The following is a 54,317-nucleotide window of genomic DNA, read 5'->3' as shown; positions in this document are numbered from 1 at the left end:
GCGAAGGGCCTGTTCCGGGCGGCGATCATCGAGAGCGGCGCCTACGACGACTGCGCCGCCCGCACCCACCAGGACGCCGTGTCCCAGGGGGCCGACTTCGCGCGGCGGCTGGGCTGCACGGACCTCGCGTGCCTGCGCGGCAAGTCCGCCCGCGAGATCCTCGACGCGCAGGGCGACTTCGACTGGGGCCCGGTGGCCGGCGGGGCGCTCCTGCCGGTGCAGCCCGAACAGGCCGTCGCCCGGGGGATCGCCGCCCGCGTGCCGGTGATCAACGGCTCGAACAAGGACGAGGGCAGGCTGTTCGCCTTCTCCGCCTTCGACCTGAACGGCACTCCGCTGACGGCCGAGCAGTACCCCGAGGTCATGCGGAACGACTTCGGCGACCAGGCGCTCCAGCGCTACCCGCTGTCGGCCTACCCGACCCCGACCATCGCCTACGCCACGGCCCTGGGCGACACCCTGTTCACCTGCCCGGCACTGCGTCTCGACGGCCTGCTCACCGCGCGCGGCCCGGTCTACTCGTACGAGTTCGCCGACCGCACCTCACCGCCGTTCGCCTCGCTGCGCAACCTGCACACCGACTTCGACTTCGGCGCCACCCACGTCAACGAGATCCAGTACCTGTTCAAGCATTTCGGTCTGGACAGTCCGCTCGACGCCGAGCAGCGCACGCTCTCGCGGCAGATGATCGCGTACTGGGGGTCCTTCGTGCGCGACGGGGTGCCGCGGGCCGCGGGCCAGCCCGTGATGCCGAGCGGCCCCGGGGTGGTGCTCTCGCTGAAGACGGCCTCGAAGGGAGGGAACACGCTCAGCACCTCCGTCCACCAGGAGCACCGGTGCGATCTGTGGGACGGTCCCACGGCGGGCTGACCCGGTAGGCTTCCTGGGGGTGCCCTAGCGGGCGCTCCCAGGAGGACAGGGCAGCGAAGTCTGGGAGGAAGCGCCGGTGCACGTGCAGGAGTGGCTCGACACGGTGCCCGCGGCGGCCGTCTACGCCGTGGTGGCGCTGGTCATCGGCGTGGAGAGCCTCGGCATCCCGCTGCCGGGCGAGATCGTCCTGGTCTCCGCGGCCCTGATGTCCTCCCAGCACTCCGGCATCAACCCCGTGGTCCTCGGCGCCTGCGCCACCCTCGGCGCGGTCGTCGGCGACTCCATCGGCTACGCCATCGGCCGCAAGGGCGGACGGCCCCTGCTGGCCTGGCTGGGCGGGAAGTTCCCCCGCCACTTCAGCGAGGGGCACGTCGCCACCGCCGAGCGGTCCTTCGAGAAGTGGGGCATGTGGGCCGTCTTCTTCGGCCGCTTCGTCGCCCTCCTGCGGATCTTCGCGGGGCCGCTCGCGGGCGTCCTGCACATGCCGTACTGGAAGTTCCTGACCGCCAACGTCCTCGGCGGCATCTGCTGGGCGGGCGGCACCACGGCGGTCGTCTACTACGTGGGCGTCGTCGCCGAGGACTGGCTGAAGCGGTTCTCGTACGTGGGCCTGGCGGTGGCGGTGCTGATCGGGCTGACGTCGATGCTGGTCATCAGGCGCCGGGCGAAGAAGGCCGCACAGCGGAAGGCGGCCGAGCCGGAGCCCGTCCCGGCCGTCGACTGACGCCTACGGCTTCCCGTACAGCTCGCCGTGGGCCGTCGCGAGCGACGCGTACAGCGTTCCGTTGAGGGTGACCCCCTCGCGCTCCTCGGCCGTCAGCTGCCGCTTGACCTTCGCCGGGACCCCGGCGACCAGCGACCCCGGCGGCACCTGCATCCCCTGCGGCACCAGCGCCTGCGCGGCGACCAGCGACCCCTCGCCGATCACGGCGCCGTTGAGCACGGTCGCCCCCATCCCGATCAGGCAGTCGTCCCCGACCGTCGCCCCGTGCACCACCGCGTTGTGCCCCACCGACACCCGCTCCCCGATGGCGACCGGGAACCCGGGGTCGGCGTGCAGCGTGCAGTTGTCCTGGATGTTGGCCTGCGCGCCCACGACGATCCGCTCCACGTCACCCCGCAGCACCGCCCCGTACCAGACGCTCGCCCCCGCCTGGAGCGTCACGTCCCCGATCACCGACGCCGTGGGCGCCACGAACGCCTCTCCGTCGATCTTCGGTTCCCGGCCGCCGATGCCCGTGACCAACGCCTTGTGCGTCATCGCCCTCTCCTCGTCGTCGCTTCCCCCGGCACCGTACGCCACCGGTTGGGGCAAAGATCACAGCCCCTCCACCTCATCAGCGAGGGGCACGCTCAGTACGGTGACTGCGTGCCGAAGCGCAAGAACACGTTCTCATCCTGGTGCCGCCGCCTCAGCCAGCGCGCCGTCCACGCGGGCTGGGCCTGGGTGCAGCGCACGGGCTCGGTGACCGCCGAGTCGCCGGGCCGCTTCCGCTTCGGCGCCATCGGCGAGGCCACCCGCCTCGCCTTCCCGCTCGGCACGGTCTTCGGCGAACCGTGGATCCACCTCGGCTCCCACTGCATCGTCGGCGAGCAGGTCACCCTCACCGCCGGCCTGATGCCCGACCTCGACCTCGGCCCCGACCCGATCCTGCGCATCGGCGACGGTGTGGTCCTCGGCCGCGGCAGCCACGTCATCGCCGACACGACGGTCACCATCGGCAGCGACTGCTACTTCGGCCCCTACGTGTACGTCACGTCCACGAACCATTCGTACGACGATCCGCACGAGCCCATCGGCAAGCAGTGGCCCCGCATGGAGCCGGTGGAGATCGGCGCCGGCTGCTGGATCGGCACCGGCGCGGTCATCCTGCCCGGCGCCCGGATCGGCCGGAACGTCGTGGTGGCCGCCGGTGCGGTGGTCCGGGGCATGGTGCCCGACCACGCCGTGGTGGCCGGGGCGCCCGCCCGGGTCGTACGGCGCTGGACGCCCGCGGACGGCTGGCAGCCGCCGCTGCGGACCCCGGCGCCGGTGCCGATACCGGACGGGGTTACTCCGGAGCAGCTGCTGGCGCTGTCGGAACTGGACGAGGAGACGGTGGCGCGGCTCGCCGAGCTCGACGCGGAGTGAGGCGCGCGGGGGGAGGTCAGCCCGTCGCCAGCAGCAGCGTCCCCAGCAGGGCCAGGCCCGCCCCCGCCGCCTGGATCGCGCGGAGGCGTTCGCTGAGGAAGCCGCGCGCGGCCAGCGCGGTCACCACCGGGTACAGGGACGCGAGGACGGCGGCCACGGTGACCGGGCCGTGCTGGGCGGCCACCGCGTACGTGCCGTTGGCGGCGACGTCCGCGAGGCCGACGAAGGCGAGCGCCGGCAGGTCGCGCCAGGGGAAGCCGTGGGCCGGCAGCGCGGGGGTGCCGCGGCGCACGGAGACGTACAGGGCCGCGCCGCCCGCGACGACGTTCGTCAGGCGCTGCACGAAGAGGGCGAGGAACAGGCCGGTGACGGTGGTGGAGGCCTCGGCGATCAGCGCGAAGACCGCGCCGAAGCCGAGCGCGGCGACCAGCGTGAGCAGGATGGTCTGCCGCTGCACGGGCGCCCCGCGCAGCTGCGGTCCGCCCGCGAGGACGACCCCGCCGACGGCGACCGCGATGCCCGCGGCCTGTGTCAGGCCAGGCCGCTCGCCCAGGAACAGGCCGACGCCGACCGGCACGGCGACGCTCAGCGTGGCGAGCGGGGAGACCACGCCCATCGGGCCCCGGGCGAGCGCCCGGTAGAAGCAGATCATGGCGACCGGCCCGACCAGACCGGCGGCGAACGCGAACCACAGCCGCGGTCCGGCCTCGCTCCAGCCGCCGGTGACCGCCACGACCGCCCCCAGCACACTCGCGGCGATCACCTGCGAGACCACGACGACGGTCAGGGCCGGCGTCCGCCGGGTCAGCAGTCCGCCGCCGAAGTCGGCCATGCCCCACAGCAGGCTGGTGGCCAGGGCGAAGAATGCTGTCACGGCTCGCCTCGCAGTACAGTTCGGTGAACGATCGGGTGCACCTCACCATAGTTCATTCCGTTGGACCCCGGCTTACAGAATATTGGACATAGAGTGTCGGACCTCGACCTGCTGACCCAGTCCCTGGCGCGCAACGTCAAGCGCTGGCGCAACGAGCGCGGCTTCACCCTGGACGCGTTGGCCGCCCGGGCGGGGGTCAGTCGCGGCATGCTCATCCAGATCGAGCAGGCCCGCACCAACCCGAGCATCGGCACGGTCGTCAAGATCGGCGACGCGCTCGGCGTCAGCGTCACCACGCTGCTCGACTACGAGCAGGGGCCCAAGGTCCGGATCGTCCCCGCCGACCAGGCGGTCCGGCTGTGGCACACCGACGCGGGCAGCTACAGCCGCCTCCTCGTGGGCACCGAGGCGCCCGGCCCGCTGGAGATGTGGGACTGGTGGCTGATGCCGGGCGAGAGCAGCGCCTCCGACCCGCACCCCGTCGGCACGGTCGAGCTCGCCCACGTCACCGAGGGCGAGCTGACCCTCACCGTGGAGGGGGCGCAGCACCGCGTGCCGGCCGGGGCCAGCGTCACCTTCGAGGCCAACGCCCCGCACAGCTACGGCAACGAGGGCGAGGTCCCGGTCGCGTTCGTGCTGGCGGTCTCCGTCCCGCCCGTGCGCTGAACGGTCCTGTTAGCGTGCGGTCATGGACGCACCCATCGGACACTTCGACACCGCCCTGCCCGCCCCCGACGCCCTCGCCGAACTGACCGGCCCGGTCGCCGACGCCGTACGCCACTGGAGCGGCAGCGTCCCCGCCGACCAGATCGTCTACGTCGACACCGACCCGCAGTGGGCCGACACCGCCGTCTTCGTGCAGCACTACGGCCGGGAACTGCTCGAACAGTCCGCCAACTGCGTGGTCGTGGCCGGCAAGCGCGGCGGCGAGACCACCCTGGCCGCGTGCGTGGTGCTCTCCACCACCCGGGTCGACGTCAACGGCGTCGTGCGCCGCCAACTCGGCGCCCGCAAGGCGTCGTTCGCGTCGATGGACACGGCGACCGGGGAGACCGGCATGGAGTACGGCGGCATCACCCCCGTCGGACTGCCCGCCGGCTGGCCGGTGTTGGTCGACTCGGCCGTGGTCGACCTGCCCTACGTGCTCGTCGGCAGCGGGCGCCGGCGCGGCAAGCTGCTGGTGCCGGGCAAGGCGTTCGCGGAACTTCCGGGCGCCGTGGTGCTGGAGGGGCTCGGCGTCGTCTGAGGTCAGGCCGCGGTGTGGTGGGCCAGCGGCAGATGCGGGTCCGCCTCGCCCGGCGCCGGCGCCGGGTCCGCGTGCACCAGGGCGGCCGTCAACCGCGGAACGGCGTGCAGCAGGGCGTGTTCGGCGTCCACGGTGATGCCGTGGGCCTGGCGCACCGTCACCTCGCCGTCCACGACGACCGCCACCTCGGCGCGCAGCCGGTGCCCGATCCAGCGCAGCCGCAACTCGCCCACCCCGCGCACCCCCGGCACCTCCCGCAGCGCCCGCTCGGCCCGGTCCACCAGCGCCGGGTCCACGGCGTCCAGCACGCGCCGCAGCACCTCGCGCGCCGCGTCCCGCAGGACCAGGGCGATCGCGGCGGTGATCGCGAGCCCGACGACCGGGTCGGCCAGGCGCCACCCCAGCGCGGCACCGCCCGCGCCCAGCAGCACGGCCAGCGAGGTGAATCCGTCGGTACGGGCGTGCAGCCCGTCGGCGACCAGCGCGGCCGAGCCGATCTCCCGGCCGACCCGGATCCGGTACCGGGCCACCCACTCGTTGCCCGCGAACCCGACGCACGCCGCCACCGCGACCGCGGGCAGATGCGTGACGGGACGCGGATCCAGCAGCCGGTCGACCGCCGTCCAGGCGGCGAAGACGGCGGACGCGGCGATCGTCAGCACGATCACGATGCCCGCCAGGTCCTCGGCCCGGCCGTAGCCGTAGGTGAAGCGGCGGGTGGCCGCGCGGCGGCCCAGCACGAAGGCGATCGACAGCGGTACGGCCGTCAGCGCGTCCGCGGTGTTGTGCACCGTGTCGCCCAGCAGCGCCACCGACCCCGACAGCACGACCACGACCGCCTGCGCCAGGGCCGTCGCGCCGAGCACTGCCAGCGACACCCACAGGGCCCGCATGCCGCGGGCCGAGGACTCCAGGGCGCTGTCGAGCTTGTCGGCGCTCTCGTGGGAGTGCGGGGTGAGGACGTGGCGCAGGCGGTGACGGAGACCGGTGCGCTCGTGGGGGTGAGGATGGGGACGGGAATGGGGGTGGCCATGGCTGTGGTCGTGTCCGTGACGGTGCTCGTGCTCGTGGCGCTCGCTCACGTGGGTCCCCTTCCGGTGCCGCGGGAGTGGACGCGCGGCGCCCACGGAGCCATTATGTGCGTATGAGCGCACGCATGCACCTGTCAGCTGCACACGATGCGCACCCGCGCACGCCCGGCGAGGAGCAGTTCGCGCTCGCCGCCGAACTCCTCGCGCTGCTCGGCGACCGCACCCGGCTGACCCTGCTGCACGCCCTGACCTCGGGCGAGGCCGACGTCACCACGCTCACGGAAGCCTGCGGGGCGGCCCGGCCGGCCGTCAGCCAGCACCTGGCGCGGCTGCGGCTCGCGGGGCTGGTGAACACCCGCAAGGAGGGCCGGCGGGTGATCTACTCCCTCCCCGACGGCCATCTGCGCCGCCTGGTGGACGAGGCCCTGAACGTGGCCGACCACCGGCTCAGCGACCGGCCCCTGCACGACTGAGCCGGATCACGGCGGGTTGGTGCCGAGGTACTGCTCCGCGAACGCGGCCGCCGCCGCGGGCGACGCGAACAGGCGGCGCAGCCGCGCCAGCGTGGTGCCCGCGCGGTAGGCGTCGCCGGACGAGGCGCCGTGGTACACCTCCGACAGCCACTGCGAGAACTCCTGGTAGTCCCACACCCGGCCGAGGCAGGCCGCAGAGTAGCCGTTCAGCCCGCCGGGCTCGCCCTTGGTGAGGTAGGCGACGAGCGCGTCACCGAGCAGGAAGGCGTCGTGCAGGGCGAGGTTCATGCCCTTGGCGGCGATGGGCGCGGTGAGGTGGGCCGCGTCGCCGGCGAGGAAGAGCCGGCCGAACACCATGGGTTCGACGACGTAGTTGTGCATGTCGAGGACGCGCTTCTCGATCAGCCGCCCCTCGGTCAGCGGCGGCCGGTCCTCGGCGGCCAGCCGCTGCTGCAACTCGGACCAGACGCGGTCGTGCGACCAGTTCTCCGGGTCGTCGCCCGGCGGGCACTCCAGGTAGTACCGGGTGACCTCGGGACTGCGGGCCATGTGCCCGGCGAAGCCGTTCGGATGGATGCCGAAGACCACGCAGTCGCTGGACGGCGGCGCCTCGGCGAGCAGCGCCAGCCAGCCTATGCCGTAGTCGTGCCGGGCGATCCGGGCCCGCTCCGGGGGCAGCACGGTCCGCGTCACCCCGCGCGCACCGTCGCAGCCGGCCACGAAGTCGCAGCGCACGAGCCGCCGTTCACCGGTCTCGGCGTCGGTGTACGACACCGACGGGTGGTCGGAGTCCAGATCGTGCACCTGCACGGTCCGCACGCCGAACCGGATCGCGCCGCCGCGCACGTCCGCGTACTCGCGCACGAGGTCCGTCACCAGCAACGGCTGCGGGTAGACGAAGTGGTGATGCCCCGTCAACTCCTGGTAGGCCAACCGGTGGCGCTGCCGGCCGAACCGGAACTCGCACTCGGTGTGCAGCTGGGCGCGCTCCAACAGGTTGGCGGCCAGGCCCCGTTGCTCCAGGCCGCGCACGGCCCACTCCTCGATGACCCCGGCCCGTGGCCGCCGCTCGATGAACTCCCGCGTCTCCACCTCCAGCACCAGGCAGTCGACCGAGGCCGCGCGCAGGATGTTCCCGATGGTCAGGCCGGCGGGTCCGGCGCCCACGATCACGACCGGAAAGTGCTCCGCGGACGGGGAGTGGGGGAAAGTCACCTCAGCATTATGACGGTGGCCCGTCAGCCGCGGCAGGGGAGAGCCGGGGCCGACGGGCCGGGGGAGAGGAGTGGGGGTCAGTGGGCGGGGGCGTCGGTGACGACGACCGCGTCGATGCTGCGCTCGATCTCCTCGGGCCGGGAGGCGGTCGCCCGCGCCCAGTAGTAGATGACCACCGAGAAGACGGCGACGACCAGGATGTCCCACCACAGGCCGATGTGGCCCTGGCCGCCGAAGCTGCCCTGCGAGGAGATCACGCCCATGCCGAGCAGGTACACCGGCAGCCACTGGGCGGCCTTGAAGTCCATGCGGGGCGCGTCCGGTTGCCGGGTGGCGGTCGCGTACCAGGCGTAGCCGCCGAGCAGGAGGTAGCCCAGGACGATCGCGATGCCGAGGCGCCACAGGGTGTCCCAGCCGGCCCAGTAGATGATCAGGTTGGCCACCACGAAGGACAGCGGGGCGATCACGTTGCCGCCGGGCAGCCGGTAGGGGCGCTCGTGGTGCGGCAGGCGGTCGGCGAAGACGCCGTACGCCAGCGGGGCGCCCGCGTACATCAGCACGCTCGCCGAGGTGATGAAGCCGACCAGCTCCTGCCAGCTGGGGAACGGCAGGAAGCAGACCACGCCGGTCACGAAGGAGATGATCAGGCCGAACCACGGCACGCCCCGGGAGTCGGTGCGGGCGAAGATCTTCGGCGCGTAGCCGTTCTTGGCCAGACCGTAGGAGACGCGGGAGGTCGCCGTGGTGTAGATGAGGCCGGTGCCGCCGGGGGAGATGACGGCGTCGATGTAGAGCACGACGGCCAGCCAGCCCAGGCCCACCAGGGTGGCCAGGCCCGCCCAGGGACCGCTGATGCCCGCGTAGGCCAGCTTGTCCCAGCCGTGCGCGAAGGTGCGGTGCGGCAGAGCGGCGATGAAGACGACCTGCAGCAGGATGTAGATGACCGCGCCGATCGCGACCGAACCGAGCGTGGCGCGCGGCAGGTCCCGCTTGGGGTCGCGGCTCTCGCCGGCCAGCTGGATCGCCTGCTCGAAGCCGAGCAGGGCGAAGATGATGCCGCTGGAGCTGATCGCGCCGAGCACGCCCTTGGCGCCGTACGGGGCGAAGCCCTCCGAGGTGAAGTTGCCCGGGTGGAAGTTGCCCACGGCGATGACGAAGATCGCGCCCAGCGGGACGGCGATCTTCCACCAGGTGGCCGCGCTGTTGGTGTGCGCGAGGGCGCGCACACCGAAGAAGTTGACCGTGACGAAGACGGCCATGAGGAAGACGGCGGTGACGATGCCGGTGGCCGTCAGGGTCTGGTCCGTGTGCTGCAGGCCCTGGGCCCACTTCCAGTGACCGGCGTAGCCGATCATCGCCTCGACCTCGATCGGGGCCACGGTGGCGGCCTGCAGCCAGGAGAACCAGCCGAACGACATGCCGGCCAGGCCGCCGAAGGCGTAGTGCGGGTAGCGGGCGGTGCCGCCCGCCACCGGGAACATGCCGCCGAGCTCGGCATGGACCAGGGCCAGCAGGACGATGGCCACCGTGCCGATCACCCACGAGATGATCGCCGCGGGGCCGGCCACGCCGACCGCCTTCTCGGCGCCGTAGAGCCATCCCGACCCGATGATGGACCCCACGGAAGCCCACATCAGGCCGATCAGCCCGACGTCCCGCCTGAGGCCGCCGGGCCCCCGGGTGTCCTCCGCTGCGACTTGGTCGACGCTCACCATGATTTCAGCGGCCTCTCATGTATTGAATGCAAATTTTCAGTGCGCGAGAGGTTGCAGAGTAGGAATCAGGCGGCGCCCGGCAGAAGACTCATGGTGAAGCCTTGACCAAGGCTAGAAGTGATCCTGGTACGCGCTCAGCGCAGCCGGGGGATCTCGATGGCGGGGCAGCGGTCCATGACCATGTCCAGTCCGGCGGCGCGCGTCCGCTCGTACGCGGCCTCGTCGACCACGCCGAGCTGGAACCAGACCGCCTTGGCGCCGATGGCCACGGCCTGGTCGGCGACCGCGCCCGCGAGCTCGCTGTTGACGAACACGTCGACGACGTCGACGTCGAAGGGGATGGCCTCCAGCGAGGGGTAGCCCTGTTCCCCGTGCACCGTCTCCGCCTTCGGGTGCACGGGCACGACGCGCTTGCCGAAGCGCTGCAGGACGTCCGCGACGCCGTAGGCGGCGCGCCGCTGGTTGGTGGACAGGCCGACGACCGCCCAGGTGTCGCCCAGCTCGGTGAGGATCCTGCGGATCGTCTCTTGGTCGCCGTACACGTGCGGCCTCCTCGTTTCCCTGTGGTCGGTGCCGGTTGCGCTGTGACCGACAACAGCGGACGAGGTGCGGCGATTCCTACCAGGGGACCGTGCCGTGGCGGTCGACGAAACGGCCCGTGCCGGCGCCTGGTCCCTCGGTCGCCAGGCGGACGATCGCGTCGGTGCCCTCGGTGACGGTCTGCGGGCCGCTGTGGCCGTTCAGGTCGGTCGCGGTGTAGCCCGGGTCGGCGACGTTGACGCGGATGTCCTTGAGCGCCTTGGCGTACTGGGTGGTCAGCATGGCGAGGGCCGCCTTGGACGCGGTGTAGAGCGGCGTGACGATCGAGGACTCGACGCGGGACGGGTCGTGCGTGACGGCGAACGAGCCCATGCCGCTGCCGACGTTGACGATCACGGGGTCCGCGGAACGCCGCAGCAACGGCAGGAACGCGGTGGTCGTACGGATGACGCCGAAGACGTTGACGTCGAAGACGCCCAGCGCGTCCGCGCCGGTCAGGTTGCCGGGGTCGCCGTGCGGTCCGTGCACGCCGGCGTTGTTGACGAGGACGTCGACGACGCCCTCGTGCGCGGCGACGTCGGCCGCGGCGGCGGCCACGGACGCCTCGTCGGTGACGTCGATGCGGACGAACCGGGCGCCCAGCGCGGCGGCGGCAGCGGCGCCCCGCTCCGGATCGCGGGCTCCGAGGACGACGGTGTGGCCGAGGGCGAGGAGACGACGGGCGGTCTCGTGGCCGAGGCCCTTGTTGGCTCCGGTGATGAACGTGGTGGTCATGCGTTGATCGTGCGCGGCGCCCCGGAGCCGTTCCAGAGAGAGGCCGACCCTGGGAAGAGCAGTACCACCCTCGCGGCTCGGGCGTGGGGCACGATGGATGCCATGGCGGTGAACGACGGCGGTGCGCTGGGGAAGACGATCCGGGCCTGGCGGGAGCGGCTGTCCCCGTCGGACGTGGGAGTGCCGGTGCGTCCGGGACGCCGCGTGCGCGGACTGCGCCGCGAGGAACTCGCCGAACGCGCCGGCGTCTCGGTCGACTACGTGGTGCGCCTGGAGCAGGGCCGGGCGTCGACGCCCTCCGCGCAGGTGGTCGCCGCGCTCGCGCACGCCCTGCACCTGAGCGCCGCCGAACGGGACCACCTCTACCGCATGGCCGGGCTGGCGGCCCCGCAGGACGGGCCGGTCCCCGACCGCCTCCCGCCGGGCGTGCGGCGGGTGCTGAGCCGGCTCGGCGAGGTGGCGGTCGCCGTGTACGCCGCGGACTGGCAGCTGATCTGGTGGAACACCGGCTGGGCGGTGCTGCTCGGGGACCCGGCGGCCGTGCCGGCGAGACTGCGCAACTTCGCCCGGGAGAGGTTCCCGGTCGGCCCCGACCAGGGGCGTACCAGCCGGTGGCCCGTGCACGTGCGCGACCGGGACGCCTCGGACCTCGCCATCGTCTCCGACCTGCGCCGCGCGACCGGGCGCTTCCCCCATGACGTACGCCTGTCCGCACTGGTCCGGGACCTCACCGCCGGCAACGCCGCCTTCGCCCGGCTGTGGGCGAGCGGCACCGTGGCCCCGCACCGCGAGGACCGCAAGTCGGTCGAGCACCCGGAGGCCGGGCCGGTCGAGGTGGACTGCGACGTGCTGACGGACGGCGACTCCGAGCTGAAGATCGTGATCCTGACCCCCGTGCCCGGCAGCGCGGACGAGGAGAGGTTCCGGCATCTGCTGGCCGCGGCGGCCGGCCGCGCGGCGGCACCCGCGTAGCGCCGGCACGCGCGCGTTCCCGACGGCGCGCTCCCGCAGTACGGTCGGGACAGCCCGTATGGCAACAGGTCCGTGCGGCAGGGGGTGGCCGATGCCCGCGCACGACACGCTCGCCGCACGTCTGACCATCCATCTCGACGCGGCCGTGGTCTGGCACCACCGCCCCGCCTACGCCGAACTCGTCCACCGGGCGCACCGCGAGGGCCTGGTCGGGGCGAGCGTCTTCCGCGGCGTCACCGGCTTCGGTTCGGGCGACCCCGGCTCCTCCCCGTCGTCCCCGCTCGGGCCGAAGGGACCGTGCGCGGTGGTCATCGTCGACGAGGAGCCCCGGCTGAGGGAGTTCCTGCCGCGGGTGGCGGACGTCTTGGGGGAGACCTCCGCGGTGGCGGTGCTGGACCTGGTCCGCATCCACACGCCGTACGCCCAGGAATGAGCGAGGCGTCGAGGAGACGCCCGCCCGGACTCCTCCCCGGCGCAAACCCGCCACCCCGTCCCGATTTCGTGCCGGATGACTGCGCTCGCCCCGTCGTCCGCCTACGCTCGCCCCGTGTTGCGCATCATCGACGCCCGGACGGGCGAGCCCGTGGACGCCGCCCCGACACGCCGTGGACTGACCCGCGTCGAGGCCCATGTCGCCGGCTTCGACGTCTCCGCCCTGCGGGTCCTGCTCGTCGCCGACCTGCTCGTGAGGGCCCTGGAGCTGGGCGGCACCCCCGTCTGGGCGCTGCTGACCGGTGAACGGGACCAGCCGGAACTGCGCGCGGGCGCCGCCGCCCTCGGCATCCGGCCCTTCGAGGACAGCGCGGACGTCGGCCCGGGGCTCGGCGAGGCGCAGGTCATCCACGTGCTCGGCCAGGACGCCCCCGCCCCGGCCCCCGAGGGCGTGCGGGTCGCCGTCGCGCCCGTCGACGCGCCCGTCCCCGGCCCGCCCCCGGAGACGGACCCCCTCGTGCTCCGCCTGGCCCTGCTCCAGGCGGACCGGGGACTGCCGGTCCGCCTCGACGCGGACGTCCTCGACGCCGCGCACGACACCCTCGTCCGCTGGCGGCGCGCCGTGGCCGCGTGGGCGCGCCGGCCGTCGCGGCCGGTCCCCGACGAGGTGCGCGGCCGGCTGCGCGCCGCCTGGGAGGACGACCTGGACGCGGGCCGGGTGCTGCACGTGCTGCAGTGGGTGGAGGAGGCCGAACTGCCGGACGGCGCCCGCTTCGAGACGTACGCCTACGCCGACCGCCTCCTCGGCCTCGAACTCACCCGCGACCTGGGGTCCCCGCAGTGATCGCGCGCGCCGGAGCCGGCCCGCTGCGCCGCCTGGTCGTCCTGCGGCACGCCAAGTCCGCCTGGCCGGCCGGCGTCGCCGACCACGAACGCCCGCTCGCGCCCCGCGGCCGCCGGGACGCCCCCGCGGCCGGCCGCGCCCTCGCCGAGGCCGACTGCCTGCCCGACCTCGCCCTGTGCTCCACCGCCGCACGCGCCCGCCAGACCTGGGAGCTGGCCTCGGCCCAGTGGGGCACGCCGCCGCCGGTGCGCAGCGATCCGCGGCTGTACGCCGCCGACGCGGCCGACCTGCTGGCCGTCGTGCGCGAGGTGCCGCCCGAGGTGGAGACACTGCTGCTGATCGGGCACAACCCCGGCCTGGAGGACCTGGTCCTCGACCTCGCCGGCGATGGCCTCGACGACACGCTGGAGGAGGTGCGGACGAAGTTCCCCACCTCGGCGATCGCCGTGCTGGCCTGGCACGGCACCGGCTGGCGGGCCCTCGCCCCGGGCACGGCCCTGCTGACGGACGTCCTGGTGCCGCGGGGCAGGAAACGGGACTCCCGCAGCGGGCCCTAGCCCACGTGCACGTGCGGGCGCCGCTCCGGTTCGGGTTCCGCGCGGCGCAGCACCTCGCGGGTGACCGGGGCGACCTCGCCGTCGCCGAAGACCAGGAAGCGCACGAGGTGGCTGACCGGGTTGCCCTCGGTCCAGCTGAAGTAGGCGTGCGGGACCTGGCCGGTGCGGTCGCGCAGCGCCAGCAGCACCGCCGCGATGGCGTTGGGCACCGTCGGCCCCTCCACCCGCAGCCGGCGCACCCCGTGCTTCTCGTCGCCGTGCACGGTGATGTCCGCCGTGAAGTCCGAGGAGTCCCGCACGAAGACCTCCAGGAACAACAGCGGCCTGCCTTCGGGGATGTGGGTGTGGGCGCGCTGGTCGTACTCCTTGGCCCGGTACTCCCGCGTGCTGTGCTCCTGCGGCTCGTTCGCGATCAGCTGCAACGGGCCGCTGCGCGCGGCCTCCTCGACGAACGCCGTGGCCGTGTCGTCGAACGTGACCTCGGCGGCGCGCAGTTCGAAGGCCCGGCGCACCCGTGAGCCGAACGACGTCACCAGGATCGCGACGATGAAGACGAGCGCGATCTTCAGGCCGTCGGGGCGTTCGATGACGTTCGCGACCGTGGTGTAGGCGAACACCGCGGTGATCAGCCCGAAGCCGAGCGCGGCGGCCCGGTGGCCGCGGCGGTGCACCGCCACCGTGGAGGCGAACGACGCGGACAGCATCAGCACCAGCACGCCGGTGGCGTACGCGCCGCTCTGCGCGTCCACGTCGGCGTCGAACCACACGGTGATGACCACGGCGGCCACCATGAAGACCAGGACGAGGGGGCGCACGGCCCGCGTCCACTCCGGGGCCATGCCGTAGCGGGGCAGGTAGCGCGGTACGAGGTTGAGCAGACCGGCGAGCGCGGAGGCGCCGGCGAACCACAGGATGGCGATCGTGGAGAGGTCGTAGACCGTGCCGAAGACCTGGCCGAGGTGCTGGTGCGCGAGGTAGGCGAGCGCGCGGCCGTTCGCCGGGCCGCCGCTCTTGAAGTCGCCTTGCGGGATCAGGATCGTCGTCGCCAGGCTGGACAGCAGCAGGAAGCAGCTCATGATCACGGCGGCCGTGGTGAGCAGCCTGCGCGTCTCGCGGACCCGGCCGGCCGGGTTGTCGTACGTGTCCGACGCATCGCCCTCGACCTGCGGCATCACCGCCACGCCGGTCTCGAAGCCGGACATGCCGAGCGCCAGCTTGGGGAAGACCAGCAGCGCCACGGCGACCATGGCGAGCGGCGAGGAGTGCTCGGCGGTCATCGCGTGTGTCCAGTCGCCGATCCGCACCGGGTGGCTGAGCACCTGCCAGGCGGAGACGGCGAGCACGATGACGTTCAGGGTGAGATACGTCCCCACCAGCGTCACCGCGATCCCGATGGCCTCCCGGAACCCCTTGAGGAACACCGCGCCGAGCGCGCCGACCAGCAGCAGCGTGATCCAGAGGTTCCCGCCGTCCATCCAGCGCGGGGCGAACGGGTTCTCCACGACGTGCGCGGCGGCGTCCGCGGCCGACAGCGTGATGGTGATCAGGAAGTCGGTGGCCGCGAAGCCGAGCAGCACCAGGACGAAGATCTTGCCCGACCACCACGACAGCAGCCGCTCCAGCATGGCGATCGAGCCCTCGCCGTGCGGGCTCTCGTGCGCCACGCGGCGGTAGACCGGCAGCGCGCCGAGCAGGGTCAGCGCGATCAGCACGAGGGTGGCGAGCGGGGAGAGCAGGCCCGCGGCCAGGGCCGCGATGCCCGGCTGGTAGCCGAGGGTGGAGAAGTAGTCGACACCGGTGAGGCACATCACCCGCCACCACCGGTGGCCCTTGTGCTCGGCCCGCACGGTGGCGTGCGGTCCCGGATGCCGGGCCGACTGCTCGCTCAGGCCCTCCAGCAGCCAGGCCCGGAAACGCGCCCGGGCGGTGGCGGGCCCGGCGTCGTGGGGCCCGGAGGTGTCCGGACGCTCCACCTCGGTGCCGGTCATGGCGGTGTTCTCCCTGTACGGTCATGGCCCTGGTCGGCCGTGGACGACGAGCAGCGAGTATCCACGACATCGTCCACCGCACCCCGACCGGGGGCGAGCCCGCCCGGGGCGCATAGGCTGGCCGGATGCAGGACGAGTACCGCACAGTGGCCCGCGCGGGTGTGCACGAGACCGAGGTCAACCGCTCCCGCTTCCTGTGCGCCCTCGCCCCGGCGGCCGACGAGCGGGAGGCGCAGGACTTCATCGCCGGTGTGCGCAAGGAGCACGCGGACGCCACGCACAACTGCTGGGCCTACGTCATCGGCGCGGACGCCTCCGTGCAGAAGGCGAGCGACGACGGCGAACCCGGCGGCACGGCGGGAGTGCCCATGCTGCAGATGCTGCTGCGGCGCGACATGCGGTACGTCGTCGCCGTCGTCACCCGTTACTACGGCGGCGTCAAACTCGGCGCCGGCGGCCTCATCAGGGCCTACGGCGGCGCGGTCGGCGAGGCGATCGACGCCCTCGGCACGCTCACCCGGCGGCGCTTCCGGCTCGCCACGGTGACCGTCGACCACCAGCGCGCCGGCAAGGTGCAGAACGACCTGCGCGCCACCGGGCGCGAGGTGCGGGACGTGCGCTACGGCGAGGAGGTCACCCTCGAGATCGGACTGCCGGACGCCGACGTGGACGTCTTCCGCGCCTGGCTGGCCGACGCGACGGCCGGGACGGCACGGTTCGAACTGGGCGGGGAGGCCTACGGGGACGCGTGACGTTCCGGGCGAACCGGGCGTGACGGGGCGGCCCGGTGCGGCTCATGACGGGTCGATACGGGAGTAACCGCCCGTGATGTCAGACCCGGCCGTTAGTCTTCGGGGATCATGAGACTGCTGCACACTTCCGACTGGCACCTCGGCCGGGCGTTCCACCGGGTCGGCATGCTCGGCGCCCAGGCCGAGTTCATCGGCCACCTCGTCACCACCGTGCGCGAGCGCGGCGTGGACGCGGTGGTCGTGTCGGGAGACGTGTACGACCGCGCGGTCCCGCCACTCGCCGCCGTCGAGCTGTTCGACGACGCCCTGCACCGCCTCGCCGGCCTCGGCGTGCCGACGGTGATGATCTCCGGCAACCACGACTCGGGCCGCCGGCTCGGCGTCGGCGCCGGGCTCATCGACCGCGCGGGCATCCACCTGCGGACCGAGCCGTCGGCGTGCGGGACGCCGGTGGTGCTGACGGACGCGTTCGGCGACGTCGCCTTCTACGGGCTGCCGTATCTCGAACCGGCCCTCGTCAAGGACGAGTTCGGCGTCGACAAGGCCGGTCACGAGGCCGTGCTCGCCGCCGCCATGGACCGCGTCCGCGCCGACCTCGCCACCCGAGCGCCGGGCACCCGCTCCGTCGTCCTGGCGCACGCCTTCGTCAGCGGCGGCGAACCCAGCGACAGCGAACGGGACATCACCGTCGGCGGGGTGGCCGCCGTCCCCGCCGGCGTCTTCGACGGCGTCGACTACGTGGCGCTCGGCCACCTGCACGGCTGCCAGACCATCACCGAGCGCGTCCGCTACTCCGGCTCCCCGCTGCCGTACTCCTTCTCGGAGACCGAGCACCGCAAGACCATGTGGCTCGTCGACCTGGACGCCGACGGCGCCGTCACCGCCGAGCGCGTCGACTGCCCGGTGCCCCGCCCGCTGGCCCGGATCCGCGGCACCCTGGAGGACCTGCTCGCCGACCCGGCCCTCGCCCGGCACGAGGAGGCATGGGTCGAGGCCACGCTCACCGACGCCGTCCGCCCGGCCGACCCCATGGCCCGGCTCACCGAGCGCTTCCCGCACACCCTGAGCCTGCTCTTCGACCCCGAGCGGGCCCCGGACGACCCCGACGTCTCCTACGCCCGCCGCCTCGCCGGCCGCAGCGACCAGCAGATCGCCGAGGACTTCGTCGCCCATGTGCGCGGCGCCGGTCCCGACGAGCGTGAACGGGCGGTGCTGCGGGACGCGTTCGACGCGGTGCGCGCGGACGAGGCCGCGCGGGAGGTGGCACGGTGAGGCTGCACCGGCTGGACGTCACCGCCTTCGGGCCGTTCGGCGGCTCGCAGAGCGTCGACTTCGACGCGCTGTCGGCGGCGGGACTGTTCCTGCTGCACGGGCCGACCGGCGCCGGCAAGACGTCGGTCCTCGACGCCGTGTGCTACGCGCTCTACGGCGCCGTGCCCGGGGCCCGGCAGGGGACGGGACTGCGCAGCGACCACGCGGCGAGTGGCACGCGGACCGAGGTCCGGCTCGAACTGACCGTGGCGGGACGGCGGTTGGAGGTCACCCGGCAGCCGCCCTGGGAGCGGCCCAAGAAGCGGGGATCGGGCACGACCCTCGACAAGGCGCAGAGCGGGCTGCGCGAGTACGACGCCGCGAAGCACGCCTGGAAGGACCTCAGCCGGTCCCACCAGGAGATCGGCGAGGAGATCACCCAGCTGCTCGGCATGAGCCGCGAGCAGTTCTGCCAGGTCGTGCTGTTGCCCCAGGGCGACTTCGCGCGCTTCCTGCGCGCCGACGCCGAGGCGCGCGGCAGGCTGCTCGGCCGCCTCTTCGACACCCACCGCTTCGCCGAGGTCGAGAAGCGGCTCGCCGAGGGCCGGCGGGCCGCGGAGGCGCAGGTGCGCGACGGGGACACCGCGCTGCTGGCCGACGCGCACCGCATGCAGCAGGCCGCGGGTGACGCGATGGAGCTGCCGCCGCTGCAACCGGGCGACCCCGGGCTGGCCGAGGCGGTCCTCACCGCCGCCGCGGTGGCCCGCAGCACCGCGCGTGAACAGCTGACGGTCGCGCACTGCCGTCTGCTGGCCGCCGAGTCCGCCCAGGCGGCCGCCGAGCGCGCCCTGGACGAGGTACGCGAACGGACGCGTCTGCAACGGCGTTTCGCGGAGGCCCGGGAACGTGCGGCGCGCCTGCAGCAGCACGCCGACGCCCACCGGCAGGCACAGGCCCGGATGGACCGCGCGAGAAAGGCGGAAGCGGTCGCACCGGCGCTGGAGCTGCGCGAGGCGGCGCAGGAAGACCACCACCGCGCGTCCCGGACGGAGGCCCGGGCACGGGAGATGCTGCGGGAGGTCTTCCCGGAGGGGTTCCGTGCGGGGAGCGCGGCGTCCGACACGGAGACGCGGGCCGCCGACACTCCCGAGACCGACGCCCGCGGCGCCGGCACTTCGGAGACCAGCGCCGTCGGTGCTGGTGTTCCGGGCGCCGGCATTGACGGTGCTGGAGCCTCGGGCGCCGGGATTTCGGGCGCCGGCGGTGAGGATGCCGGTACCTCTGAAGCGGGCGCCGTCGGCACTCCCGGGACCGGCACCCTCCACGCCGGTGCGCCGGACGCCCGCACCGTCGACGTCGGCGCGCCCGGCGCCCACGCCCGCGCTCCCCTCGCCGACGCCGGTCCCGTGGGGCTCGCTGCTGCTGCTCGTCGGGTGGCCGAGGAGCTGGGTGGGCTGGAGGCGGCGCGGCGGGCCGAGCGGCGGTTGGCGGAGGTCGTCGCCGAGCGGGACGGGCTGGACCGGCAGGAGCGGGCCGACGAGGACGTGCTGCAGGAGGCCGAGGCGTGGCTCGCGGGGTGGGAGGAGACCCGGTCCGCGCTGCACGGCCGTATCGAGGCCGCCCAGGAGGCCGCCACCCGGGCCGAGCAACTGGCCGTGCAGCGGGACCCCGCGCGCAAGCGGCTCGCGGCGGCCCGGCAGCGCGACCAGTTCGCGCGGGACACCGAGGACGCGCACCAGCAGGTCGTCCTCGCCACCCAACGCGCCCTCGACGCCCGCACCGCCTGGCTGGACGTCAAGGAGCAGCGGCTGAACGGCATCGCCGCCGAACTCGCCGCGCAGCTCGCGGACGGCGAGCCGTGCGCGGTCTGCGGCGCCACCGAGCACCCCGCACCGGCCCGCAAGGACGCCGGGCACGTCGGCCGGGAGACCGAGGAGCGGGCGCTGGCCGCCTACCAGCGGGCCGAGGAGCAGCGGGCCGAGGCCGAGCGGCGACTGGGCGTCGTCCAGCGTGCCCTGGCCGCCGCGCAGGGCGAGGCCGGCGACCATCCCACCGATGAACTCGCGCGGCAGGCCGAGGAGCTGGAGCGGGAGTACACGCGGGCCCGGAGCGCCGCCTCCGCCCTGCACCCCGCCAACGAGCAGCTGCGGCAGGCCGAGCAGGAGCACGAGCGCCGCACCGCCGCCCAGCGCGAGGCCGCCGTACGCGCCGCCTCGCGCACCGCCCGCCGCGACGCCCTCGACCGCGAACGAACGGCCCTGGAGCGGGAGTTGGCCCAGGCGCGCGGGACCGCCGACAGCGTGGCCGCACGGGCGGCGCAGCTGGAGCGGCAGGTCGCCCTGCTCACCGACGCCGCCGACGCCGCCCGCGTCACCGAGGACACCGCCCGGCGCCTCAAGGAAGCGGACGCCCGCCTCGCCGACGCCGCCTTCCGCGCCGGCTTCGACACCCCGCAGGCCGCGGCCGCCGCCCTCCTCGACGCCGCCGCCCACCGCGAACTCCAGCACCGCCTGGACGCCTGGCAGTCGGAGGAGGCCGCCGTCCGCGCGATCCTCGCCGAACCCGACACCGCGGCCGCCGCCCAGCAGCCTCCCGCCGAGGTCGGCGCCGCCGAACAGACAGCCGCGGCGGCGGCCCGGCGCGTGCGCGAGGCCGCCTCCGCGCGGGACGCCGCCGCCCGGCGCTGCACCGAACTCGACCGTCTTTCCGCCCGGTCGGCGGCGGCCGTGCGCCGGCTCGGCCCGCTGCGCGAACAGTACGACCGGGTGGCCCGCCTGGCCGCCCTCGCCGCGGGCACCTCGGCGGAGAACGAACGCCGGATGCGCCTGGAGTCGTACGTGCTCGCCGCCCGGCTGGAACAGGTCGCCGCCGCCGCGACCGTCCGCCTGCAGCGCATGTCCTCCGGCCGCTACACCCTGGTCCACTCCGACGACCGCTCCGGCCGCGGCCGCAGCGGACTCGGCCTGCACGTCGTCGACGCCTGGACCGGCCGCGAGCGCGACACGGCGACCCTGTCCGGCGGGGAGACCTTCTTCGCCTCGCTCGCCCTCGCCCTGGGCCTCGCCGACGTCGTCACGGACGAGGCGGGCGGCGTCCGGCTCGACACCCTCTTCATCGACGAGGGCTTCGGCAGCCTCGACGACCAGACCCTGGACGAGGTCCTGGACGTCCTGGACTCCCTGCGCGAACGCGACCGCAGCGTGGGCATCGTCAGCCACGTCCCCGACCTGCGCCGGCGCGTCCACGCCCAACTGGAGGTCGTCAAGGGCAGATCGGGGTCGGTGCTGCGCCGGCGCGGTCAGTGACCCAGCGGCCGGCGGGGCAGCGGCGAGGAGTACACCACGCTCGTGGTCACCGACCCGAGCGCGCCGATCTTGCCGGACACCTCTTCCAGGTGCCGCATCGAGCGGGCGGCGACCTTGATGACGAAGCAGTCGTCGCCCGTCACGTGGTGCGCCTCCAGGATCTCGGGGGTGACGGCCACCAGGTCGTGGAAGGGCTTGTAGTTGCCGTTCGGGTACCGCAGGCGTACGAACGCCAGGATCGGCAGACCGAGCCGCTCGGGGTCGACGACCGCCGCGTACCCCTGGATGACCCCCGCCTCCTCCAGCCGCCGGACCCGCTCGGTGACGGCACTGGCCGACATCGAGACGGCCCGGGCGAGCTCGGCGAAGCTGGCGCGGCCCTCGCGCTGGAGGACGTCGAGGATGCGCCAGTCGGTGGCGTCCGGGGAATACGCGGTCATCCCCGAGAAATAGCAGGGGAATCCCCGGCGGATCAAGAGCACGGCCGTGGAATCCCCCTTCAGGCGTCGACGGCCCGGCCGTAGATTCTCGGACATGACCACCACCACCGTGAACCCCGTCCTGCGCGTCGCCCCGGCCGCCCCCGCCGACGCCGCCGCCTACTTCCGCGCCGGCCTCGCCTTCCACGCCGACGTCTCCGACGTCGCCGCCGCGCTCGCGGCCGGCGGCGACCCCGGCTTCGTCCTCGTCGACTCCCGCTCCACCGAGTCCTGGGACCAGGGGCACATCCCCGGCGCCCTCCACCTGCCGACCGCGCTCATCCCCGAGCAGGCGGCCCAACTCCTCGACAAGGCCGTGCCGGTGGTGACGTACTGCTGGGGCCCCGGCTGCAACGGCGCCACCCGGGCCGCGCTCGCCCTCGCCGAACTGGGCTACCAGGTCAAGGAGTTGCTCGGCGGCTTCGAGTACTGGGCGCGCGAGGGCTTCGCGTTCGAGACCTGGCAGGGCCGGGAGCGCCGCGCGCCCGACCCGCTGACGGCGCCGGTGGACGCGGCGGACTGCGGCTGCTGACACGCGGTGGACCTTGGGCGACCCCTGTGCAGTACGGTTCTGCGCCATGGTGCGATACGCGGAACGCGGTGCGGTGGAGTGGGTCGAGTCGGGCGGCGGCCCGCTGATAGCGGTACCGGAGACGGTGCTGCCGTTCTGGGCGGGCGCCGACGGCGACGAGACCGCCTCCGACTACGACCGGGCCTGTGAGGTCGACGGCAGCGTCGGCCTCCTCCCGGTCGGCGACTGCGCGGCCCTCGTCCTGGGCGACGAACCGGCCTCCACGTCCTACCTGCCCGAGCACACCGCCTTCGTCCGGTGGTGCGCCGCGAACTCCGAGGACGAACTCCTCGCCGAGGTCCCCGCCGCCCTGGCCGCCGCCGACTGGGAGGGCGAGGTGAACTGGCACGTGCCCGGCCCCGTCGTCCTGTTCGACTCGGCCTGGCCCGGCACCGAGACCGACCGCACCGACCGCCTGCGCGTCGCCCTCGACCCCGGCCACTACGCGGTGCGCGCGGCCAACGTCCAGCCGGGACCGGAGATGTGGCTGGGCCTCGTACACCTGCGACGGCTGTGAACCGCGGACCGTTCGGCCGCGGCCGCAGCACCCGCCGCCGACTCGGTGCGTCGGGCGCCCGCCGATATTCACGTGCGGCCACGGCGCTCCCCGGCCACCATGGTCACCCGTGCCCCGCCTACCCCACCCCGGCCCCGAAGCCCTCCGCCGCGACCCCCTGCCCCTGCGCGGCCGCACCGCCCTGGTCACCGGCGCCAGCAGACGCGCCGGCATCGGACACGCCGTGGCCCGGCGCCTGGCCGCGTACGGAGCGAGCGTCTACCTGCACCAGCACGTGCCGCACGACGCCGCCATGCCCTGGGGCGCCGACCGCCCCGAGGAGGTGACCGCGTCCGTTCGCGAGGCGCTGGGCGACCCCGCGGCCCGGGTCGTCGCGGGCCCCGGCGACCTCGGCGACCCCGACGAGCCCGCCCGGCTGATCGACACCGTCGTACGGGAGTTCGGCGCCCTGGACATCCTCGTCGCCAACCACGCCCTCAGCGGCAGTGACGGCACCCTCGACGCGATCGACGCGTCGATGCTGGACGCGCACTGGGCCGTGGACACCCGCTCGGTGCTGCTGCTGGTGCAGGCGTACACGCGCACGCGCCCGCGGCGGCCAGGCGGGCGCGTGATGATGATGACCTCCGGCCAGGACATCGCCGGCGGTATGCCGGGCGAGATCGCGTACGCCCTCCAGAAGGGCGCCCTCGCCTCGATCACCCGCTCCCTGTCGACGGCGCTCGCCGAGCGGGAGATCACCGTCAACACCGTCAACCCCGGTCCCGTGGACACGGATTACGCCACCGGGGAGGTCTACGACGCGATCGCCGCCCGCTTCCCGGCCGGCCGCTGGGGCATGCCGGACGACCCGGCCCGCCTCATCGCGTGGCTGGCCACGGACGAGGCGGGCTGGATCACCGGCCAGGTCATCGACTCCGAGGGTGGCTTCCGGCGCTGATCACAGCGCCGACAGCTCGTCCACCAGGTCGTCCAGGCCCAGCGAGCCCTGTGACAGCGCCGCCATGTGCCAGGCCTTGGGGTCGAAGGCGGCGCCGTGCCGCTCGCGCGCCTTCTCCCGGCCCAGCAGCCAGGCCCGTTCGCCCAGCTTGTAGCCGATGGCCTGGCCCGGCATGGACAGATAGCGGGTCAGCTCGCTCTCCACGAAGTCCGCGGGACGGCTGCTGTGCGAGCCGAAGAACTCCTGCGCCAGCGCCGGCGTCCAGCGCTCCCCGGGATGGAAGGGGGAGTCGTCCGGGATCGTCAGCTCCAGGTGCATGCCGATGTCGATGATCACGCGCGCGGCCCGCATCATCTGCGCGTCCAGGTACCCCAGCCGCCGCTCCGGGTCCGTGAGGAAGCCCAGTTCGTCCATCAGCCGCTCCGCGTACAGCGCCCAGCCCTCGGCGTTGGCGCTGACCATGCCGACGCTCGCCTGGTAGCGGGAGAGGTCGCCGGCGACGTGCTTCCACTGCGCCAGTTGCAGGTGGTGGCCGGGCACGCCCTCGTGGTACCAGGTGGAGACCAGGTCGTAGACCGGGAAGCTGGTCTGGCCCATGGTCGGCAGCCAGGTGCAGCCCGGCCGCGAGAAGTCGTCCGACGGGGGCGTGTAGTACGGTGCCGCCGCGCTGCCGGGCGGCGCGATCCGGGCCTCGACCCGGCGCACCCGCTCGGCCAGGTCGAAGTGGGTGCCGTCCAGCTTCTCGATGGCCTCGTCCATGAGGGACTGCAGCCAGCGCTGCACCTCGTCGACGCCCTCGATACGGGCGCCGTGCTCGTCCAGGTGCGCCAGCGCCACCCACGGGGTGGCCGCGCCGGGCAGGATCTTCTCCGCCTCGGCCTTCATCTCGCCCAGCAGACGGTGGTATTCGGACCAGCCGTACGCGTACGCCTCGTCCAGGTCGAGGTCGGTGCCGTTGAAGTAGCGCACCCAGCGGGCGTACCGCTCGCGGCCGACCACGTCCGGCGCGCCCTCGACGGCCGGCGCGTACACGTCCCGCATCCAGTCGCGCAGCGCCACCACGGCCTCGGTGGCCGCACGGCCCGCCGCGTCCAGGTCGGAGCGCAGCACCTCGGGGCCGGCGGCGGCGAACTGCTCGAACCAGCCCTTGCCGGCACCCGTGTCGGCCCACTCGCCGAGCTGTCCGACGAAGGTGGCGGTGGCCCGCGGGCCGGCGTACAGCTTGCGCTCCAGGCCGAGTTCGAGGGACTGCCGGTAGCCCTCCAGCGCGGCCGGCACCGCGCGCAGGCGCTCGGCGACCGCCGCCCAGTCCTCCTCGGTGGCGGTCGGCGTCACGGTGAACACCTGGCGCACCGCGTGCGCGACCGAGCTGAGGTTGCTGACCCCGCGCAGGGACTCGTCCGCCTCGTGCACGGCGAGGGAGGCGGTGAGCCGCTCGCGCAGCAGGCGCGCGCACCGGCGCTCGATGTCACTGTCCGCGCCGGGCTGCCGCTCGGCCTCGTCGAGCTTGGCGAGGGTGTCTCGCTGGAGCCGGGCGACGGCCTCGTCGCCGGCCGGTGAGGTGTCGGGCAGACGGCTCGAACTCTCCTTCACGCCGAGGAAGGTGCCGGTGATCGGATCGAGGGCGATGAGCTCGTCGACGTAGGTGTCGGCGACCTGACGGGGCAGCGGGCTGTTGGTCTGTGACATGCGGTCCATCCTCGTACGACGGTCCGCCGCACGTCACCCCGATTGAGCCGAGGGCGTAGGCGGCAGCAGCGGCCCGCAGTCCCACTGCTGGAAGATCAACCGGGTCTCCACCCGGGCCACTTCACCCCGCGCCGTGAACTCGTCCAGCACCAGCCGCTGCAGATCCGCCATGTCGGCGACCGCGACATGCACCAGATAGTCGTCCGGCCCGGTCAGATGAAACACCGTCCGCGACTCCGGCAACGCCCGGATCCGCTCCACGAACGGCCCCACCAGCTCCCGTCGGTGCGGCCTGACCTGCACCGACAGCAGCGCCTCCAGACCGCGCCCCAGCTTGGCCGGATCGAGCCGCAGCTGATGACCGAGGATCACACCCGCCCGGCGCAGCCGGGTCACCCGGTCCAGACACGTCGACGCGGCGACCCCCACCTGCGCGGCGAGATCGCGGTACGTGGTCCGGGCGTCGTTCTGCAGCAGCCGCAGCAGCTGCAGATCGACCGGATCGAGTACGACGGATGCGGCCATCGCCCGAACGTAACACGGAGTTCCGCGCCCGCACCCCGCCCGATGTTCACCCTTCCTGTCATGGACTCCACGAGAGCACTGGCCACCGAGGCCGTCCACGCCGGCCGCGACGACCTCGCCCGGCAGGGACTGCACGCCCCGCCCATCGACCTGTCGACGACCTACCCCTCGTACGACAGCCGCGGCGAAGCCGCCCGCATCGACGCCTTCGCCACCACCGGAGCCGACCCCGAGGGCCCGCCCGTCTACGGCCGCCTCGGCAACCCGACCGTCGCCCGCTTCGAGACCGCCCTGGCCCGTCTCGAAGGCACCGAGGCCGCGGTCGCCTTCGCCAGCGGCATGGCCGCGCTGACCGCCGTCCTGCTGGCCCGGGCCTCCACGGGCCTGCGCCACGTGGTGGCCGTACGCCCGCTGTACGGGTGCAGCGACCACCTGCTGACCGCCGGCCTGCTGGGCTCCGAGGTCACCTGGACCGACCCGGCCGGCATCGCGGACGCCCTGCGCCCGGACACCGGCCTGGTGCTGGTCGAGTCCCCGGCCAACCCCACGCTGGCCGAGGTGGACCTGCGCGCGGTGGCCCACGCCTGCGGCTCGGTCCCGCTGCTCGTGGACAACACCTTCGCCACGCCGGTCCTGCAGCGCCCCGCCGCACAGGGCGCCCGGCTGGTCCTGCACAGCGCCACCAAGTACCTCGGCGGACACGGCGACGTGCTGGCCGGGGTGGTGGCGTGCGACGAGGAGTTCGCGGGCCGCCTGCGCCAGATCCGCTTCGCCACGGGCGGCGTCCTGCACCCGCTCGCCGGCTATCTGCTGCTGCGCGGCCTGTCGACCCTCCCGGTCCGGGTCCGCGCGGCCTCCGCGACCGCCGCGGAACTCGCCCGCCGCCTGGCCGCCGACCCGCGCGTCACCCGCGTCCACTACCCCCGGATCGGCGGCGCGATGATCGCCTTCGAGACGACCACCGACCCGCACGAGGTGATCGCCTCCGTCCGCCTGATCACCCCGGCGGTCAGCCTCGGCAGCGTCGACACCCTCATCCAGCACCCCGCCTCCATCAGCCACCGCATCGTGGACGCGGACGACAGACGGGGCGCGGGCGTGAGCGACAACCTGCTGCGGCTGTCGGTGGGTCTGGAGGACGTGGCGGACCTCTGGTCGGATCTCGATCAGGCGCTGGGTCCCCGTGGCGCCTCCGCGTTCGCGGCCCGCACCAGCGCCGCATCCACGTCCAGCCGCGCCGTGATCACCAAGGTCCCCTCCTCGACCTGATAGTCGAGGGGAAGCCCCAGCCCCCGCATCGCGGCGACCATCCCCGTATTGGAGGCCTGGGTCACGGCGTACACGCTCGCGCACCCGGCCTCCACCGCCATCCCCACCAGCCGGCGCAGCAACTCCCCGCCGACACCGCGCCCTTGCCACTTGTCCTCGACCAGCAGCGCGACCTCGGTCTCGTCCCCGTCCCACAGCAGGTGGCCGAGCCCGACGATGCGTCCCGAGGCGCTCTGCACGGCGAGGGTGCGGCCGAAGCGCGGGCTGAGTAGGTGGTTCAGATAGCGGTCGGCGTCCCCCACGGGCCCGTGGTACCGCAGCGAGAGCGTCCGCGCGGAGCACCGCTCGTGCATCTCCTTCGCGGCCTCCAGATCCCGCGTGTCGGCCCGCCGTACGGTGATCTCGTTGCCCTCGGGCAGCGTGCACACATCCTGGCCGCGCGGCACCCGGGGCCCGAGCCGCGCGTCCAACTCCACCAGGGCCCGCGCCCGGGCGAACTCGGTCGGGGTGAACGGCAGATACGGCCGCTCCACGCTGATCACTCCGCCTTCCGGGGCCCGCAGCCGCATCACGGTGTCCTCCAGCACGCCCTCCACCGGCACGCCCTGCGGCGGCCGGCCCGCGCGGACCGGCGCGGCGGGCTGCTGGCGGATGGTGCAGCGGCCCAGCAACTGCCGCAGCGCCAAGGGCAGTTCGGCGGCGTCCAGGGCCGTACGGGCGGCCAGTCCCAGCACCCGGGTCGGCGCGTCCACCAGGTCGTGGGCGTCGGCCCGCTCCAGCCAGGTGTCGACGCCGCCGGCCTCGCGGACGACCTCGGTCAGCTCGGTGGCCGTCAGGTCGCCGGGGGCGCGCAGCAGGAACTCGTCCACCGTGCCCTCGGCCAGCGGATGCGTCTGCAGGCTCAGGATGTCCACCCGCAGCCCGGCGAGGGCGGTGCACAGCGCGGCCAGCGACCCCGGTTCGTCCCTCACCGTCGTCCGCATCCGCCACAGGGTGCTCTGCGGCGCGGACGGCCCGGCCGGCTGCGCGGAGGGCAGCGGCCGGGCGCCGGTATCACCCGCCGGCGGGGCGTGACCGTGGCGGCGTGGCCACCACGACGACAGCAGGCCGGCGACCTTGTTCTTCGCACGCGTCACATCAGACATGTCTCGACTCATGCAACCACTGTGAAGGAACGGTGTTGCGTGATCACGAACGTAGTGTGACTGACGAGTAAAGCGTGCTTATGTCTGTTTTGTCGTTCAACCACCGCGTCCGGCCGCGGCGGTGTCGTCACTGCCCCACGCGCCCCGGCTGGAGCACCTGGGTGAACAGCACCGTCCCGTCGTACTCCCGCAGCCGCACCGTCAGTTCGCCGCTGTCGCCGTCGATGTCGACCTCGCCGAAGAACTGGTAGCCCTCGGCCGGCGACACGTTCGAGGCGGTCGGCGCCTTGACGAACACGCGGTCCGGACCGAACGTGCCGTCGAGCGCGCTGGCGGGGAACGCGCCCGCGTTGAGGGGCCCGGAGACGAACTCCCAGAACGGCTCGAAGTCCTTGAACGCGGCCCGCGACGGGTCGTAGTGCTGGGCCGAGGTGTGGTGGACGTCGGCCGTCAGCCACACCGTGCCGGTGATCCTGCGGTGCTTGACGAACCGCAGCAGCTCCGCGATCTGCAGCTCCCGGCCGAGCGGCGCGCCGGGGTCGCCCTGCGCGACGGCCTCGAAGTTCGCCTTGCCCTCGACCCCGTCCGGCACGACGAGCCCGAGCGGCATGTCGGCGGCGATGACCTTCCACACCGCACGCGACCGGGACAGCTCGCGCTTGAGCCACTCCAACTGCTCGGCGCCGAGGATGCCCTGCGGGTCGGTCGTCTGGTCGTCGGGCGAGTTGGCGTTGCGGTACGTCCGCATGTCCAGCACGAACACGTCGAGCAGCGGGCCGTGGCGGTGGACGCGGTAGATCCGGCCGTCGGGGCGGCCGCTGATCGTGGAGATGGGGAAGTACTCGGAGAAGGCCCGGCGCGAGCGCAGCGCGAGGTCGTCCAGCCTGGTGCCGGCCGGGTAGGCGGTGCCGGTGCCGACGACCTCGCCCGGGTACCAGTTGTTGCGGACCTCGTGGTCGTCCCACTGGATGACGTTCGGCACCTGGGCGTTGAACCGGCGCAGCGCCTCGTCCAGCAGGTTGTAGCGGAAGTTGCCGCGGAAGTCGTCCAGGGTGACGGCGACGTGCGACTTCTCCTCGGTGGTGACGTTGCGGTACAGGCTGCCGTCGGGCAGCGCCTGCGTCGCCGCGATGACGCCGTCGGCGTAGATGTTGTCGCCGCTGCACAGGAAGAAGTCCGGGTCCAGCCTGGCCATGGCGTCGAAGATGCGGTAGCCGCCGATCGACTCGTTGATGCCCCAGCCCTGCCCGGCCAGATCGCCGGACCACACGAACCGCACGCCCTGGCGCCGGCGGGCGGAGGCGGTGCGGAAGGCGCCCGTGACGGGTTGGCCGGTGCGGCGCGGGTCGTCGGGGTCGGCGAGCAGCACACGGTAGTGGATCTGCTCGCCCGAGGGCAGCCCGTGCAGCCGGGTGGTGCCGGTGAAGTCCGAGTCGGCGCCGAGCAGCGGGCCGTGCCATCTGCGCGGGTTGCGGAACGACTCCGTCGCCGAGGTCTCGACGATCATCCGGGCCGGACGGTCCGAACGCACCCACACCAGGCCCGAGTCGGCGGTCACGTCGCCCGCCTGCACGCCCCAGTTCGCGTTGGGCCGTCCCGACAGGGCGAACGCCGGTGCCGCGCCGAGCGAGGTGGGCAGGGTCAGGGCCGCCGACGCGGCGAGGGAGCCGCGCAGAACGCTGCGGCGGCCGGGGAACGGACGGTGTGACATGGATGCGCCTCCAGGACGGGTTCCGGCCGGTGTGCGGTGCGATGCCACAACTACTGGTGCGCCGCAGCGCACACGGAAACCACAAGTGAACAACTGGCCGCGCGGCCAGGGAAACGGACACGCACCACACCTGCTCCGCCCACCGCAAGAAACCAGCCACTCACCGGCCGCCTCCAGGCCATCTGCCGGTTGGCGGGGTGGCCGGCGGTGCGGCCTTCGGGCATGCGGTGGTTGTCGGGGTGGTCGGCAGTGAGGTCCGGACGTGCGGCTGGCATCGGGGCGTCGGTTGTGCGGTCCGTGGGCTGCGGTGGTTGGCGGGGTGGCCGGCGGTGCCCTCCGCGGTCATACGGCTGCCACCGGGCCGTCGTCCTGTGCGGTCCGTGGGCATGCGGCTGCCGTCGGGTCGTCGTCTCGTGCGGTGCGCGGTCATCCCTCGGCGGCGCGGGCCATCAGCGCTGTGCCGGATCTGATGCGTGCGGGTGACTGGTGCGCGTAGCCGAGCACCAGCCGTACGCCGTCGGCCCCGTCGTCGCCTTCCCCTCCGTGTGCGTAGTCCGCCAGCGCGCGGACGGCCACCCCGGCCGCGGTCACCCGTTCGAGGAACCGTTCCCGGGGCCCGTACCGTTCGGGCAGCCGCACGATGACGTGCAGTCCCGCCGCGATGCCGGTCACCTCCGCGCCGGGGAAGTGCTCCGCGAGGGCGGCGACGAGGGCGTCCCGGCGTTCGCGGTAGGCACGCTGGCAGCGGCGCAGCTGGCGGTCGTAGTCGCCGCGCTCGACGAATCGGGCGAACAGCGCCTGGTCGAGGGTGGGATGGCCGAGGTCCATGGTCCGCTTGCGCTCGACGACGTCGTCCGCGAGCGACTCGGGCACGAGGAGCCAGCCGAGCCGCAGGCCCGGGGCCAGGGACTTGCTGACCGAGCCCGTGTAGGCCACGTGGTCGGGGTCGAGGCCCTGCAACGCGCCGACCGGGGCGCGGTCGTAGCGGAAGTCGCCGTCGTAGTCGTCCTCCAGCACCAGCCCGTCCACCGACCGCGCCCAGTCGAGGAGTTCGGCCCGGCGGCGCGCGGAGTAGGCGATGCCGGTGGGGAACTGGTGCGACGGCGTCGTCACCACGGCCCGTGCACCCGAGCGTCGCAGCGGGCCGACGGCGAGCCCCTCCTCGTCCAGCGGCAGCGGCACGGTGGCCACGCCGGCCGAGGCGTAGAGGGCCTCGTGCTGGGGGCTGCCGGGGTTCTCGACACCGACGGTGCGCAACCCGCGCGCGTGCAGCACGAATCCGAGGAGCGTCGTCGCCTGCGCGACTCCGGAGACGACGACGATCCGCTCCGGGTCCGCGACCACACCCCGGCGCCGGGCCAGCAACTCGGCGAGCGCCGTGCGCAGTCGGGGCAGACCGCGCGGGTCGGGATAGCCGAGGTCCTGGTGCGGCAGCTCGGCCAGCACCCCGCGCTGCGCCGCGGCCCACGCGGCCCGCGGGAACAGCGACAGGTCCGGCGTGCCCGGGACGAAGTCGGCCGACGTGCCGGGGGAGCGGGGGGCGAGATCACGCGCGCGTGGGCGAGCGGTCCGCACGGCGCCGCCCACCCAGGTGCCCGCGCCCCGCCCGCTGCGCAGATACCCCTCCGCCGTGAGCTGCTCGTACGCCTCGGTGACCAGCCCCCGCGACACGCCGAGGTCGGCGGCGAGGTCCCGGCTCGACGGCAACCGCGTCCCCGGCGCGAGCCGCCCCGACCGTACCGCCTCCCGCAACGCGGCCTGAAGCGATCGCCCCCGCGTGCGTGCCGGAGCGGAAGCCGCCGGCAGGAGCAGTTCCCAGGCGGGGGTGGCCGCCCGCGAAGGCTCCGGACCGGTCGGTGCGGGAGTGGCAGAAGCAGACTCGGCACCGTCCCGATTGGTCCCCGATGAGGTCATGGAAATGGACCTTAAACCGGGCCGCCGCCCTCCCTAGCGTCACCGTCATGCACCCCACCACCCGCGGCGCCCTCCTGGCCGCCCTCGCCTGTGTCCTCGTCGGAGGGTCCTTCACCGCCAACAGCCTGCTCGGCCACTACCCGTATGCGGGCGGCCAGTTCCTGCGCTACGGCCTGGCCTGCCTGCTCCTGCTGCCGCTGGCCGGCACCGGCGCCCCGGCCCGGCTGCGGGCGCTCGTGCCCCGGCAGTGGGCGCGCCTGACGCTGCTGGCCGCCGTCGGCATGGTCGGCTTCAACCTCGCCGTCCTGGCCGCCGAGCGCACCGCCGAACCGGCGGTTCCCGGCGTCTTCGTGGGCTGCGCGCCCGTGGTCGTCGCCGTCGCCGTACCGCTGAGCGAGGGCCGCCGGCCCCAACGGCTCGTGCTGTACGGGGCGTTGCTGGTCGCCGCCGGCGCGTTCACCGTCCAGGGGTGGGGACGCACCGACGCCCGGGGTCTGGCGTTCTCCGTGTGCGCGCTGGCCGGTGAGGTCGGTTTCGCCGTCCTCGCCGTGCCCGTGCTGCGCCCGCTGGGCCCCCGGCTGCTGTCCGCCACGGTGTGCGGCGTCGCGGCGGTCGAGGCCGCCGTCGCCGGCGCGGTCGTGGACGGCACGGCGTGGCTGCGCCGCCCCGACGCGACCGAGGCCGCCGCGCTGCTGTGGCAGGCGGCGGTGGTCACCGTCGTCGGGTTCGTGTGCTGGTACATGGGCATGCAGCGCATCGGCGCCGAGCGCGCCACCCTGTTCTCCGGCCTCATCCCGGTCGCCGCCGCGTGCACCGCGCCGCTGGTCGGCACGGGCTCCTACGGCACCGCGCAGGCCGTCGGCAGCGCCCTGGTCGGCGCCGGGGTCGGGCTCGGCTCGGGCGCGTTCGCCGGGTCAGCGGCTGCCGTCGAGGATGACGCGGGCGACCAGGGCCGGGTCGTCGTTCATCGGGCAGTGCCCGCAGCCGGGCAGCCGCACCAGCCGGGCCCGCGGGATGATCTGCTTGGCCCGCACCCCCTGCCGCCGCACCAGGAGCATGTCCCGGGTGCCCCAGGCGACGGTGACCGGCACCCCGGGCAGGTCGTCCCGGAACAGGACGGACCCGCCCGCGCGGAGGGTGTCGTCGAAGCCGGTGGCCCGCGCCAGCGCCAGGGTCTCGGCGACCACGGCCTCGGGTGAACGGCGGCCCGGGCGGGCGTAGATGGTGCTCGTCAGCATGGTGCGGCCGGCCGCCGAGCGCGACAGCCCTTCCACCAGGGGCAGCGGCAGCCGCTGTGCTATCCGGCGCATGGCGAGCAGGACGCCGAAGGCGTAGCGCCGTTCGGGCTCCGACCAGAACCCGGCCGGGGACAGGGCGGTGACCGACCGGACGAGCTTCTCGCGCCCGAGCTCCAGCGCGATCAGCCCGCCGAGCGAGTTGCCCGCCACGTGCGGCCGCTGGAGCTCCATCGCCTCGCAGAACGCGCGGAAGACGGCCGAGGTCGTCGCCAGGTCGTACGCGAGCCCCTCCGGCAGCCCCGGGGAGGCGCCGAAGCCGGGCAGGTCCACGGCGATGACGTCCCGCTCGGTGGCGAGGATGTCCACCACCGGGTCCCAGGCCTGCCGGTGGTGGCCGATGCCGTGCAGCAGGAGCAGCGGTTCCCCGCGGCCCACGCGCGCGTACGAGACGGTCACGGGCCGCGGGCCACGCGGGGATGGCACCTCGAAGGAGACGGTGGCGGACATGGGGCTGCTCCTCGGCTGGGATCGCTGATGGTCGACTCGGTCGCACACGGACGCCGTAGACAGCTTGTCAGCAATTACTACCGACGGGTAGCCCCAGGGCGGACTCAACCTCCCGCGCGGATCTCCAGGTTGAAGTGCGCGTGCCCGAGCCGCTGCATCAGGTTCAGCCACAGCGGCAGGAACATCTCCACGTTGCGGGACGCGGCGATGCCGCCCAGGTCGAGCACCCGGTGCGCGGGCCAGCCGAACTCGCCGAGCAGCTCGGTGACCTGCTCCTTGGCCGACGCGTCCTCCCCGCACACGAAGATGTGGTGCTCGCCCGGCACCAGCGAGGGCCGCACCATCACCTCGCAGTTGACGGTGTTGAGGGTCTTGACGACACGCGCCCCCGGGAACGCCCGCTGCACCTGCTCGCCCACGCTGTCCGACTCGACGGGGTCGAGGCGGACCTGCCCGTCCTCGAACGCCAGGGGGTTGGAGACGTCCACGAGGATCTTCCCGTCGAGGTTCTCCGCCCCGGCCGCCTCCAGCGCGGCCAGGGTCACCCGGCCGCCGACGGCGCTGATCACGACCTCCGCCGCCGCGGCCGCCTCCGCGAAGGTGCCCGCCCGCGCCCCGATACCGGCCTCGCGCGCCCACTCCAGGGCGGCCGGGTTGTCCTTGCCGCGCGAGCCGAGCGTCACCTCGTGGCCGATTTCCACCAGCTTGCCGCCGAGCGTACGGCCCACCACGCCCGTGCCCAGAACCGCGTACCGCATGGCCACCTCCCCGTGTCCGGACCGCCGACCACCGGCGGACCGTGGGCCATTCTGCTCCGGGACACGCGGATTTTTCCTGGACACGGCCGGATGTGTCGCATGGGATGGAGAGGTGACGACCGACATCGAGACCGACGTCTTCGAAGAACACCGCCCCATGCTGCTGGGCGTCGCCTACCGCATGCTCGGCCGGGTGGCCGACGCGGAGGACGTGGTGCAGGAGGCGTGGCTGCGCTGGTCGCGCGCCGCCCGCAGCGAGGTGCGCGAACCGCGCGGCTACCTGGTGCGCGTCACCACCCGGCTGGCCATCGACCGGCTGCGCCAGGTCAAGGCACGCGGCGAGACCTACGTCGGTCCGTGGCTGCCGGAGCCGTACGTCACCGACTTCGGGGACACCGTCCCGGACGCGGCCGAGCAGGCCGTGCTCGCCGACTCCGTCTCGCTGGCCGTCCTGGTCGTCCTGGAGTCGCTGTCCCCGCTGGAGCGGGCGGTGTTCGTGCTGCGGGAGGCGTTCGGCTACCCGTACGCGGAGATCGCGGCCATGCTCGACCGCGGGGAGGCGGCGGTACGGCAGCTGTCCGGGCGGGCGCGCAAGCACGTCGAGGAGCGCCGGCCGCGTTACGAGGTCGACCCCGCCGTGCGCCGGGACCTCACCGAGCGGTTCCTGGCCGCCGCGGAGGAGGGCGACCTGGACGGCCTGATGTCGCTGCTCGCGCCGGACGTGCGCCTGGTCGGCGACAGCGGCGGCAAGTCGCGGGCGCCGCTGCGGGTGCTGGAGAGCGCCGACCACGTGGGCCGCTTCCTCGTCGGAGCCGCTCGGAAGGGCATCCCGGACCCGTCCTTCCGCTTCATGGAGCTCAACGGCGGCCCCGCGCTCGTGGCCCTGTCGGCGGGCAAGCCCGACAGCGTCTTCCAACTGGACGTCTTCGAGGGGCGGATCCAGGCGGTGTACATCATCCGCAACCCCGACAAGCTGCGGTCCCTGGAGATCCCCGAGGCGTGACGCCGGATCCCGTACCGGTCTCAGTCGCCGTCGGTCTCGTCGTCGCGGTCGCCCTCGGCCTGGGAGGGCGTCGGGTGGTCGGGAGCGGGGTGCTCGGAGGTGTTCCGGCTGTCGTCGTTCTCCGGTTCGCCTTCGGCCTGGGACGGGGTGTGCTCGCTCATGCTGGTCACTCCTGCCGGCGGGCGGGCCCGCCGGGTGCGTTTCGGATACCGCCGATGGACGGGCCGGGTACCCGTCGCGGGCCCGCTGACACGGTGCCGCCCCCGGCCGGGGGCGCGGCGGAAGCCCGTGCGAGCGCCCGGCCCTGCGCCCGGTACCACTGAGTGGCGACCACCACGGCCAGCGCCACCTCCACCACGTCCCCGCCGTAGTACATGAGGTGTGACGCCTGGTGCAGGTCGGCCGGGGTGTACGCCAGTCCGGGCGGGCCCGCCCGCCACAGGCTCCGGGCGAGGACGGTGTGCGCCGCGGCGGCGGCGAACAGGACGCCGGACCGCAGGGCGAGCCCGGCCCGGTGCCGGACGGGGTCGAGGGCGAGGACGGAGAACGTGAACAGGGTGCCGGCGGCGAAGAGGTGCACGGTCGGCAAGGGGCTGTGGTGCACGGCCGGAGGCAGGGGCGCCCGGTACAGCAGCCACATCCCGCCGACGTCCACGAGCGCGGCGACCGGCGGCCACACCAGCAGCGTCACCGGACGTGACCGGGTCAGCGACAGCAGCGTCCGCCGCGCCGGCACCGGCAGTGCGCGCAGGGCGAGCGTGACGGGCCGGGCGAGCACGACGAGCAGGGGAGCGGCCATGCCCGCCGCCAGGTGCGTGGCCATGTGCCCGGTGAACGGCGGCAGCCACGCCTCCCACGGAGCGGCGACCGCCGCGGTGAGCGTCGCCGCGCCCAGCCACATCGCCGCGTCCCGGCCGCGCGCCCACCGGTCCCCGCGCCGCCGCAGCCGGCCGGCCCCGGCGGTGTAGAGGACGCCGGCGAGGAGGCACAGTCCCGGCAGCACGTCGGTCGTCACCATGGGCACCCCGCTCGAACGGCCCGCACGCGTCCGTCAGCCGGCGCGTCCGGCCGCCCGCGACCGCCACCACAGCAGCGCGCCCGCCAGCAGGAACAGCACGGCGATCACGTTCCACGTCCAGTCGTAGGGAGCGGGGTCGACGTGGTAACGGATCTGGTGCAGCCGCAGCAGCTTGTGCTGGACCGTCCCGTCGTACAGCTGGAACCCGCCGAGCCCCAGACACACCCCGGCCCACCACACCGGGCGCGGTGGGCCGCCCCGGCGGCGCAGGTCGGCGTACAGGAAGAGCCCCGCCACGATCGCCAGCCAGCCCCCGGCGTGGAAGAGGCCGTCGGAGACGAGACCCGCCTCAGGCGTCGACCTGTCGTAGAAGTGATGCCAGTGCAGCAACTGGTGGAAGACGGTCTCGTCGACGAACGCGGCGATACCGATCCCGGTCAGCAGCCCGCCGACCAGGGCACGACTGCGCGTCCGTCGGTCCGGGAAAGCGAAGGCCATGAGCCTCCTTCGGGGCCGGAGCGGGGCGGGCCGCCGCCGGGTACCCGTGGCCCGCACCGCGTAACAGGGCGGTGGGCGGTGTCGGTCGCGCGTGCCGTGAAACCCGGAGGCGGAGAGGAACAGGCTCGTCACCCACCGAGGAGGCCGTGTTGTCCCGCATCTCCGACGCCGTCCACCGGCGCATCCGCGCGGAAGTCGCCGAACGGGCCGAGGCCATGTGGGAGGTCGCCTCGCAGCTGCACGCCCACCCCGAGTACGCCTTCGCCGAGCAGCGGGCCGCCGCGCTGCTGACGGGGGAGCTGCGCCGGGCGGGATTCGAGGTCCGCGAGGGCGTGGCGGGCATGCCGACGGCGTTCGTTGCGCGCTCGAGCACGCGGCGGCCCGCGGTGGCGCTGCTGCTGGAGTACGACGCCCTGCCCGGACTCGGGCACGCCTGCGGGCACAACCTGATCGCCGCGGCCGGCCTGGGCGCCGCCCTCGCCGCCCGCGCCGCGCTGGACGGCGACGGCGGCGACACGGGCTCGGTGCTGGCGGTGGGCACCCCAGCCGAGGAGGGCGGGGGCGGCAAGGCCCTGGAAGTCGAGGCGGGCGTCTTCGACGACGTCGACGCGGCGCTCATGTTCCACCCCGGCGTGTACGACTGGGCGCGGGCTCCGCTGACGGCGCAGGAGCAGTACCGGGTCGGCTTCCACGGGCGGGCCGCCCATCCGACGGGCAACCCCACCGAGGGCATCGACGCGCTCGCGGCGCTGGTCGAGCTGTTCAACGTGCTGTCGGCGCTCGGCCGCCGGCTGCCCGAGGCCTCGCACATCCAGGGCATCGTCACCCACGGCGGCAAGGCCACGAACATCGTCCCCGAGTACGCCGAGGGCCTGTTCGGCCTGCGCGCGGCCACCACCGCGGAACTCGACGACCTGGCCGAGCGGCTGGGCACGTGCGCGCGGGGCGTGGCCCAGGCCACCGGGACCACCGTCACCGTCGAACGGGCCACCGTCCGCTACGAGCACTTCCGCGACAGCGCGGCCCTCTCCGACCGCTTCGCCGCCCACCTCACCCGCGCCGGCATCCGCCTCACGCCGCCCGTACCCGGCGTGTACCTGGGATCGTCCGACATCGGCAACGTCAGTGCCCGCGTCCCGGCCATCCACCCCTTCGTCGCGATCATGGACGAGGACGGCTCCGACCACACGCCCGAGTTCGCCGTCGCGGCGGCCTCTCCCCGGGCGCGCCGGGTCCTCACGGCGGTCACGGAGGCGCTGGCGTGCACGGCCGTCGACGTGCTGGGCGACGCGGAGCTGCGGGAGGGGGCGTGGCGGGCGCACGGCGGGGTCGCGGTCGGACGCTGACGGCCCACCGCGCGGGGCCGTCCGGGTACGGCGGTCGTCCTAGCCGCCCTGGCCGTGCGCGTCGCCGCCGCCGTTGCGGCTCGCGGCACTCCCGCAGGTGACCGCCCCCGCGGTGGTGACCCGCGCCGACGGCGGCGCGGACGGCGGCGCGGACGGCCAGGTCCGGCCGTGGTCGCACGAGTCGACCCCCAGGGTCAGGCGGGCGCGCCGGGTGTCGACCAGCGCCCTGTGCAGGGCGAGGCTCGTCTCGGCCGGCAGCTCCCCGTGGTCGACCCAGCGGAGGACCTGCTCCGCGACGCGGCGCAGCTTGGTGTTGGTGTGCTGGGAGACATGCTGGAGCACGTTCCAGCCATCCTCGGGCCCGAGCCCGTACAGCACCCTGAGCGCGCCGATCGCCTGGTCTATGGCCGCGTGTGAACCGAGGGCACGGCGTAGCTGCTCGACTTCCCGCCGCAGGGCGGCCAGCTCGCCGAGGGGTTCGTGCTGTTCCGTCATCCGCGCCTGACCTGCCCGCTTTCCCGGCTCGGCGCGCTGTGACGTTCCCAGCTGACGGCGCCGCTCCGCTCTGGCCACCGTGCACCCTCGCGCACCGTGACCGCGAGCCGTGAAGCGAACACTTCGCCGGCGACGGTCCGGAAAACGAAGAGTTCCCGCCCGGCCCGCCGGGGGCCGGGTCGTGCTGTCCGCTCCACGAGCGACGTAGCCTTCAGGAGTAACCGGTTCCAGCCGAGGGGACGGCGCAGCCTTGCACACGCTCACCTTCGACAGCGACGATCTCGGCCGCACGGAGGCATTCCTCAGCCGCGCCTACGCCAGGATGCGCATCGGCAACGACAGCGCCGGGACCAGCCGGGCGCACATCGACCGCACCGCCACCGACTCCTTCAGCGTCGACGAACTCGACCTGGACTTCTCGATGAGCTACGCGGTCACGCCGCTCGGCCGGATCTGCCTGTGCCTGGTGCACGAGGGCACCATCCAGGACCACAGGTACCAGGGGGTGGAGGACTCCTTCGGCCCCGGTGACGTGGTGTCCTTCGCGCCTCCGGAACTGCCGTACGCGGGCCGCATCTGCGCCGCCCGCTACAACATCACCATGCTGGACCCCGACCTGCTGGCCCAGGTCGCCGGGCCGGCGCCCGGATCCCGGCCGGTCCGCCTCACCGGGCACCGGCCGCACTCCGGCGCCGCGGGGCAGCGGCTGCGCGACACGATCGGCTACCTGCGCGATCACGTCCTGGCCGTGCCGGACCTCGCCGAGCAGCCGCTGGTCGCCGCCACCGCCGCGCAGCACCTGGCCGCCGTCGTCCTGGGCACCTTCCCCAACACCGCGCTCACCGAGCCCACGGCGGCCGACCGCCACGACGGCCACCCGGCCGTGCTGCGCCGGGCGCTGGCCTACATCGAGGACCACGCCGACCAGCCCCTCACCGTCGCCGACATCGCCGCCGCGGCCCATGTCACGGTCCGGGCCCTGCAGTACGCCTTCCGCCGGCACCTCGACACCACACCGCTCGCCCACCTGCGCACCGTGCGGCTCTCCCACGCCCACCAGGACCTGGCCGCCGCCGACCCGGGCGACGGCGCCACGGTCACCGGGATCGCGGCGCGCTGGGGCTTCCACCACCCCGGCCGCTTCGCCGCGCTCTACCGCAGCTCCTACGGCCGCTCGCCGCACCGCACCCTGCACGGTTCCTGACACCGCCGGCCGGGCCCCGCGCGAACGGTTCGTGAACGCCGTGCGGCAACCGCTCTCTGTGTTCCCTATGGGATCGAGGATTGGTCTTGACCAAGGGTTTGGGCCGCCCTATGGTCGCAGAGAAGTGCAACAACCTTTAATAAACAAGGGCGCTAAAAGCCGCGGGACCAGGGCGATTGCGGAGGACAGGGTGGGGACCACGCAGTTGGAATCGGTGCCGGAACCGAAGTACTGGCATCTCAAGACCGTGCTCACCGAGGCACTGGACTCCGAGTTCTCCGTGGGCGAGATCCTGCCCAACGAGCGTGATCTGGCGGCCCGTTTCGGTGTCGCCCGCGCCACGTTGCGCCAGGCGCTGGAGCAGCTCGAACTGGAGGGCCGCCTGCAGCGCCGCCGCGGTGTCGGCACGACCGTCGCCCCGCCGCGCGTGGGCGTGGCCGTCGGCACCGAACAGCACGCCTGGCCGGGCGCGGCCGGTGACGTCTGGCAGGCCGTCGACTGCACGTTGCAGGTGCCGCCCGCGGCCGTCGCCGCCGCCCTGGGCACCGGACCGGACGAGCCCGTCCACACCGTCCGTCGCTCCCGCGTGTCGAACGGCCAGCCCGTCGCCGCCGAGCTGCTCCACGTGCCGGCCGCGTCCGTGCCCGACCTGTCCGCCATCGACGCCCCGTCCGGGCCGGCACGCGCGCGTGCCGTGCTGCGCGAGCTGCAGCGGCTGGAGCTGGAGGGCCGCGACAGCGCGGTGGAGCTGGGTTCGGCCCGCGCCGACGACGCCAAGGAACTGGACCGCCTCCCCGGCTCGCCCGTCCTCGTCGTCACCACCCGCTTCCTCGCCGGCGGCCGCACGGCGGCGCTCTCCGTGGCCACGTACCGGGCGGACACCTGCCGGCTGACGTTCGGCGACTCGGACGGCGTGGAGATACACGAGGACGCGCAGCGCCGGGCGTCCTGACCCCGACGAACTCCGCGCCCCGAGCCTTCCGGGGCGCGGAGCCCGCGGGCGGGGTGCGCAGGACGCAGGCTTCCCTGCCGGCTCGCGCGCCTCTCAGCGCCGAGCCGTCACCGTGCCCTCCACCGCGAACAGCTGCTCCTCCACGTGGTCGAGCGCCAGCCGGAGCGCGCCCGTGGCCACCGCCGCCTCGCCGAGCAGTGACAGGGTCACCTTCGGCGGGCGCAGGCAGTAGCGGGCCAACTCCCGGCGCAGGGGCTCCAGTACGCCGTCCAGACCGGCCGCCCAGCCGCCGATGACGACGAGTTCGGGGTCGAGGGCGAGGACCAGGGCGGCGACGTCGTGGACGAGGCGCTGGATGAAGCGCTCGACGGCCGCGCGGGCGCGCCGGTCGCCCTCGCGGGCCTGCGCGAAGACCGCCGCGACGGCCTGCTCGTCCAGCGGGTGGAGGGGCTCGTCGGTGGTGGACAGCAGCGTCTCCGGAGTCGCCTCGCGGCCCAGCAGATGCAGTGCGCCGATCTCGCCGGCCGCCCCGCCGTACCCGCGGTGCAGCCGCCCCCCGATCAGCGAACCGGCCCCCGGACTGAGCCCCGCCAGCACGAACACCATGTCGTCGGACTCGGTGGCCGCGCCCTTCCAGTGCTCGGCGACGGCCGCGGCGTTGGCGTCGTTCTCCACCAGCACCGGGCACTTGAAGGACCGGCTCAGCCGCTCCCCGAGCCGCAGTCCCGTCCACTGCGGCAGCGCGGTGCCCAGCCGTACGGTGCCGTCGGCCTCCACGATCCCGGGCGTGGCGACCCCCACCGCGCGCAGCGAACTGCGCGGCACACCGGCCCGGCGCAGCAGCTCGGCGACCGCCGTGCGCAGCCGCTCCAGCCGCTCGTCGGCCGGCGCCCGCTCGTCGACGTCCTTGGCCTGCGCGCCGAGCACCCGTCCGTCCAGGTCGGCCAGGAGCGCGGCGACGCGGTGCGGCCCGATCTCCAGCCCCAGCAGATGCCCCGCCTCGGCCCGGAAGCGGAACCTCCGCGCGGGCCGCCCCTGACGTCGTACGACACTCTCGTCGGCCGCCTTCTCGACGACGTACCCCGCCTCGATGAGGTCCTCGACGACGCCCTCGACGGTCGGCCGGGACAACCCGGTCACCCGGGTGATCTCCGTCAGCGTCGCGCAGTCCGTGGCGCGCAGCGCGTGCAGCACCACCGCGGAGTTGATCCTTCGCAGCAGCGAGGGATCCCCGCCGGTCAGCCGCCCCACCGTCCGTCCTCCCAGCTCGTGCGCGTGTTGGCCGGATCGTACTCGGAGCGGAGGACACCGGCGAGTGCCAGGCCCCGCGCCACCGGATCAGCCCGGCGCGACGAACCCCGACTCGTAGGCGGCGATCACCGCCTGCGTGCGGTCGCGCGCCCCCAGCTTCGCCAGCACCGCGCTCACATGCGACTTCACCGTCTCCGTGCCGACCACCAGCCGCTCGGCGATCTCCGCGTTCGACAGGCCGCGCGCCATCAGCCGCAGCACCTCCGCCTCCCGCTCGGTCAGCCGCGCCCGCTCCAGCGCGGCCCGCGCCGCCCGGTTGCCGCCGTCCCCGTAGGCGGCGGCCAACTGCCGCACGGAGGCGGGGAACAGGAGCGACTCGCCCTCCGCGACCAGCCGCACGGCGTGCACGATCTCCGCCGGCCGGGCCCGCTTGAGCAGGAACCCGTCGGCGCCGGCCCGCAGTGCCTCGTACACGTACTCGTCGTTCTCGAACGTCGTCACCACCAGGATCTTCGGGGGCGCCTCGACCGTCCGCAGCACCGCCCGCGTGGCCTCGATGCCGTCCATCAGCGGCATCCGTACGTCCATCGCGACCACGTCGGGACGCAGCCGCCGCACCAGCGGGATCACCGCCGCCCCGTCGGCCGCCTCCCCGACGACCTCGATGTCGGGCTGCGCCTCCAGGACGGCCCGCAGACCGGCGCGTACGAGGGGTTCGTCGTCGACTAGAAGCACGGTCACCGGCATCCGGCCAGCGTAGATCAACTCAGCGGCAGCTCCACCCGCACCTGCCAGTCGCCCTCGTCGGGCCCGGTGCGCGCGCGGCCCCCCAGCAGCGCCGCGCGCTCGCGTATGCCGCGCAGTCCGCTGCCCCGCCCGGGGCCCGGTACCGGCGCGGTGAGGGGGTTGCGGACTTCGAGGGCGAGCGCGCCGTCGCCGACGTCGACGCGCACCCGGACGGGGACGGCTCCCGCGTGCCGCAGCACGTTCGTCAGCGACTCCTGGAGGATGCGGTAGCCCTCGCGGGAGACCGGATCCGGAACCGTGTCCAAGGAACCGGTCAGATCGGCGTCGACCTTCGCGCCCGAGGCGCGCGCCGACTCCAGCAGGCGGCCGGCGTCCACGAGCGTGGGCCGTCCGCCCACCGGCCGGCTGGACTCGCGCAGGACGCCCAGGACGCGCTCCAGGTCCTCCAGGGCGGCTCGGCCGGTCTCCTCGATGGCGTCCAGGGCCCGGTCGGTGAACGCGGGGTCGCCGGCCGCGCGGGCGGCACCGGCCTGCACGACGGCCACGGTGAGGGCGTGGCCGATGGAGTCGTGCAGTTCGCGGGCGATGCGGGTGCGCTCCAGGAGTTGTTCCGTGCGCTCCTCCAGGGCGGCGAGACGCTCGGCCGGGGAGGGGCCCAGGAGCCGGTGGGCGAGCGCCGTGACGAGGTGGCCCGACCCGGCCACCGTCACCGCCAGCGCGGCCAGCACCGGGAGCACCAGCAGGACATGCCACCACTGACGCCCGTCGAGGTGCAGCAGCGCACCCTGTCCGACGTCGCCGCCGAACACGCCGGACACCAATCCCACCGAGGCCAGCAGGAGTTGGACGATCAGCATCGAGGCGACACAGCCGAGCAGCAGCCGCGCCTGCAGCCACACCACGAGCCGGCCCCGGTCGCTCCAGGAGGCGGACGGCGCGACGACGATGCCGGCGCCCTCGCTGTCGTGCCGGTGCCCGGTCAGCAACAGCCTGGCCTGCAGTCCCTCCACGGTGCGCATCGCCGGCACCAGACCCGCCGGGACGAGCAGGGCGGCCGCCGCCGCCCAGGTCCACCACGCCTCGTCGACGAACAGCCACATGGCCGGCCACACGATCGCGACGAACAGATGCAGCGACCGTGTGTACGTCACCGCCCGGCCGAACGGGCGCAGCAAGCGGACCATTCGGTCATCGTGCCAGCCGCCACCGACAACGGTCCTCCCTCGCACGGGGGAGACGGTCTCCACCCGCGGGGGAGGAACCGCTCCGCCCCGATCGCCAGGCTGCTGCCATGACCAGTATCGAAGTCCGCGCCCTCACCAAGGAGTACGGCACCCGACGAGCCGTGGACGACCTGACGTTCACCGTGCGCCCCGGCCGCGTCACCGGCTTCCTCGGCCCCAACGGCGCCGGAAAGTCCACCACCCTGCGGCTCGTGCTCGGCCTGGACCGGCCGACTTCCGGCACGGCCACGATCGGCGGACGCGCCTACGCCACCTTCCGCGCACCCCTGCGCCATGTCGGCGCCCTCCTCGACGCCCAGGCCGCCCACGGTGCCCGCACCGGCCGCGATCATCTGCGCATCCTGGCGGCGAGCAACCGCATCCCCGACCGCCGTGTCGACGAGGTGCTCCAGGAGAGCGGCCTGGCCTCGGTGGCCCGGCGCCGGACCCGGACGTACTCCCTGGGCATGCGGCAGCGACTGGGCATCGCGGCCGCCCTGCTCGGCGACCCCGGAGTGGTCCTGCTCGACGAGCCGTCCAACGGCCTCGACCCCGAAGGCATCGTCTGGATCCGCGGGTTGCTGCGCCGCCTCGCGGCCCAGGGGCGCACGGTCCTGGTCTCCAGCCATCTCATGCACGAGACCGCCTCCTTCGCCGACCACCTCGTCGTCCTCGGCCGGGGCAGGCTCCTGGCGGACACCCCCATGCGGGAGTTCATCCACGCGCGCGTGCGACCGGGCGTCCGCGTCCGCACGACGGACGCCCCCGCCCTGCGCGACCTCCTCGCCCGTCACGGCCACACGGCCGTCGAGCACGAGGACGGGCACTGGACCGTGCCGCACGCACGCGTGGACGACATCGGCCGGCTCGCCTCCGCCGCGGGCGTACCGCTCCTCGAACTCGCCACCGAGGAGGCCACCCTGGAACAGGCCTATCTGGATCTGGCCGCCACCGAGACCGAGTTCGCCGCACAGCCCCAGGAGGCCTGACCATGCCGTTCGTCCCCGTGCTCCGGTCGGAGTGGCTCAAGATCCGCACCCTGCGTTCCCTGCTCGCCACCCTGCTCGCCCTGTTCGCCGCCACCACGGCGTTCTCCGCGCTGGCCGGTGCCTCCGACGCCTCGACCCCGGATGTCGACCCGCTGTTCACGGCGTTCTCCGGTGTCCTGCCGGGACAGATCGCCGCCGTGTCCTTCGGGGCCATGGCCGTGTCGTCGGAGTTCCCCGGGGGCGGGCTCCGGCCGGCGCTGACCGCGGTGCCGTGGCGCGGACGCTGGTTCGCGGCGAAGGTGACGGCGGTGGCCCTGCCGGTGCTGCCGGTCGGCCTCGTCACCGGCGCGGCCGCCCTGGCGGTGGCGCGGACGGCACCCGGGCCGAGCGTGGGGGAGCAGGTGCGCGCGGTCGTGGGCTGCGGGATCTACCTGACGCTCATGTCCCTGCTCGCGGCCGGTCTCACGGCCGTGCTGCGCAGCGGCGTCGCCACCCTGTCGCTGCTGATCCCGTTCATCCTGGTCGTCTCCTTCGTGGTCGGCGACGCGGCCGGTACTGTGGCCGACTTCCTGCCCGACAAGGCGGGACAGGCAGTGCTGTACGAGAACCCGCCGGGGACCCTCGGCCCGTGGGCCGGCCTCGCCGTGACGGCGCTGTGGACGGCGGCCGCCTTGCTCGCCGGGGCGTGGAGCGTCCGGCGCCGGGACGCCTGACGAGCCGCCAATTGTCAGTGGTGGGCGGAATACTGGATCACATGGACATCGTGACGTGTCTCGCCCTGGTCGACGAGCTGTGGTCCGGGCAGCTGGACGGCTCCGGCTACCGAATAGTGGAGTTAGGGGGAAGCGGCGGGGAGGAGTGCGAGGGGGAGCCGACGGCGGACGACGTGTACGCCCTCGAAGGCGCCCTCACGGACCTGCTGACCGCCCGGCGCGGAGCTCCGGCGCGCTGGGGGACCGGCACCCTCCAGGAGCGCGTGGGCCGCGGCGAGGAGATACCCGAACCCTGGGCGAGGCTCGCCGGGGAGGTGGTCGAAGTGCGCGGCTGGGAGAACACCGACACCGGCCGCTGGGTCGTCGTCGCCGTGGCCGACACCGACCCCGAGGCCGCGGTGCGGCTGCTCCTCGTCGGCTCGGACGTCGCCCCGGCGTGAGCCCGACCGGTCACCCCTCGGCCGCCACCCGCAACCGCGCGAACTCCTCCGCCATCGTCGCGGCCGTCCAATGCGCGTTCAGCCCGCTGGGGTTGGGCAGCACCCACACCCGCGTGTCCCCGATGACCCGCTCCTGCGGCCCCACCTGGGCCTTGCGGTCGTCGAAGGCGGCCCGGTAGGCCGTCACGCCCACCACGGCCAGCCAACGCGGCCTGAGCCGGGCCACCTTCAGCGCCAGTCGCCGTCCGCCCTCGCGGTACTCCTCCGCGCTCAGCTCGTCGGCCCGGGCCGTCGCCCGTGCCACCACGTTCGTGATGCCGAGCCCGTACGCCGGCAACTCCCGCTGCTCCGACGGCTTCAGCAGCCTCGGCGTGAACCCCGACAGGTGCAGCACCGGCCAGAAGCGATTGCCGGGCCGGGCGAAGTGGTGGCCCGTGGCCGCCGTCATCAGGCCGGGATTGATGCCGCAGAACAGCACCTTGAGGCCGTCCGCGACCACGTCCGGTACGAGACGGTCGCGGGCGGCCTCCAGCTCAGCAGGGGTGAAGCGGGTCAGAGGATCGCCCCCGGCGTGTAGCCCGCGGCCTCCGGGTGCTGCTTGACGATCTCCTCGACGCGGCCGACGACCGCGGCGACCTGGTCGGCGGCGGCGCCCGTGAACGACAGCTTGTCGGCCATCAGGGCGTCCAGCTCGGCCCGGTCGAGCGGGATGCGCTCGTCCGCGGCGAGCTTGTCGAGCAGTTCGTTGCGCTCGGCGCCCTGTTCGCGCATCGCCAGCGCGGAGGCGACGGCGTTCTCCTTGATGGCCTCGTGTGCGACCTCGCGGCCGACGCCGGCGCGCACCGCGCCCATCAGCACCTTCGTGGTGGCCAGGAAGGGCAGGTAGCGGTCCAGCTCGCGGGCCACGACGGCCGGGAAGGCGCCGAACTCGTCGAGGACCGTCAGGAACGTCTCCAGCAGGCCGTCGAGGGCGAAGAACGCGTCCGGCAGCGCGACCCGGCGCACCACCGAGCAGGACACGTCGCCCTCGTTCCACTGGTCGCCCGCCAGCTCGCCCGTCATCGAGGCGTAGCCGCGCAGGATCACCATCAGGCCGTTGACGCGCTCGCAGGAGCGGGTGTTCATCTTGTGCGGCATCGCGGAGGAACCGACCTGGCCGGGCTTGAAACCCTCGGTGACCAGCTCGTGCCCGGCCATCAGCCGGATCGTCTTGGCCAGCGAGGAGGGGGCGGCGGCCAGCTGGACGAGGGCCGTGACCACCTCGTAGTCCAGCGAGCGCGGGTAGACCTGGCCGACCGAGGTGAACGCCTGCGAGAAGCCGAGGTGCCGGGCGATGCGGTCCTCCAGCTCGGCGAGCTTCGCCGCGTCCCCGCCGAGCAGGTCCAGCATGTCCTGGGCCGTGCCGACCGGGCCCTTGATGCCGCGCAGCGGGTAACGGGCGAGCAGCTCCTCCACCCGGCCGTACGCCACGAGCAGCTCGTCGGCGGCGGTCGCGAACCGCTTGCCCAGGGTGGTCGCCTGCGCGGCGACGTTGTGGGAGCGGCCGGCCATGACCAGCTCGCCGTACTCGCCGGCCAGCTTGGCCAGCCGCGCCAGCACGGCCACCGTACGGTCGCGCATCAGCTCCAGCGAGAGCCGGATCTGCAACTGCTCCACGTTCTCCGTGAGGTCGCGGGAGGTCATGCCCTTGTGGACCTGCTCGTGGCCGGCGAGGTCGTTGAACTCCTCGATCCGCGCCTTCACGTCGTGCCGCGTGACCTTCTCGCGCTCGGCGATGGAGGCCAGGTCGACGGTGTCGAGGACACGCTCGTAGTCGGCGATAGCCGCGTCCGGCACCTCGATGCCGAGGTCCTTCTGGGCCCGCAGCACGGCAAGCCAGAGCTGCCGCTCCAGCTTCACCTTCTGCTCGGGCGACCAGAGCGTGGCGAGCTCGGCGGAGGCGTAGCGTCCGGCGAGGACGTTCGGGATGCGGGGCTTGGCGGGAGCGGAAGTCACGTAGAGGGATTCTACTGGCGATTCGTGCAGGCCAGCGCCACGGGGTTGTTCGTGGGAAGCTACGAGACGGGCGCCACGTCGGCCAGCTCGGCCAGGACGCCGGCGTGACAGAGTGCGGGCGCGCACCAGCAGGCCAGCGTCCGTCCGCGCAGCTCGGGCACCAGCTCCAGCAGCTCCGGCCGCTCCAGCAGGTACGCCCGGTACAGCGCCATGACCTCGGCGCGGGTGCCGTCGCGACGGCGCTTCGGGGTGTCGTAGGCGAAGGGGTTGTACAGCGGGTGCCTCGGCAGGTCCCAGCCGCCCAGCGTCCAGCGGCGGCCGACGTAGACCACGTCCGCGGGCGCGTGTTCCAGCCGGGGGCCGAAGTCGTGGAGGCGGCCCCTGAGGTTGATCACCCGCGTGGTCACCCGGGGGTCACCCCGTCGGGCCCTCGTACGGCAGCAGTTCCGGTCGCTTCGGCGGGCGGCCGTCGCCGGAGGAGCGGCCCGTCAGGCGGCGGCCGATCCAGGGGAGCAGGTGCCGGCGGGCGAAGCGGGCGTCCGCCAGGCGGCGGGCCAGCCAGTGCGGTGGCACCGTGGCCGGCATCGGGGTGTGCCAGCCGGTGTCCTCGGGGTCGTAGCCGAGCGCCTGCCAGACCGCCTCCGCGACCCGCCGGTGCCCCTCGGCCGTCAGGTGCAGCCGGTCCACGTCCCACAGCCGGGGATCGGCGAGCGAGGGCGCGCCGTACAGGTCGACCACCACGGCGCCGTGCCGTTCGGCGAGCTCGTCGACGGTGGCGAACAGCTCCTCCATGCGCGGCCGGAAACGCTCCAGCACCGGCCCCTGCCGACCGGGACTGCGCATCAGCACCAGCTGCTTGCACGACGGCGCCAGCTTCTCCACCGCCTCGGTCAGCAGCCCCCGCACCCTGCCCATGTCGCACTTGGGCCGCAGCGTGTCGTTGAGGCCGCCGACGAGCGTGACGACGTCGGCCCGCATGGCCGCCGCGACGTCGACCTGCTCGTCGACGATCTGCCCGATCAGCTTGCCGCGCACCGCGAGGTTGGCGTACCGGAAGCCGGGCGTCACGGCGGCCATCCGGCCGGCGAGGAGGTCGGCCCAGCCGCGGTAGGTGCCGTCGGGCAGCAGGTCCGACATGCCCTCGGTGAAGGAGTCGCCGACCGCGACCAGGCTGGAGTGGGTGGGGTTCGTCTGCATGGCGACAGAGATGGTAACCCGCTTTCCATACCCGCCGGTCGGTCAGGGTGTCCACGCCGGGCCGGCCACGTTGGGCCAGGCCGGCCGTGTCAGGCCCGCTGCCCGAACAGCTCCCGCAGCACGTCCTCCATCGTCACCAGCCCCGCCAGCCGGCCGTCGGCGCCCAGGACCGCCGCCAGGTGCGTGCGGCTGCCGCGCATCGCGGTGAGGACGTCGTCCAGCGGGGTGGACTCCCGCACGCGTGCGATGGGGCGCATGTCCCGCACCCGGAACGGCACGTCCCGGGGAGAGGCGTCCAGCGCGTCCTTCACGTGCAGGTAGCCGACGATCCGGCGGGTGGCGTCCACCACCGGGAAGCGGGAGAAGCCGGACTCGGCTGACAGGCGCTCCAGCTCCTCGGGCGTGACGCCCACGCGCGCGTAGACGACGCCTTCCAGCGGCAGGACGACGTCGCGCACCGGACGGCGGCCCAGCTCCAGCGCGTCGTGCAGCCGCTCCAGGGCCCGGTCGTCGATGAGGCCCGCCTGGCCGGCGTCCGTGACGATCTGGGCCAGCTCGGCGTCCGAGAAGGTCGCGGTGACCTCGTCCTTGGTCTCCACCCGCAGCAGCCGCAGCAGGGCGTTGGCGAAGGCGTTGATAGTGAAGATCACCGGACGCAGGGCGCGGGAGAGGGCCACCAGCGGCGGGCCCAGCACCAGCGCACTGCGCACCGGCTCGGCCAGCGCGATGTTCTTCGGCACCATCTCGCCGAGCAGCATGTGCGCGTACGTCGCCAGGACCAGCGCGATGACGAACGACACCGCGTGCCCCGCGCTCGCCGGCACGCCGACCGCGTGGAACACCGGCTCCAGCAGATGAGCGATCGCCGGCTCCGCGACCACACCGAGGACCAGCGTGCACAGCGTGATGCCGAGCTGCGCCGCGGCCAGCAGCGCCGACACGTGCTGCAGCCCCCACAGCACGCTCCTGGCCCGCCGGTCCCCCTGCTCGGCGTGCGGTTCGATCTGCGATCGCCGTACGGAGATCAGCGCGAACTCGGCGCCCACGAAGAAGGCGTTGACGACGAGCGTCGCCGCGGCGATCAGCAGTTGCAGCGCGGTCACAGTGCCTCCCGGTCCTCGAACGGCGCGTGCATCAGCACCCGCGCCGCCCTGCGCCCGGCCGCGTCCACCACGTCCAGCCGCCAGCCGGCGACCTCCACGTGGTCGCCCGCGGCCGGGATGCGCCCCAGCTCCGCGGCGACGAGCCCGGCCAGCGTCTCGTACGGTCCCTCCGGCGCCCGCAGCCCCACGCGCGCGAGCTGGTCGACGCGCGCCGAACCGTCGGCCGAGTACAGAGCCCGGCCCTCGTCGTCGCTGCCCGCCGGCGCGAGGTCGGGCGTCTCGTGCGGGTCGTGCTCGTCGCGCACCTCGCCGACGACCTCCTCGACGATGTCCTCCAGCGTCGCCACACCCGCTGTGCCGCCGTACTCGTCGATGACGACGGCCATCGTGCGCTTGCCGGAGAGCCGGTCCAGCAGGCGGTCGACCGTGAGCGACTCCGGGACCAGGAGCGGTTCGCGCATCAGCTCGGAGACCGGGACGCGCGGCCGGCGCTCGGCGGGTACCGCGAGCACGTCCTTGATGTGGGCGGTGCCGACGACCGAGTCGAGGCTGCCCCGGTAGACGGGGAACCGGGACAGGCCCGTCGCGCGGGTCGCGTTCGCGACGTCCTCGCAGGTCGCCTGGGCGTCCAGGGCGATGACCTGGACGCGGGGCGTCATCACGTTCTCCGCGGTGAGGTCGGCGAGGTTGAGGGTGCGCACGAACAGCTCGGCGGTGTCCGCCTCCAGGGCGCCCTCCTTGGCGGAGTGCCGGGCGAGCGCAGCGAGCTCCTGGGGGCCGCGGGCGGCGGCGAGTTCCTCGGTCGGCTCCACGCCGAAGCGCCGTACGACACGGTTGGCCGTGTTGTTGAGGTGGGTGATGAACGGGCGGAAGGCCGCGCTGAACCAGCGCTGTGCGTTGCCGACGCGGCGGGCCACGGCGAGCGGGGAGGAGATCGCCCAGTTCTTCGGCACCAGTTCGCCGACGACCATCAGGAAGACGGTCGACAGGGCCGTGCCGAGGACCAGGGCGACCGACGTGGCCACCGAGCGGGACAGGCCCAGCGCCTCGATCGGGCCCGCGATCAGCTCGGCGATCGACGGTTCGGCGAGCATGCCGACCACCAGGTTGGTGACGGTGATGCCGAGCTGGGCGCCGGAGAGCTGGAAGGTGAGGTTCCGCACGGCCTTCAGAGCGCCCGCGGCGCCGCGCTCGCCGCGCTCCACGGCCTGTTCCAGCTCGCCGCGCTCGACCGTGGTCAGCGAGAACTCGGCCGCCACGAAGGCGCCGCAGGCGAGCGACAGCAGGATCGCCACCAGCAGGAGGAGCACTTCGGTCATCGGGTCACCTCCGTCCCATGATCGGACAGGGGGCGGAGGCGCGCGCGATGTCGCCTGCTGCGGGGGGTACTGGGAGGCTCGCCCATGGGCGGACGCTCACACCTTTCGTCGGCGGACCGGATCGGAGTCGCATACGGTCCTCCCATGGTAAAGGATCGGCAAAGCGGCTCAGTCGGTGAGCGGCTTCACCCACCGTCGCCAGTGCTCCTCGGGCGCGTACCCCGCAGCACGCCAGGCATGATGGGCGGTCTGGTTGCGCACCAGCACCATCGCGTCCCCGCGCCGCCCGCCCAGCCGTACGAAGCGCTCCTCGGCCGCCGCGAGCAGCGCCGAGCCGATCCCCTGCCGGCGCCGGCCGGGGTGCACCGCGAGCCGGTACAGATGGCAGCGCCAGCCGTCGAAGCCGGCGATCACCGTGCCCACCAGCTCGCCGTCCGCCTCGGCGAGGATCAGCGCCTCCGGGTCGCGGGCGACCAGCCGCTCCACGCCGTCCCGGTCGTCGCTGATGCTGGTGCCCTCCGCGGCCGTCTTCCAGAAGGCCAGCACGCTGTCGAGGTCGCCGGGCGCCGCGGCCCGGATCCGTAGCTCAGTCATACGGTGATCCCATCAGTCGCGTCGCGCCGGGGACGGGACATTCCGGCATCCGGACGCTCACCGGTCCCGCAGCGCGGCGAGAACCGGCGCGAACGCCTCCATGGACGGCTCCAGCACCGTGAGATACGTGAAGCCGTACCGCTCGCGCTGCGCCAGCACCTGCGCCACGATCTCCTCCACCGTGCCCACCAGCAGGATCGGCAGTTCCAGGGCGCCCTCCACGGTCGCGCCGTCCACCCGCTCGACGAGCGGGCGGACGGCGGCCTCGCGGTCGCCGGTGACCGCCACCAGCTGGATGAGCAGGTTCAGTTCGGCGGGTTCCGTACGGCCCTGCGCGTGCCGCAGGTAGCGAGCCACGCTCTCCTCCAGCTCCGCCGCCGAGAACGGCAGCAGCCGCCCCGTCGAACTCCCGGGCGCCAGGCGGGCGCCGGTGAAGGCCGCGATGTCGGCGTGCTCGGCGGTCAGCCGCAGCATGCGGTCGCCGTTGCCGCCGATCATCAACGGCACCCGCTGCTGCACGGGCCGCGGCTGGTGGTCCGCGGAGCCCAGGAGCCGGTCCAACTCCTCGACCGTGCGCCGCAGATGGTCCACCCGCTCGCCGGGGGAACCCCACGGCAGGCCCGCCGTGTCGTGCTCGGCGCGGACATAGCCGGTGCCGAGCCCGAGTTCGAGGCGCCCACCGGTCAGCGCGTCCGTGGTGGCCACCTCGCGGGCGAGCAGTACCGGGTTCCAGAAGCCCGCGTTGAGCACGAACGTGCCCACCCGTGGCCGCTCGGTCGCCGCGGCCGCCGCGACCAGCGCCGGGAACGGCGCCACCATGCCCAGGTGGTCGGGTACGTGGATCACGTCGTACCCGAGCTCCTCGGCCCGGCGGCACTTGGCGCCCCACTCCTCGGCGGGCGCCGGGCTGACCATACTGACCCCGAAACGGAACGGACGCGGCATGAACTCTCCTCAACCGAAGGTGACTTGAGAACCCATCCGCATCCCATCACTCGTGCGCGATGGCCGCCAGCACATTCATGCGGGATGCACGCAACGCGGGCAGCAGGGCCGCCACGATGCCCACGACCGCCGAGCCGACGACGACGGCGACGATGGTGCTCCAGGGGATCGCGAGCGCCTTCATGCCCTGCAGCGCCAGCACCTGCTGGGTGCACACACCCCACACCAGCCCGAGCGCCAGCCCCAGCACAGCGCCGAACACCGCGATCACCACCGACTCCAGCCGGATCATCCGGCGCAGCTGGCGCCGGGCGAGCCCGATGGCGCGCAGCAGCCCGATCTCCCGGGTGCGCTCGACGACCGACAGGGCGAGGGTGTTGACCACGCCGAGCACCGCGATGACGATCGCGAGCCCGAGCAGCGCGTACACCAGGTACAGCAGCACGGCGATCTGGTCGTGGATCAGCTTCTTGTAGTCGGCCTGGTCGCGGACCTGGACCTGCGGATAGGGGTCGAGGGTCTTCTCCAGGGAGGCGCGCAGCCGGTCGGGGCTGGTGCCGGACCCGGCGTTGACGAACAGCACGGTGTCCTGGCCGCCGGGCACGTGCTTCTCTACCGTCCTGATGCCGAAGAAGAGCCCGCCTTGAGTGCCGAACCCGCTGGAGCCCTCCTGATCGGTGAGAGCGCCCACCCTCACCCGGTCCGTGGTGCGGTCGGGGAAGGTGACGGGGATCGTGCTGCCCAGCCGGATCCCGTGGTCCTTCGCCCAGTCGGCGTCCATGCCCATGCTGCCGTCCGCGAGCGCGGCCGCCGTGTCGCCCCGCGCGTACGTGATGTGCGCGACGTCGTCGATCCGCGGGTCGAAGCCGGCCGCGGTGGTCTCGATCCGCTTGCCGTCGGGCAGGTGCACCCGCACGCCGGTGAACCGCTCCCGTACGACGAGACCGACCCCGTCCGTGCCGCGCACCTTGTCGGTGACCTCCTGGGAGAAGGGCAGGAAGTTGCCGTTCTGCACCATGAAGTCGGCGCCCAGCGTCTTGTCGATCTGCTGG

The 54,317-nt window shown here is 73.8% G+C and carries 56 protein-coding genes and 1 pseudogene (1 of these 57 running past the window's edge); 25 read left to right on the top strand and 32 right to left on the bottom strand.

Annotation, left to right across the window (positions count from 1 at the left end; genetic code table 11):
* Both ACYF6T_RS26695 and ACYF6T_RS26690 read left to right on the top strand, forming a co-directional pair.
* Positions 1-870, top strand: partial view of a carboxylesterase/lipase family protein gene (locus ACYF6T_RS26695; protein WP_461699510.1) — the 3' portion only. 684 nt of this gene lie to the left of the window's left edge; only the last 870 of its 1,554 coding nucleotides appear in the window; its start codon lies beyond the left edge, outside the window; its stop codon occupies positions 868-870.
* Positions 871-946: 76 nt separating this feature from the next.
* Positions 947-1,594, top strand: coding sequence for a DedA family protein (locus ACYF6T_RS26690; protein ID WP_461699509.1), 648 nt, complete (start codon positions 947-949; stop codon positions 1,592-1,594).
* A 3-nt stretch (positions 1,595-1,597) separates the two neighbouring features.
* On the opposite strand, the gene ACYF6T_RS26685 is transcribed toward ACYF6T_RS26690, so the two are convergent.
* The gene (locus tag ACYF6T_RS26685) at positions 1,598-2,131 is read right to left on the bottom strand and encodes a gamma carbonic anhydrase family protein (RefSeq protein ID WP_461699508.1); all 534 of its coding nucleotides are present in this window, start codon (positions 2,129-2,131) and stop codon (positions 1,598-1,600) included.
* 108 nt (positions 2,132-2,239) lie between these two features.
* Here ACYF6T_RS26685 and ACYF6T_RS26680 point away from each other — a divergent pair, with 108 nt between their 5' ends.
* Complete coding sequence (locus ACYF6T_RS26680; protein WP_461699507.1) at positions 2,240-3,001, top strand: acyltransferase; 762 nt, start codon at positions 2,240-2,242, stop codon at positions 2,999-3,001.
* A gap of 16 nt (positions 3,002-3,017) precedes the next feature.
* Here the strand turns inward: ACYF6T_RS26680 and ACYF6T_RS26675 are convergent, their stop codons facing one another.
* Positions 3,018-3,875 carry an EamA family transporter gene (locus ACYF6T_RS26675; RefSeq protein WP_461699506.1) on the bottom strand — a complete coding sequence of 286 codons (858 nt, stop codon included), beginning with the start codon at positions 3,873-3,875 and terminating at the stop codon, positions 3,018-3,020.
* Positions 3,876-3,968: 93 nt separating this feature from the next.
* Here ACYF6T_RS26675 and ACYF6T_RS26670 point away from each other — a divergent pair, with 93 nt between their 5' ends.
* Together ACYF6T_RS26670 and ACYF6T_RS26665 are read left to right on the top strand one after the other, a co-directional pair.
* A complete protein-coding gene (locus tag ACYF6T_RS26670) occupies positions 3,969-4,541 on the top strand; it encodes a helix-turn-helix domain-containing protein (RefSeq protein WP_461699505.1) in 573 nt (190 codons plus the stop codon).
* A gap of 22 nt (positions 4,542-4,563) precedes the next feature.
* Positions 4,564-5,121, top strand: coding sequence for a YbaK/EbsC family protein (locus tag ACYF6T_RS26665; RefSeq protein ID WP_461699503.1), 558 nt, complete (start codon positions 4,564-4,566; stop codon positions 5,119-5,121).
* A 2-nt stretch (positions 5,122-5,123) separates the two neighbouring features.
* Here ACYF6T_RS26665 and ACYF6T_RS26660 read toward each other — a convergent pair whose 3' ends face one another.
* Complete coding sequence (locus ACYF6T_RS26660; protein WP_461699502.1) at positions 5,124-6,203, bottom strand: cation diffusion facilitator family transporter; 1,080 nt, start codon at positions 6,201-6,203, stop codon at positions 5,124-5,126.
* Positions 6,204-6,265: 62 nt separating this feature from the next.
* On the opposite strand from ACYF6T_RS26660, the gene ACYF6T_RS26655 reads away from it, so the two are divergent.
* Positions 6,266-6,625 (top strand): ArsR/SmtB family transcription factor, encoded by a 360-nt coding sequence (locus tag ACYF6T_RS26655; protein WP_461699501.1) that lies wholly within the window; start codon positions 6,266-6,268, stop codon positions 6,623-6,625.
* A gap of 6 nt (positions 6,626-6,631) precedes the next feature.
* Here ACYF6T_RS26655 and ACYF6T_RS26650 read toward each other — a convergent pair whose 3' ends face one another.
* The 4 genes from ACYF6T_RS26650 to ACYF6T_RS26635 form a co-directional block, all read right to left on the bottom strand.
* On the bottom strand, positions 6,632-7,840 hold the full coding sequence (locus tag ACYF6T_RS26650) for a 4-hydroxybenzoate 3-monooxygenase (protein ID WP_461699499.1): 1,209 nt from the start codon (positions 7,838-7,840) through the stop codon (positions 6,632-6,634).
* 77 nt (positions 7,841-7,917) lie between these two features.
* Positions 7,918-9,555 (bottom strand): APC family permease, encoded by a 1,638-nt coding sequence (locus tag ACYF6T_RS26645; protein ID WP_461699497.1) that lies wholly within the window; start codon positions 9,553-9,555, stop codon positions 7,918-7,920.
* A 134-nt stretch (positions 9,556-9,689) separates the two neighbouring features.
* Positions 9,690-10,097 (bottom strand): CoA-binding protein, encoded by a 408-nt coding sequence (locus tag ACYF6T_RS26640; protein ID WP_461699495.1) that lies wholly within the window; start codon positions 10,095-10,097, stop codon positions 9,690-9,692.
* Positions 10,098-10,173: 76 nt separating this feature from the next.
* A complete protein-coding gene (locus tag ACYF6T_RS26635) occupies positions 10,174-10,869 on the bottom strand; it encodes an SDR family NAD(P)-dependent oxidoreductase (protein ID WP_461699494.1) in 696 nt (231 codons plus the stop codon).
* Between the two features lie 93 nt (positions 10,870-10,962).
* Between ACYF6T_RS26635 and ACYF6T_RS26630 the strand changes: the two genes are divergently transcribed.
* The 4 genes from ACYF6T_RS26630 (at position 10,963) to ACYF6T_RS26615 (ending at position 13,674) form a co-directional block, all read left to right on the top strand.
* Entirely contained in the window at positions 10,963-11,841 is an 879-nt protein-coding gene (locus ACYF6T_RS26630; protein WP_461699493.1) for a helix-turn-helix domain-containing protein, read from the top strand.
* 91 nt (positions 11,842-11,932) lie between these two features.
* On the top strand, positions 11,933-12,274 hold the full coding sequence (locus ACYF6T_RS26625; protein ID WP_461699492.1) for a DUF190 domain-containing protein: 342 nt from the start codon (positions 11,933-11,935) through the stop codon (positions 12,272-12,274).
* Between the two features lie 114 nt (positions 12,275-12,388).
* Positions 12,389-13,117: a hypothetical protein gene (locus ACYF6T_RS26620; protein WP_461699491.1), complete on the top strand. Its 729-nt coding sequence runs from the start codon at positions 12,389-12,391 to the stop codon at positions 13,115-13,117.
* A complete protein-coding gene (locus ACYF6T_RS26615) occupies positions 13,114-13,674 on the top strand; it encodes a SixA phosphatase family protein (RefSeq protein WP_461699489.1) in 561 nt (186 codons plus the stop codon). The genes ACYF6T_RS26620 and ACYF6T_RS26615 overlap by 4 nt, the downstream gene beginning before the upstream one ends.
* Here ACYF6T_RS26615 and ACYF6T_RS26610 read toward each other — a convergent pair.
* A complete protein-coding gene (locus ACYF6T_RS26610) occupies positions 13,671-15,662 on the bottom strand; it encodes an APC family permease (RefSeq protein WP_461699488.1) in 1,992 nt (663 codons plus the stop codon). The genes ACYF6T_RS26615 and ACYF6T_RS26610 overlap by 4 nt on opposite strands.
* A gap of 125 nt (positions 15,663-15,787) precedes the next feature.
* Here ACYF6T_RS26610 and ACYF6T_RS26605 point away from each other — a divergent pair, with 125 nt between their 5' ends.
* From ACYF6T_RS26605 to ACYF6T_RS26595, 3 genes are all read left to right on the top strand, one after another.
* On the top strand, positions 15,788-16,414 hold the full coding sequence (locus ACYF6T_RS26605; RefSeq protein ID WP_461699487.1) for a YigZ family protein: 627 nt from the start codon (positions 15,788-15,790) through the stop codon (positions 16,412-16,414).
* A gap of 108 nt (positions 16,415-16,522) precedes the next feature.
* Positions 16,523-17,686, top strand: a complete 1,164-nt coding sequence (locus ACYF6T_RS26600) for an exonuclease SbcCD subunit D (RefSeq protein ID WP_461699486.1) — start codon at positions 16,523-16,525, stop codon at positions 17,684-17,686.
* On the top strand, positions 17,683-20,970 hold the full coding sequence (locus ACYF6T_RS26595; protein ID WP_461699485.1) for an AAA family ATPase: 3,288 nt from the start codon (positions 17,683-17,685) through the stop codon (positions 20,968-20,970). The genes ACYF6T_RS26600 and ACYF6T_RS26595 overlap by 4 nt, the downstream gene beginning before the upstream one ends.
* On the opposite strand, the gene ACYF6T_RS26590 is transcribed toward ACYF6T_RS26595, so the two are convergent.
* Positions 20,964-21,410 carry an Lrp/AsnC family transcriptional regulator gene (locus ACYF6T_RS26590; RefSeq protein WP_461699484.1) on the bottom strand — a complete coding sequence of 149 codons (447 nt, stop codon included), beginning with the start codon at positions 21,408-21,410 and terminating at the stop codon, positions 20,964-20,966. The two genes, ACYF6T_RS26595 and ACYF6T_RS26590, sit on opposite strands and share 7 nt — an antisense overlap.
* A gap of 94 nt (positions 21,411-21,504) precedes the next feature.
* On the opposite strand from ACYF6T_RS26590, the gene ACYF6T_RS26585 reads away from it, so the two are divergent.
* The 3 genes from ACYF6T_RS26585 (at position 21,505) to ACYF6T_RS26575 (ending at position 23,477) form a co-directional block, all read left to right on the top strand.
* Positions 21,505-21,981, top strand: a complete 477-nt coding sequence (locus ACYF6T_RS26585) for a rhodanese-like domain-containing protein (RefSeq protein WP_461699482.1) — start codon at positions 21,505-21,507, stop codon at positions 21,979-21,981.
* Between the two features lie 46 nt (positions 21,982-22,027).
* Positions 22,028-22,537 (top strand): immunity 21 family protein, encoded by a 510-nt coding sequence (locus ACYF6T_RS26580; protein ID WP_461699481.1) that lies wholly within the window; start codon positions 22,028-22,030, stop codon positions 22,535-22,537.
* A 109-nt stretch (positions 22,538-22,646) separates the two neighbouring features.
* Positions 22,647-23,477 carry an SDR family oxidoreductase gene (locus ACYF6T_RS26575; RefSeq protein ID WP_461699479.1) on the top strand — a complete coding sequence of 277 codons (831 nt, stop codon included), beginning with the start codon at positions 22,647-22,649 and terminating at the stop codon, positions 23,475-23,477.
* Here ACYF6T_RS26575 and ACYF6T_RS26570 read toward each other — a convergent pair whose 3' ends face one another.
* Positions 23,478-25,166 carry a DUF885 domain-containing protein gene (locus ACYF6T_RS26570; protein ID WP_461699478.1) on the bottom strand — a complete coding sequence of 563 codons (1,689 nt, stop codon included), beginning with the start codon at positions 25,164-25,166 and terminating at the stop codon, positions 23,478-23,480.
* 33 nt (positions 25,167-25,199) lie between these two features.
* Positions 25,200-25,691 (bottom strand): Lrp/AsnC family transcriptional regulator, encoded by a 492-nt coding sequence (locus ACYF6T_RS26565; protein WP_461699476.1) that lies wholly within the window; start codon positions 25,689-25,691, stop codon positions 25,200-25,202.
* A 60-nt stretch (positions 25,692-25,751) separates the two neighbouring features.
* Here ACYF6T_RS26565 and ACYF6T_RS26560 point away from each other — a divergent pair, with 60 nt between their 5' ends.
* Positions 25,752-26,960: a trans-sulfuration enzyme family protein gene (locus ACYF6T_RS26560; protein WP_461699475.1), complete on the top strand. Its 1,209-nt coding sequence runs from the start codon at positions 25,752-25,754 to the stop codon at positions 26,958-26,960.
* Here the strand turns inward: ACYF6T_RS26560 and ACYF6T_RS26555 are convergent.
* The 3 genes from ACYF6T_RS26555 to pdxR all read right to left on the bottom strand — a co-directional run bounded on the left by ACYF6T_RS26555 (position 26,858) and on the right by pdxR (position 31,730).
* Positions 26,858-28,105: a GNAT family N-acetyltransferase gene (locus ACYF6T_RS26555; RefSeq protein WP_461699474.1), complete on the bottom strand. Its 1,248-nt coding sequence runs from the start codon at positions 28,103-28,105 to the stop codon at positions 26,858-26,860. The two genes, ACYF6T_RS26560 and ACYF6T_RS26555, sit on opposite strands and share 103 nt — an antisense overlap.
* A 127-nt stretch (positions 28,106-28,232) precedes the next feature.
* Entirely contained in the window at positions 28,233-29,816 is a 1,584-nt protein-coding gene (locus ACYF6T_RS26550) for an alkaline phosphatase D family protein (RefSeq protein ID WP_461699473.1), read from the bottom strand.
* Between the two features lie 426 nt (positions 29,817-30,242).
* Positions 30,243-31,730, bottom strand: coding sequence for a MocR-like pyridoxine biosynthesis transcription factor PdxR (gene pdxR / locus ACYF6T_RS26545; protein WP_461699472.1), 1,488 nt, complete (start codon positions 31,728-31,730; stop codon positions 30,243-30,245).
* On the opposite strand from pdxR, the pseudogene ACYF6T_RS26540 reads away from it, so the two are divergent.
* A pseudogene (locus ACYF6T_RS26540) lies at positions 31,721-32,560 on the top strand (EamA family transporter); the annotation flags it as partial. The gene pdxR and the pseudogene ACYF6T_RS26540 sit on opposite strands and share 10 nt — an antisense overlap.
* 84 nt (positions 32,561-32,644) lie before the next feature.
* On the opposite strand, the gene ACYF6T_RS26535 reads toward ACYF6T_RS26540, so the two are convergent.
* Entirely contained in the window at positions 32,645-33,475 is an 831-nt protein-coding gene (locus tag ACYF6T_RS26535; RefSeq protein ID WP_461699471.1) for an alpha/beta fold hydrolase, read from the bottom strand.
* 104 nt (positions 33,476-33,579) lie between these two features.
* The gene (locus ACYF6T_RS26530; RefSeq protein ID WP_461699469.1) at positions 33,580-34,233 is read right to left on the bottom strand and encodes an NADPH-dependent F420 reductase; all 654 of its coding nucleotides are present in this window, start codon (positions 34,231-34,233) and stop codon (positions 33,580-33,582) included.
* Between the two features lie 112 nt (positions 34,234-34,345).
* On the opposite strand from ACYF6T_RS26530, the gene ACYF6T_RS26525 reads away from it, so the two are divergent.
* Positions 34,346-35,236 carry an RNA polymerase sigma-70 factor gene (locus tag ACYF6T_RS26525; protein WP_461699468.1) on the top strand — a complete coding sequence of 297 codons (891 nt, stop codon included), beginning with the start codon at positions 34,346-34,348 and terminating at the stop codon, positions 35,234-35,236.
* Positions 35,237-35,256: 20 nt separating this feature from the next.
* On the opposite strand, the gene ACYF6T_RS26520 is transcribed toward ACYF6T_RS26525, so the two are convergent.
* The 3 genes from ACYF6T_RS26520 to ACYF6T_RS26510 are packed head-to-tail and all read right to left on the bottom strand — an operon-like array spanning position 35,257 to position 36,752.
* The gene (locus ACYF6T_RS26520) at positions 35,257-35,397 is read right to left on the bottom strand and encodes a hypothetical protein (protein WP_461699467.1); all 141 of its coding nucleotides are present in this window, start codon (positions 35,395-35,397) and stop codon (positions 35,257-35,259) included.
* A gap of 5 nt (positions 35,398-35,402) precedes the next feature.
* Positions 35,403-36,254 carry a cytochrome c oxidase assembly protein gene (locus ACYF6T_RS26515; RefSeq protein WP_461699466.1) on the bottom strand — a complete coding sequence of 284 codons (852 nt, stop codon included), beginning with the start codon at positions 36,252-36,254 and terminating at the stop codon, positions 35,403-35,405.
* Between the two features lie 33 nt (positions 36,255-36,287).
* Positions 36,288-36,752: a DUF2243 domain-containing protein gene (locus ACYF6T_RS26510; RefSeq protein WP_461699465.1), complete on the bottom strand. Its 465-nt coding sequence runs from the start codon at positions 36,750-36,752 to the stop codon at positions 36,288-36,290.
* Between the two features lie 215 nt (positions 36,753-36,967).
* On the opposite strand from ACYF6T_RS26510, the gene ACYF6T_RS26505 reads away from it, so the two are divergent.
* Positions 36,968-38,098: an amidohydrolase gene (locus tag ACYF6T_RS26505; RefSeq protein WP_461699604.1), complete on the top strand. Its 1,131-nt coding sequence runs from the start codon at positions 36,968-36,970 to the stop codon at positions 38,096-38,098.
* 39 nt (positions 38,099-38,137) lie between these two features.
* On the opposite strand, the gene ACYF6T_RS26500 is transcribed toward ACYF6T_RS26505, so the two are convergent.
* Positions 38,138-38,593: an ANTAR domain-containing protein gene (locus ACYF6T_RS26500; RefSeq protein WP_461699464.1), complete on the bottom strand. Its 456-nt coding sequence runs from the start codon at positions 38,591-38,593 to the stop codon at positions 38,138-38,140.
* A gap of 250 nt (positions 38,594-38,843) precedes the next feature.
* Between ACYF6T_RS26500 and ACYF6T_RS26495 the strand changes: the two genes are divergently transcribed.
* Both ACYF6T_RS26495 and ACYF6T_RS26490 read left to right on the top strand, forming a co-directional pair.
* Complete coding sequence (locus ACYF6T_RS26495; protein ID WP_461699463.1) at positions 38,844-39,797, top strand: helix-turn-helix transcriptional regulator; 954 nt, start codon at positions 38,844-38,846, stop codon at positions 39,795-39,797.
* A 190-nt stretch (positions 39,798-39,987) separates the two neighbouring features.
* A complete protein-coding gene (locus ACYF6T_RS26490; RefSeq protein WP_461699462.1) occupies positions 39,988-40,749 on the top strand; it encodes a GntR family transcriptional regulator in 762 nt (253 codons plus the stop codon).
* Positions 40,750-40,842: 93 nt separating this feature from the next.
* Here the strand turns inward: ACYF6T_RS26490 and ACYF6T_RS26485 are convergent, their stop codons facing one another.
* From ACYF6T_RS26485 to ACYF6T_RS26475, 3 genes are all read right to left on the bottom strand, one after another.
* Positions 40,843-42,000, bottom strand: a complete 1,158-nt coding sequence (locus tag ACYF6T_RS26485) for an ROK family transcriptional regulator (protein ID WP_461699461.1) — start codon at positions 41,998-42,000, stop codon at positions 40,843-40,845.
* Positions 42,001-42,087: 87 nt separating this feature from the next.
* On the bottom strand, positions 42,088-42,747 hold the full coding sequence (locus ACYF6T_RS26480; protein ID WP_461699460.1) for a response regulator transcription factor: 660 nt from the start codon (positions 42,745-42,747) through the stop codon (positions 42,088-42,090).
* A gap of 14 nt (positions 42,748-42,761) precedes the next feature.
* A complete protein-coding gene (locus ACYF6T_RS26475; protein ID WP_461699459.1) occupies positions 42,762-43,931 on the bottom strand; it encodes a sensor histidine kinase in 1,170 nt (389 codons plus the stop codon).
* 107 nt (positions 43,932-44,038) lie between these two features.
* Here ACYF6T_RS26475 and ACYF6T_RS26470 point away from each other — a divergent pair, with 107 nt between their 5' ends.
* Genes ACYF6T_RS26470 through ACYF6T_RS26460 form a run of 3 tightly spaced genes read left to right on the top strand, consistent with a single transcriptional unit; the run spans position 44,039 to position 46,112 of the window.
* Positions 44,039-44,959: an ABC transporter ATP-binding protein gene (locus ACYF6T_RS26470; protein WP_461699457.1), complete on the top strand. Its 921-nt coding sequence runs from the start codon at positions 44,039-44,041 to the stop codon at positions 44,957-44,959.
* Between the two features lie 2 nt (positions 44,960-44,961).
* On the top strand, positions 44,962-45,672 hold the full coding sequence (locus tag ACYF6T_RS26465; RefSeq protein ID WP_461699456.1) for an ABC transporter permease: 711 nt from the start codon (positions 44,962-44,964) through the stop codon (positions 45,670-45,672).
* A gap of 41 nt (positions 45,673-45,713) precedes the next feature.
* Entirely contained in the window at positions 45,714-46,112 is a 399-nt protein-coding gene (locus ACYF6T_RS26460; protein WP_461699454.1) for a hypothetical protein, read from the top strand.
* A 10-nt stretch (positions 46,113-46,122) separates the two neighbouring features.
* On the opposite strand, the gene mug is transcribed toward ACYF6T_RS26460, so the two are convergent.
* The 9 genes from mug to ACYF6T_RS26415 form a co-directional block, all read right to left on the bottom strand.
* Complete coding sequence (gene mug / locus ACYF6T_RS26455) at positions 46,123-46,668, bottom strand: G/U mismatch-specific DNA glycosylase (protein ID WP_461699602.1); 546 nt, start codon at positions 46,666-46,668, stop codon at positions 46,123-46,125.
* Positions 46,665-48,107, bottom strand: coding sequence for an adenylosuccinate lyase (gene purB, locus ACYF6T_RS26450; RefSeq protein WP_461699453.1), 1,443 nt, complete (start codon positions 48,105-48,107; stop codon positions 46,665-46,667). The genes mug and purB overlap by 4 nt, the downstream gene beginning before the upstream one ends.
* 59 nt (positions 48,108-48,166) lie before the next feature.
* Positions 48,167-48,514: a DUF4326 domain-containing protein gene (locus tag ACYF6T_RS26445; RefSeq protein WP_461699452.1), complete on the bottom strand. Its 348-nt coding sequence runs from the start codon at positions 48,512-48,514 to the stop codon at positions 48,167-48,169.
* Between the two features lie 7 nt (positions 48,515-48,521).
* Positions 48,522-49,304 (bottom strand): SGNH/GDSL hydrolase family protein, encoded by a 783-nt coding sequence (locus ACYF6T_RS26440; RefSeq protein WP_461699451.1) that lies wholly within the window; start codon positions 49,302-49,304, stop codon positions 48,522-48,524.
* Positions 49,305-49,393: 89 nt separating this feature from the next.
* Complete coding sequence (locus ACYF6T_RS26435; protein WP_461699450.1) at positions 49,394-50,407, bottom strand: hemolysin family protein; 1,014 nt, start codon at positions 50,405-50,407, stop codon at positions 49,394-49,396.
* A complete protein-coding gene (locus ACYF6T_RS26430; protein WP_461699449.1) occupies positions 50,404-51,726 on the bottom strand; it encodes a hemolysin family protein in 1,323 nt (440 codons plus the stop codon). The genes ACYF6T_RS26435 and ACYF6T_RS26430 overlap by 4 nt, the downstream gene beginning before the upstream one ends.
* A 168-nt stretch (positions 51,727-51,894) precedes the next feature.
* A complete protein-coding gene (locus ACYF6T_RS26425; protein WP_461699448.1) occupies positions 51,895-52,320 on the bottom strand; it encodes a GNAT family N-acetyltransferase in 426 nt (141 codons plus the stop codon).
* Between the two features lie 57 nt (positions 52,321-52,377).
* Complete coding sequence (locus tag ACYF6T_RS26420; RefSeq protein WP_461699446.1) at positions 52,378-53,265, bottom strand: LLM class F420-dependent oxidoreductase; 888 nt, start codon at positions 53,263-53,265, stop codon at positions 52,378-52,380.
* A gap of 46 nt (positions 53,266-53,311) precedes the next feature.
* On the bottom strand, positions 53,312-54,317 hold a 1,006-nt coding region (locus ACYF6T_RS26415), incomplete at its 5' end, for an ABC transporter permease (RefSeq protein ID WP_461699445.1).

Source organism: Streptomyces sp. 7R007 (genome assembly GCF_054850255.1).
This window is presented reverse-complemented; position numbering and strand designations above follow the sequence as displayed.

Bases quoted from the DNA above. Each gene is read 5' to 3' on its own strand.
- ACYF6T_RS26685 (WP_461699508.1), bottom strand. From the start codon at position 2,131: ATGACGCACAAGGCGTTGGTCACGGGCATCGGCGGCCGGGAACCGAAG.
- ACYF6T_RS26475 (WP_461699459.1), bottom strand. From the start codon at position 43,931: ATGGTCCGCTTGCTGCGCCCGTTCGGCCGGGCGGTGACGTACACACGG.
- ACYF6T_RS26560 (WP_461699475.1), top strand. From the start codon at position 25,752: ATGGACTCCACGAGAGCACTGGCCACCGAGGCCGTCCACGCCGGCCGC.
- ACYF6T_RS26570 (WP_461699478.1), bottom strand. From the start codon at position 25,166: ATGTCACAGACCAACAGCCCGCTGCCCCGTCAGGTCGCCGACACCTAC.
- ACYF6T_RS26530 (WP_461699469.1), bottom strand. From the start codon at position 34,233: ATGCGGTACGCGGTTCTGGGCACGGGCGTGGTGGGCCGTACGCTCGGC.
- ACYF6T_RS26600 (WP_461699486.1), top strand. From the start codon at position 16,523: ATGAGACTGCTGCACACTTCCGACTGGCACCTCGGCCGGGCGTTCCAC.
- ACYF6T_RS26430 (WP_461699449.1), bottom strand. From the start codon at position 51,726: ATGACCGAAGTGCTCCTCCTGCTGGTGGCGATCCTGCTGTCGCTCGCC.
- ACYF6T_RS26440 (WP_461699451.1), bottom strand. From the start codon at position 49,304: ATGCAGACGAACCCCACCCACTCCAGCCTGGTCGCGGTCGGCGACTCC.
- ACYF6T_RS26590 (WP_461699484.1), bottom strand. From the start codon at position 21,410: ATGACCGCGTATTCCCCGGACGCCACCGACTGGCGCATCCTCGACGTC.
- ACYF6T_RS26555 (WP_461699474.1), bottom strand. From the start codon at position 28,105: ATGTCTGATGTGACGCGTGCGAAGAACAAGGTCGCCGGCCTGCTGTCG.
- ACYF6T_RS26465 (WP_461699456.1), top strand. From the start codon at position 44,962: ATGCCGTTCGTCCCCGTGCTCCGGTCGGAGTGGCTCAAGATCCGCACC.
- ACYF6T_RS26580 (WP_461699481.1), top strand. From the start codon at position 22,028: ATGGTGCGATACGCGGAACGCGGTGCGGTGGAGTGGGTCGAGTCGGGC.
- ACYF6T_RS26425 (WP_461699448.1), bottom strand. From the start codon at position 52,320: ATGACTGAGCTACGGATCCGGGCCGCGGCGCCCGGCGACCTCGACAGC.
- ACYF6T_RS26520 (WP_461699467.1), bottom strand. From the start codon at position 35,397: ATGAGCGAGCACACCCCGTCCCAGGCCGAAGGCGAACCGGAGAACGAC.
- ACYF6T_RS26460 (WP_461699454.1), top strand. From the start codon at position 45,714: ATGGACATCGTGACGTGTCTCGCCCTGGTCGACGAGCTGTGGTCCGGG.
- ACYF6T_RS26630 (WP_461699493.1), top strand. From the start codon at position 10,963: ATGGATGCCATGGCGGTGAACGACGGCGGTGCGCTGGGGAAGACGATC.
- ACYF6T_RS26535 (WP_461699471.1), bottom strand. From the start codon at position 33,475: ATGTCCGCCACCGTCTCCTTCGAGGTGCCATCCCCGCGTGGCCCGCGG.
- ACYF6T_RS26585 (WP_461699482.1), top strand. From the start codon at position 21,505: ATGACCACCACCACCGTGAACCCCGTCCTGCGCGTCGCCCCGGCCGCC.
- ACYF6T_RS26505 (WP_461699604.1), top strand. From the start codon at position 36,968: ATGTGGGAGGTCGCCTCGCAGCTGCACGCCCACCCCGAGTACGCCTTC.
- ACYF6T_RS26605 (WP_461699487.1), top strand. From the start codon at position 15,788: ATGCAGGACGAGTACCGCACAGTGGCCCGCGCGGGTGTGCACGAGACC.
- ACYF6T_RS26625 (WP_461699492.1), top strand. From the start codon at position 11,933: ATGCCCGCGCACGACACGCTCGCCGCACGTCTGACCATCCATCTCGAC.
- ACYF6T_RS26515 (WP_461699466.1), bottom strand. From the start codon at position 36,254: ATGGTGACGACCGACGTGCTGCCGGGACTGTGCCTCCTCGCCGGCGTC.
- ACYF6T_RS26610 (WP_461699488.1), bottom strand. From the start codon at position 15,662: ATGACCGGCACCGAGGTGGAGCGTCCGGACACCTCCGGGCCCCACGAC.
- pdxR (WP_461699472.1), bottom strand. From the start codon at position 31,730: ATGACCTCATCGGGGACCAATCGGGACGGTGCCGAGTCTGCTTCTGCC.
- ACYF6T_RS26645 (WP_461699497.1), bottom strand. From the start codon at position 9,555: ATGGTGAGCGTCGACCAAGTCGCAGCGGAGGACACCCGGGGGCCCGGC.
- ACYF6T_RS26480 (WP_461699460.1), bottom strand. From the start codon at position 42,747: ATGCCGGTGACCGTGCTTCTAGTCGACGACGAACCCCTCGTACGCGCC.
- ACYF6T_RS26550 (WP_461699473.1), bottom strand. From the start codon at position 29,816: ATGTCACACCGTCCGTTCCCCGGCCGCCGCAGCGTTCTGCGCGGCTCC.
- ACYF6T_RS26655 (WP_461699501.1), top strand. From the start codon at position 6,266: ATGAGCGCACGCATGCACCTGTCAGCTGCACACGATGCGCACCCGCGC.
- ACYF6T_RS26665 (WP_461699503.1), top strand. From the start codon at position 4,564: ATGGACGCACCCATCGGACACTTCGACACCGCCCTGCCCGCCCCCGAC.
- ACYF6T_RS26470 (WP_461699457.1), top strand. From the start codon at position 44,039: ATGACCAGTATCGAAGTCCGCGCCCTCACCAAGGAGTACGGCACCCGA.
- ACYF6T_RS26510 (WP_461699465.1), bottom strand. From the start codon at position 36,752: ATGGCCTTCGCTTTCCCGGACCGACGGACGCGCAGTCGTGCCCTGGTC.
- ACYF6T_RS26500 (WP_461699464.1), bottom strand. From the start codon at position 38,593: ATGACGGAACAGCACGAACCCCTCGGCGAGCTGGCCGCCCTGCGGCGG.
- ACYF6T_RS26635 (WP_461699494.1), bottom strand. From the start codon at position 10,869: ATGACCACCACGTTCATCACCGGAGCCAACAAGGGCCTCGGCCACGAG.
- ACYF6T_RS26565 (WP_461699476.1), bottom strand. From the start codon at position 25,691: ATGGCCGCATCCGTCGTACTCGATCCGGTCGATCTGCAGCTGCTGCGG.
- ACYF6T_RS26420 (WP_461699446.1), bottom strand. From the start codon at position 53,265: ATGCCGCGTCCGTTCCGTTTCGGGGTCAGTATGGTCAGCCCGGCGCCC.